Source organism: Ruegeria sp. CDSC002 (genome assembly GCF_059610905.1).
Genome location: NZ_JBXWOM010000013.1, coordinates 55,892 through 112,371, shown reverse-complemented (window position 1 = coordinate 112,371; position 56,480 = coordinate 55,892). Strand labels below are relative to the sequence as shown.

The following is a 56,480-nucleotide window of genomic DNA, read 5'->3' as shown; positions in this document are numbered from 1 at the left end:
TCTGAACTTGCTTGAGGAAATCGCCCAAAGCCCCGCCTTTGCGCGCGCCGATCTGCGTGTCGCACCGGCCTCGCCCGGTAAAGCCGAACGCTTGCTGCCGTTCCTGAAACATGCGCGTGCAACGCTGTATGTGAACCTCGAAGAAGCCGGCATCCTGTGTCAGCGTGAATTCAAGGATTCCGAAAGCGCCGCCAAAGGCCTGCTGGATCGCGGCGCGCTGCGGGTGTTGGTCACCGACGGCGGAAGCTCGGCCACGGTTGGTAATGCGGATGAAATCCTGACCCAAACACCCCCGTCCGTTCTGGTTACCCGCGTAACCGGCGCAGGCGACACTTTTATGGCGGCCCACATCGCCTCAGAATCCGACGGAGCATCCAGCGCCGAGGCCCTGATCCGCGCGCTGAACGCCGCCGCAACTTACGTATCCGGAGAAACCCCACTGTGATCGACATTCAATATTCCGCCGAGGTCCGCGCCGCCAAGGACGCAGGCCAGCCCATCGTTGCGCTGGAAAGCACCATCATCACCCACGGGATGCCCTACCCTCAGAACATCGAGGTTGCGGCACAGGTTGAACAGGATATCCGCGACGCGGGTGCAGTTCCAGCAACCATGGCCGTGATCAAAGGCAAACTGCATGTGGGCCTTGAGGCGGATGAGCTGAAAGCACTGGGTCAGGCGCAGGGCGTCGCCAAGCTGTCCCGCGCAGATATGGCCGCCTGCATGGCAACCGGCGGCACTGGCGCGACCACGGTCGCGGCCACGATGATCGCCGCGCATTATGCCGGGATCGAAGTGTTTGCCACCGGTGGCATCGGCGGCGTGCATCAGGGTGCCGAGACGACCTTTGATATCTCAGCCGATCTGCATGAGCTGGCGCAATCCCCGGTTACGGTTGTCGCTGCAGGCGCAAAGGCCATCCTCGATCTGGCAAAAACGCTCGAGGTTCTGGAAACGCTGGGCGTTCCTGTCATCGCCTACGGGCAGGACGAATTCCCGGCCTTCTGGTCGGCCAAATCTCCTTATGCCGCGCCCCTGCGTATGGACAGCGCCGAAGACATCGCCACGGCCCACGCAACGCGCCGCGCGCTTGGCCTGCCTGGTGGTCAGTTGGTCGCCAACCCGATCCCGACTGCCGATCAGATCCCGGCCGAAGAACTGGCACCCATCATTGCATCAGCACAGGCCGACGCAGATACACACCGGATCAGCGGCAAGGGCGTCACGCCCTACCTACTGCAACGGATTTACGAGCAGACCGAAGGGCGTTCGCTGACGGCCAATATTGCTCTGGTTCGTAATAACGCACGACTGGCGGCCGGAATTGCTCGAGCGCTGTCCGACCGAACCGATTGACATAAGCCTATTGTACCAAGGCACCCAACTGCTTAACTAATTTGGCAGAAAACCGCTCAGGACCGCAATGAACACGCCATTTGACGAAGAACCACAACGCCGCCCGGGCCTGTTTTCGCGACTGCGCGCGTCATTCCTGACGGGCATCGTCGTGATTGCGCCTGTGTGGCTGACCATTTGGCTGATCTGGTCCGTGGTCGGCTGGATCGACAGTGCGGTTCTGCCCATAATTCCACAACGGTTCCAGCCGCAGGAATACGTGGGCATCAACCTGCGGGGCGTCGGCGTTGTCATCTTCCTGATCTTCACTGTTCTGGTAGGATGGATCGCCAAAGGTATTCTGGGCCGGTCCCTGATCCAAATTGCCGAAAGTCTTGTCAGCCGGATGCCCGTTGTCCGGTCTGTCTATTCGGGGATCAAGCAGATCTCGGAAACGGTGTTTGCCCAGACTGAACGGTCGTTCGAAAAAGCCTGCCTGATCCAATACCCGCGCCGCGGTATCTGGGCGATTGGTTTCGTCTCTACCGCGGCAAAAGGCGAAGTCAGCGAGCGGGCTGAAACCGGGGGTGAACTGCTAGGTGTCTTCGTCCCGACCACGCCCAACCCGACCTCTGGCTTCCTATTGTTCTTCCCGGCCGAGGATGTGATCCTGTTGGATATGACAATCGAGGACGCCGCAAAGCTGGTGATTTCCGCAGGCCTTGTTTATCCCAACGAAAAAGACCCGACGCAGCCGCCCGAGTGATCAGCCAAACATCTCGGGCAGGTCGACGGTGCTGCGTGCGCCAAGATCAGCTTTGTGATCGCCGATGAACCGATGCGCCGCGGCGCGCCCGGCTTCCTTCAGCTTGTGCAGGATCACAGGGTTGGGAACCGTCTTGGTCGCCACAGACAAATCATTCATCAATTCGTCATCCGCAATCATGTGGACAAATACGCGGCTCATCTCTCCGGCCGTCAGCTTGCCGTCCGCCAACAGACGCTGAACAAAGTTGATCGCCCGCAGCTCGCGAAACAGGGATGAGTTAAAGCTGATCTCATTGATCCGGTTCTGGATCTGCTGCGGAGTTTTTGGCACCTCATCACGCTCAAGCGGGTTGATGTTCACGACCACGACGTCTTCAGGCAAATCACTGTTAAACAAAGGATAAAGCGCCGGGTTTCCAGTGTAACCACCATCCCAATATGCCTCGGTCCGGCCCGAGCTGGGGTCAAATATCTCGACGGCCTGAAACAGGCTCGGCAGGCAGGCCGAGGCCAAAATGGCATCCGTTGAAATCTCTTCCCCGGTGAACACCCGGATCTTACCGCTGCGTACACAGGTCGCGCAAACAAACAACTGGGGTCCTTGATCCGTGCAAATCTCATCAAAGTTGAACCGATCCACAACCGGTTCCAGAGGATTGCGGTAAAAAGGACCATAGGCATAAGGCGACACCATTCGCGACCAGGCGTCACCAACCGAGAATGGCAGTGAATACTCCATCGACTGGGCAATCTGCGCAGGCTCCAGCGCCTGCATCCAGTTGGCAAGGCGCATATCCCCCACCGCACCCATCCGTGCCCATAGCCCGTCCAGACAAGCCCGCGCGCCGTCGCGTCCGTTGTGCACCATCCCGGATTTGAACGCAGCGCCATTCAGCGCCCCGGCCGAGGTCCCAGTGATGGCTGCGACGTCGATATCCTCTTCGTCCAGCAGCCTGTCCAGAACGCCCCAGGTAAAGGCACCGTGCGCGCCGCCACCCTGCAAAGCCAGATTGATCCGTTTCACCGTCCTGCCCCTTCATCTTTTCCAAAATACTCCGGGGGTACGGGGGCAGCGCCCCCGTCAAAACTCACAACGCTGTCCAACCGCCATCGACCGAGATCGTGGTCCCGGTGATCTGCGCTGCCGCATCTGAGCATAGGAAGATCGCGGTGCCACCCAATTGCTCGACCGTTGCGAATTCTTTCGAAGGTTGCCGTTCAAGCATCACGTTCTTGATCACGTCCTCACGGCTCATGCCGTATTCCTTCATGGTGCCTGGGATCTGTGCCTCGACCAATGGTGTCAGGACGTATCCCGGGCAGATCGCGTTGCATGTGATTGGCTCCTGCGCGGTCTCCAGCGCCACGGTTTTGGTCATACCAACCACGCCGTGCTTTGCCGCGACATAGGCCGCCTTGAACGGAGACGCCGTTAACCCATGAGCCGAGGCGATATTCACAATACGTCCCCACCCGGCCTTGCGCATCATTGGCAAAGCGGCGGCCATCGTATGAAAAGTCGAGTTCATATTGATCGCGATGATCGCATCCCACTTTTCGACCGGAAATTGATCAACCGGCGCAACATGCTGAATGCCCGCGTTGTTCACCAGAATATCACATGCCCCCGCCTTTTCGATCAGCGCGCGGCATTCTTCACCCTTAGACATGTCCGCCTTGATATAGCGTGCGCTGGTCCCGGTCTCTTTCGAAATCTCAGCGGCCAGCGCATGATCTTCGTCGCGGTCGGTAAATGAATTCAGCACCACGTTAGCCCCGGCCTTCGCCAGCTCGCGCGCGACGCCTAATCCGATCCCTGAATTCGATCCGGTGATAATGGCTGTTTTTCCCGAAAGGCTCATGGCCGAACTCCCACAAAGTCAACTTTGGCGACACAGTGCCATGCTGCAGCTGCAAAGAAAACGGGGAAACATTCGGGCGACGCATCCTACGTCAGATCCGGACAAAAAAAACGCCCGCACGAAGCGGGCGTTAAGTTATTGAGGCAGGTTTCATACAGGCAAGAAACCTATCGAGCAGTGCATCCTTTATAAGCAATTTCTTGTGTTCGTCCAAGCTAAAAGTTTGAAAACAAGAAAAATCATAGCTACGATGAATCCCAACAAAATAAGGCCAGAGCAGGATTGTTTCCAAAATGAGCCCCGATTTTCTACGCCCCGTTCGCCCATTGATCGCGGGAATCACTGCACTTTTGAGCACGTCAATTGCTTATGCAGAATCGACCCATGGCATAGCTATGTATGGTGACCCCGCCTTACCACCGGATTTTGTGTCCCTGCCCTACGCAAATCCGGACGCGCCAAAAGGCGGAAAAGTCGTGTTCGGAAATACGGGCGGCTATAACAGTTTGAACCCGTTCGTGCAAAAAGGCAGCTCGCCCTGGCAATTGCGATTTTGGACCCATGAGGGCCTGATGGGTCGATCCTGGGACGAACCTTTCACTCTTTACGGGCTGTTAGCCGAATCAGTTGAGACAGCGCCGGACCGGTCCTGGGTCGAATTCACCCTGCGTGAGAACGCCGAATTCTCGGATGGTACACCAGTCACAGTGGATGATGTCATCTGGTCGTATGAGACTTTAGGCACCGAAGGCCACCTGCGATATCGCGGGTTGTGGGGCAAGATAGACAGTATCGAACAGACCGGTCCCCGCACGGTGCGCATCACCTTCAACGAGCCCGACCGCGAGCTTGCCCTGATTGCAGGCCTGCGCCCGATCCTGCAGAAAGCCCAGTGGGAAGGTAAAGATTTTGCCAATGCCGGGTTGCATGACATTCCGGTCGGAACCGGGCCCTACATCGTCGACAGCTATGAGGCCGGTAGATACGTGAACCTCAAGCGGAACCCGGATTATTGGGGCACTGATATTCCCTTCCGTAAAGGCACCATGAATTTGGACGAAATGCGGATCGAGTTTTACGGCGACGGCACAGTTCTGTTTGAGGCCTTCAAAGCCGGTGAACTGACTGCGGTACGTGAATTCAATGCCGACAAATGGGCGAACCAATACAATTTCCCGGCCGTCCAGCGTGGAGATGTGGTCAAGACCGAGATCCCACACGGCAAGCCTTCGGGCATGACCGGGTTTGTCATGAACACCCGCAAAGCGCCGTTTGCCGACTGGCGTGTCCGCGAGGCGCTGACACTGGCATTCAATTTCGAGTTCATCAACGACACGATTACCGGTAACGCGCAGCCGCGTATCTCATCCTATTTCTCGGGCTCGGACCTTGCGATGCAGCCCGGCCCGGCAAGTGATCGCGTCGAAGAGCTGCTATTGGAATTCAAGGACGACCTGCCCCCCGGAACGCTTGAAGGCTATACCTTGCCGGAAAGTGACGGATCGGCCCGCAACCGCTCAAACATCCGTGCTGCAACCAAACTGTTGGCTGAGGCGGGCTGGACCATCCAGGACGGCGTGCTGCGTAACGAAAACGGGGATGCCTTTACTCTGACCGTGTTGCTGCAACAGGGCGACACAGAAAGCGAAACGGCAATCGAGATCTACACGCGCGCATTGGAACGTCTTGGCATCGCGGTGAGCACGGAACAGGTCGACAGCGCCCAGTTCACCAGCCGTACATCCGAGCTGGATTTCGACATGACCTATTTCCGTCGTGCGTTGTCCCTGTCACCCGGCAACGAGCAGCGCCTGTACTGGGGCAGCGAAAACGCGAATACTCCGGGCACGCGCAACCTGATGGGGGTGGCTTCACCCGCTGTGGACGGAATGATTGACGCCATGTTGGCATCGGAAAGTCATGAGGATTTCGTCGCTGCAACGCGCGCGCTTGATCGTGTGTTGACCGCCGGGCGCTATGTCATTCCGATCTGGAACTTTGATGTAGGCCGGATCGCCCACGCCAAGGAACTCAAGCAGCCGGAAAACTTGCCGATCTATGGCGATGGGCCCGAGTACATGCCGCAGGTTTGGTGGTACGAAGAGTAACCGTTCACGCGCGGCTCCAAAAGGACGTAGGCGGAAAACGGCACACAGCCATATGGCACCGCATATTGCGGGTCGAATTTCCGCCGCGCCGACATGTTGCAACTGCCCCTACGTTAAGTGTTCCCTAAAAAAACTCACACAAAAAGCTTTACTGAACGGGCTTTGGCGATATAGCTTGTACATATACTGCAGTGCGCTGCACGAATTGATTATTGCTTTGAAATTCAAAACGTAACTCTTCGTCCGGTGCGCAGCACATCGAATCTACGGACCGGCCTCCACTCACTCAAAAATCAGGTCCGTCTGCCCGTTGCGGATAGGCTGCAACGGGCACTTTCGACCCCGCCAAAAATCAATCCGCCACCCGACCCCGGGTGCGACATTTTGTCATACCCGAACGCCCCCATCACATACGTACGCTGGTTCTTGGGACGAGCGGTTTGAAACCATGAATACGGAAAGCTGTCTAATGTTGAAATGGACCGATCTGACGCAAGACTGGAGTGCAATGTATACCCGCGCCAAACGGCGCTTTCCAAACCTGCGGGATCAGGACATGGTGCGGTTAAGCCAAGACCGCAAATGTTTCGAAGCGTATCTGGCTGAACGCCATCAACTGACCATGAACGAAGCCCACGAAGAGCTTGAGGACTTTTTGTTCACGGAAGGTTTGAACCGGGAATTCAGCCGGTCGTTAAGTAAGTGATGTCACCCACAGGATCATTGCATCTTCGTCGCTGACCGAGATTACATTGTGACCCATGCTCCCGTCGTAATAGGCGCTGTCGCCGCGGCGCATTTCGACTGGTTCATAAAACTCGGTATAAAGGCGCACAACACCCGTCAGGACATACAAGAACTCTTCTCCGTCGTGGCGGACCCAGCCGTCGAACTCATCCATTGACCGCGCGCGGACACGGGCCCGATAGGGCAACATCTGCTTTTTTGTCAGCGTTTCGGCCAGCAGTTCATGTTCATAGGTGGTTGTGGGATGGGCAGACCCTTCGCCCATGCGCGTCACGGCCATCCGACCGATCACCTGGTCCCGCTGTGGCGCCGTAAACAGCTGCGGCACCGAAATCTCAAGACCGGTCGCGAGCTTTTTCAGCGCGTCATAGGTGGGCGACATCTGACCGTTTTCGATCTTGCTGAGCGTTGAACGCGCCAGACCGGCCTGCGTGGCCGCCTGTTCAAGCGTCCATTTCCGCGCTTTCCGCAGCTCGCGCACACGCGCTCCGAGGTCCAATGGTTCAACTTCCGTATGTTCGCCCGAGTCCCGGGCAATGCGGATCAAAGATGTCTGGTCTTGGGTGCTCATGCGTCATTCTATAGGCGCAGCCTGTCGCGCTTGCAACGCAGCAGTGGTCGCGCTAGCCAGTTGCCATGCTTTCTATTTTTGATCAGGGGCCGCCGCCGGCCTGCCCGTCTCCGTTCAATCTGGCAGCGCATGTACTGCGCTGTGCAGACAGGCTTTCGGACAAGACCGCCCTGTCCGTCGTGGGTTCCACGGATGCCCGGAATTGGACGTATCGCGAATTGCAGCAGGCCATTCTGGGCACTGGCACAGGGTTGTTGAATGCCGGTTTGAAGCCCGGCGATATCGCGTTGATGCGGCTTGGGAACACGGTCGATTTCCCGATTGCCTATCTCGGAGCGATTGCTGTCGGCATTATCCCGGTCCCAACGTCATCGCAGCTGACCGAGCCGGAAACAGAGCGCATGATCAAGGACCTCAGACCTGCCGCCATTCTGCGTGACCCACAGGTTGCGTGCGCCGCGCACCCGGTTCAGATTGACCTGTCCAATTTGGCCGGAATGCGTGATCTGCCTGCTGCTGAGTTTCAAATGGGTGACCCGGAAAGGATGGCCTATGTCGTCTATACTTCGGGCACATCGGGAAAACCGAGGGCTGTGGCCCACGCCCATCGTGCCATCTGGGCGCGTCAGATGATGGTGGATGGCTGGTACGGGCTGCGTGAAACCGATCGCCTGTGTCACGCGGGCGCGTTCAACTGGACCTATACCTTGGGCACCGGTCTGATGGATCCGTGGACCATTGGCGCAACGGCTCTTATCCCCGCGCCTGGCACCGATCTGGACGCACTACCTGCCCTGCTACGCCATCATCAAGTCACCATCTTTGCTGCAGCACCGGGCGTATTCCGTAAGGTGGTGAGCTCAACAGACGACCTCGACCTGCCGGAATTGCGGCATGGGTTATGCGCCGGAGAAAAACTGTCACGGCATCTGCATGAACAGTGGGCGCAAGCGACCGGCACTGAACTCTACGAAGCTTATGGCATGTCCGAGTGTTCGACTTTCATTTCGTCCAGCCCGGCGCATCCAGCGCGGTCCGATGCATTGGGCCAGCCGCAGCCTGGCCGCCGTGTGGCCATTCTGGGACCTGATGGTCCTGTACCTCAGGGTCAGGAAGGCACCATTGCCGTACACAGGTCCGACCCCGGCCTGATGCTGACCTATCTTAACGCCCCGGACGAGGCCGAAGCCCGGATGCAGGACGACTGGTTCCTTACCGGCGATCAAGGGGCCATGGCCGTGGATGGCCAGATCACCTATCTGGGCCGCGATGACGATATGATGAATGCAGGCGGCTATAGGGTGTCACCGGTTGAGGTCGAGGCCGCGCTGTCCCGATTTCCCGGCATCGCGCAGGTCGGGGCTGCGGCAGTCGAGGTTAAACAGGACACATTTGTGATAGCAGCCTTCTATACAGGACCGGAAAAGCTGGACGACGACGCCCTGCGCACCTATGTCGAGGCAAATCTGGCGCGCTATAAGCAACCGCGCGCCTTCATCCATCTGCCTGAACTGCCCACCGGCGGGAACGGGAAACTTCTGCGCCGGGCGCTGCCGGCCTATTTCAAGGCGACCAACCCATGACCGAGACCGTCAAGCTTGATATCATGTCCGACCCGATCTGCCCTTGGTGCTATATCGGCAAAACCCATCTGGACAAGGCGCTGGCGGCGATCCCGAACCATCCGTTTGTGATCGAATGGCATCCATTCCAATTAAACCCCGACATGCCGGATGCCGGGATGGATCGCCGCGAATATCTCGAACGCAAGTTCGGGGGCAAGGACGGTGCTGTGCGGGCCTATGCACCGGTTGTTGATCATGCCGAGAACGCAGGCCTTAAGATCGACTTCGAAGGTATGAATCGCACGCCCAACACTCTGGACGCGCACCGCCTGATCCATTGGGCAGGGATTGAAGGCAAACAGAACGCCGTGGTCGATGCACTGTTCGATGGCTATTTCGTACAGGCCCGCGATATCGGCGATCATGAGGTTCTGGCGGATATTGCCGACAATGCGGGCATGGACGCCGCAGTCGTTCTAAAACTGCTGAAATCCGATGCCGATCGCGAGGATATCAGCAACCGTGACAGCCATTCCAGGCAAATGGGCGTCAGCTCTGTCCCGACGTTCATCGTTGCCAATCAACATGCCGTCCCCGGGGCGCAACCCCCTGAAATGTGGGAAAAAGTGATTGCTGAAATCATGTCTCAACTTGAGGCTTCCCCTGCAAATTAGCACAGACCTCTGTGCAATTTGACACCTAGCGTCAACTGATTTGCCGTGATAGCGCGAACAGATCAGGAGGGCGTTATGGCCAATCGCATGTCACGGGGTGAGTTCGTAGCACTTGTCGCAATGATGTTTGCGACAATCGCGTTTTCGATCGATTCCATGTTGCCTGCACTGCCAAATATCGGCGCGCAACTCAGCCCCAACGACGTCAACAAAGCCCAGCTGATCCTGACTTCGTTTGTGTTGGGCATGGGGATTGGCACGTTTTTCACCGGTCCGCTGTCGGACGCCTTTGGCCGCAAACCAGTGATTTACGTCGGATCGGCACTATATATCATCGCTGCGGCAGCTGCCTGGGCCAGTTCATCACTCGAAATGCTATTGGTCGCCCGTGTCTTCCAGGGGATCGGATGTGCGGCCCCGCGCGTGGTGGCCATGGCAATTATTCGCGACCTGTATTCGGGCCGCGAGATGGCGCGGATTGTATCGATTGCAATGATGATCTTCACCCTGGTACCGGCGATTGCGCCAATGCTTGGTGCCGGCGTGATCGCACTGACCGGATGGCGGGGTATCTTTGCCTCATTCATCCTGTTCTCACTGATCACCATCGTCTGGATGGGCCTGCGCCTTCCGGAACCCTTGTCGGCCGAAAACCGTCGCCCGCTGCGCCTGCCCCTTATACTCGACGCTGCGCGCCAGATGTTCACACATCCAACTGTCCGACTGTCGATCTTGGTTCAGACACTGTGTCTGGGCATGTTGTTCACCATGCTGACGATGGTTCAACCGGTCTACGATGTCATCCACGACAGTGCCGACAGTTTTCCGTTCTGGTTCGGGTTCGTGGCGTTAGTGGCGGGCTCAGCCAGCCTGCTAAACGCGGCACTCGTTATTAAATTGGGCATGCGCCGGATCGTGACATGGGCGTTAGGCGCGCAGGTCCTCTTTACCACAGCCGTCATCGCCCTGAATGCGGCAGACCTTTCGCCCACGCTGTCCTTCGCCGTTTTTGTAAGCTGGCAAACGGCGGTTTTCTTTATGGCAGGCATGACTATGGGCAACCTGAACGCCATCGCGATGGAGCCTATGGGACATATCGCGGGCATGGCAGCCTCGGTGATCGGAGCGATCTCGACCGTGTTTGCTGCCGCGATTGCGGCGCCTATCGGGCAGATGTTCGACGGGTCTATTACCCCGCTGGCCGTCGGCATCCTGGCCATGAGCGCCGCGGGCTTCGGCCTGATGCTGCATATGGGGCGGATCGAAAACAGGCTTCCAGCCTGATCTGTGCAGGAACGGTGAATCAGGCTAACATCTGCTCAATATGAGTGGAGTTTTTCAGTGAGCGACTATTACGATCTTGGCGCATATTCCTGTCCGATAACGACGGCCTCAACAGACGCACAGCTTTGGTTCGACCGGGGGCTGAATTGGACCTACGGCTACAACCACGACGAAGCTGTTGTGTGTTTTCAGCGCGCGCTTGAATTTGACCCTGACTGCGCGATGGCCCACTGGGGCGTGGCTTATGCCGCGGGCCCGAATTACAACCTGCCTTGGAACCTGCTGGATGACCGTGGACGGCGAAAGGCGCTGGCGCTGGCCTATGATGCCACGCAGAAAGCCGTGGCTTTGGCCCAAGGGTGCAGCCCGACGGAACAGGCGCTGATCCGAACCCTACCCGCACGGTATCCACAGCGCGATCCCGACGACAACATGCATAGCTGGGACCACGATTTCGCCGATGCGATGCGGGCGGCCTTTGCTGAGCAGTCGGATCACCTTGATCTGCGGACCATCTATGTCGAGGCGTTGCTCAACCTGACCCCTTGGCAGATGTGGAACTTGAGAACCGGTGAGCCTGCTGAAGGCGCAGCCACGTTGGAGGCGCAAAAAGCCCTGGAAGACGCAATGGCCGACGACCCGGCAGCCATGTCGCACCCGGGCTTGCTGCACCTCTATGTTCATCTGATGGAGATGTCGCCGACACCAGAAAAGGCTCTGAAGGCTGGCGATGTGTTGCGCACATTGGTCCCGGATGCGGGGCATTTGGTGCATATGCCAACCCATATCGATGTGCTGTGCGGGCACTATCAGAGCGTCGTTCACTGGAATGAAAAGGCGACCGAGGCTGACTTGAAGTATTATGAGCGCGAAGGCGCGTTCAACATCTACACAGGCTATCGCCAGCACGACTATCATTTTGCCATCTATGGCGCGCTGTTCCTTGGCCAGATGGAACCCGCGCTGCGCGCTAATCAGGGCATCTGGGACACCACCCCCGAAGAGATGCTCCGAACGGAAAGCCCGCCCATGGCGGATTTCTTCGAAAGCTACATGTCGATGGGGCCGCATATCCTGATCCGGTTTGGCCGGTGGGAAGAAGCAAAGGCCCTGCCCTTGCCCAAGGATCAGGACCTCTACCGTACTGTCACCGCAACCACCCATTACGCACGTGCAATCGCCTATGCGGCCACCGGTCAGGTGGCCGAAGCAGAGGCCGAAGAGCAACTGTTCCTTGCCGCTAAGGATCGGGTTCCGGAAACCCGGCTGCTGCACAACAACCGCGTGATCGACTTGCTGGACATCGCCCGCGAAATGCTGCGCGGAGAGATTGAGTATCGCAAAAGCAACTATGACGCCGCATTCGCCCATCTTAGGCGCTCGGTCGAATTGGACGACACGTTGCCCTACGACGAGCCTTGGGGTTGGATGCAACCCGCGCGCCACGCGCTTGGTGCGTTGTTGTACGAACAGGGCCACGTGCCCGAGGCCGAAGCAGTGTATCGCGAAGATCTAGGGCTTGGCGGCACTCTGAGCCGCGCCTCAATCCACCCCGACAATGTCTGGAGTTTGAAGGGCCTGCATGATTGTCTGAAAGCACGCGGTGAGACAGTTGAGATCAAATTGATCAAACAACGTCTTGATCTGGCGCTTGCCCGCGCTGACCGGGCCGTCGGGGCCTCGTGTTTTTGCGCGCAGGCAGCAATGAAGGCCGCAGAATGACCCGTGCACTGCTATTGTCTTTGTTGATTTGCGGCCCAGCCCTAGCTGACCGCCAGTCTTTTACGCCGGTCGATGAAGCAGACCGCGATCCTACCCTCGTGGCCTTTCGGCAGAGTTTGTTGGCGAGCGTGGCCGCGCGGGATGCCGAGGCCGTGATCGCAGCCGCTTGCCCGGACATCTACCTCAGCCATGGCGGAAATGGCGGGCCCGGGGAATTCCTTGAGTACCTCGCCCCGGAAACCAGCGGCTCTCAAGAAGATCAGATCCGCCAAGCCTATTGGAGAGATCTGGAAACCACCCTGTCCCAACCGGGTTATTTCGACGACGAGGGCGAGTTTTGGATGCCACATCAATGGCAGATCACCTTGCCTGCCTCATTGGACCCTTACGTGGCCTACTTTGTGACCGGTGAGGACGTGACCCTTCGGCAAGCTGCCGAGCCGGGCTCCCCAGCGCTGAGCCTCATCAGCTACGAGATCGTCATCGTCCCGAACTATCGCGACGGTGCCGACTATCAACCGGTGATGCTGACCGACGGCACGCGGGGATTCATGCACGGCGACTTTCTCTGGCCCATGACAGGCCACCGCGCCGCATTCGTAAAATCCGACGCGGGCGAATGGCAATTGTGCACTTTCGTCAGCGGAGACTAGGCTTTCGCCTTTTTCTTCTTCGCTGCCATGACCTTTTCCGCCAGATCGCGGGCGATGGCGAATGCGCCTTTGATCTTGTCGCTGTCCTTCTTCCAATCGCGTCTGACGACGATCTTGTTGTCCTTGACCTTGGCCAAACCGCGCTGGTTCTGAATGAACTCGACCAAACCCTCTGGCGAGGCGAACTTGTCGTTGTGGAACTGGATTGTCGCGCCTTTCGGCCCGCCATCCAGCTTGGCGATCCCTGCCCGCTTGCACATCGCCTTGATACGCACGACCAACATCAGGGTGTTCACCTCTTTCGGTAGCGTTCCGAACCGGTCAATCAGTTCTGCGGCAAAACCTTCCAGTTCGACCTTGGTCGAAAGCGATGACAGGCGACGATAAAGTCCCAAACGCACATCCAGATCGGGCACATAATCTTCGGGGATCAGAACTGGCACGCCCAGATTGATCTGTGGCGCCCATTGGTCGTCGGCTTCCGACAGGCCTTCCATCTCACCGGCTTTGATCTTGGCAATCGCCTCTTCCAGCATCGATTGATACAGCTCATAGCCGACATCCCGCATCTGGCCAGATTGTTCCTCGCCCAGCAAGTTGCCCGCGCCACGAATGTCCAGGTCCTGCGATGCCAGCGTGAACCCGGCCCCCAGAGTATCCAGCGAGCCCAGAACCCGCAGGCGTTTCTCGGCTGTCGTCGTCAATTTCTGACGCGGCTTGGTGGTCAGGTACGCATAGGCACGGGTTTTGGACCGTCCTACCCGACCACGGATCTGATAGAGCTGCGCCAGGCCGAACATATCCGCCCGGTGCACGACCATCGTGTTGGCGGTCGGAATATCCAGCCCGCTTTCGACAATCGTCGTCGCCAACAACACGTCGTATTTTCCGTCATAAAAGGCGTTCATACGATCATCGAGTTCGCCCGCCGCCATTTGCCCATGTGCCACCATATAAGTCAGCTCGGGCAGCTGTTCTTTCAAGAACTCTTCGATCTCTGGCAGGTCCGAGATACGAGGAACAACATAGAAGCTCTGCCCGCCACGATAGTGTTCGCGCAGCAGCGCCTCGCGAATGGTAACCGCGTCGAATTCGCTGACATACGTGCGAATAGCCAGACGGTCGATCGGCGGCGTGCCGATAATCGACAGATCGCGCACGCCGGTCAGTGACAGTTGCAGTGTCCGTGGGATCGGCGTGGCGGTTAGGGTCAGAACATGAATGTCGCTGCGCAGCTGTTTCAGGCGTTCCTTGTGACCGACGCCAAAATGCTGTTCTTCGTCGATGATCAACAGGCCCAGATTGTTGAACCGGATACCCTTGGCCAGCAACGCATGGGTGCCGATCACGATGTCGACGGTCCCGCGCGCCATACCATCACGGGTCTGCTGTGCATCTTTCGCGGACACAAACCGCGACAGCTGCCGCACCTCCAACGGAAAGCCACGGAACCGTTCCTTGAAGCTGGCTGCATGCTGTCGGGCCAGCAAGGTGGTCGGTGCGATCACGGCCACCTGAACACCGGACATCGCGGCGACAAAGGCCGCGCGCATGGCAACCTCGGTTTTGCCAAAGCCCACGTCACCACAGATCAACCGATCCATCGGCGCGCCGGAATGCATGTCCTCCATCACCTCGGAAATCGCGCGCAACTGATCATCGGTTTCCTGATATGGAAAGCGCGCGCTGAACTCCTCCCACGCGTGGGGCGGCGGATCCATGACCGGAGCTTTGCGCAAAGCGCGTTCCGCGGCGATACGGATCAGCTTGTCCGCCATCTCGCGGATGCGTTCTTTCAGCTTGGCTTTCTTAGCCTGCCACGCACCTCCACCCAAGCGGTCCAGCAGACCTTCGTCATGGCCGTATTTCGACAGCAGCTCGATGTTCTCGACCGGTAGATACAGCTTGGACTGTTCGGCATATTCCAGCAGCAGGCATTCGTGCGCAGCGCCGGCCGCCGTGACCACTTCCATCCCAATGTACCGCCCGATCCCATGATCGACATGCACCACCAGATCACCGGGGCTGAGCGATTGGGTTTCGGTTAGGAAGTTCTCGGCCTTGCGGCGCTTCTTAGGCTGGCGGATGAGGCGGTCACCTAGCACGTCCTGCTCGGCGATCACGGTCAGACCGGGCGTTTCAAACCCGTGCTCAAGCGCCCAGACAGCCAGATGCAATCCGCGTTTGCCAATCCGGGTGCCATCGGTGACAGGGACGGCTTCGGCAAGGCCTTCATCCTCGATCAATCCGGTCAGGCGCTCTCGCGCCCCTTCAGAATACGACGCAATCAAGACGGGTCCCTTGGCCATCTTGTCGGTGATATGGCTTGCCAAAGCACCAAACAGGCTGATGTTTTCCTGCTGCCGCTCTGGTGCGAAATTGCGGCCGATCCGCCCGCCTGCATCGATCACACCGGGACCGCTGGCCTGAGGCAGCGGGCTGAACTGCATCACCCGCCGGTCCCCGACCGCCTGCTCCCACGCGGCATCGTCCAGATAGAGCAATCCGGGAGGTGTAGGCTTATACACCGTATCCATGCGCGAACGGTTTTCCAGCGCCAGACGCCGCGTTTCATACTGATCGGCTATTGTGTCCCAGCGGGCAAGCCGCGTGGGTGTCACCTGATCATCCACAGTGATCGTCGCATCCGGCAGATAATCAAACAGGGTTTCCAGCTTTTCGTGGAAGAACGGTAGCCAGTGTTCGATGCCCTGATGCTTGCGGCCCGCGCTGATCGCCTCATACAGCGGATCATCGGTGCCCGCCGCGCCAAATTCGATGCGATAGTTTTGGCGGAACCGCGTGATGGCGGCGTCATCCAGAATGACCTCGGAAACCGGGGCCAATTCGACAACATCCAGCTTTTCGGTCGTGCGTTGCGAAACCGGATCGAACCGGCGCGCGCCGTCCAACACGTCTCCGAACAGATCCAGACGTACGGGACCGGATTCGCCCGGGGGAAAAATGTCGATGATACCGCCGCGAACGGCATAGTCGCCCGGCTCCATCACCGTCGGACTTTGGGTGAACCCCATGCGCACAAGGAAGTTCCGCAGCGCCGTTTCATCGACGCGGTGATTCACGCGAGCAGTAAAAGCAGCCTCGCGCAGCACATCCCGCGCAGGCACGCGCTGGGTTGCCGCGTTCAGCGTGGTCAGCAGGACAAACCGTTCCGGCATCTGATGCACCAATGCCGCCAAAGTCGCCACACGCGCCGCTGCTATGTCGGCGTTGGGCGACACCCGGTCATATGGCAGACAATCCCACCCCGGAAACACAAAGACCGGCATATCGGGGGCGAAGAAAGCCAGTGCGGCCCGCATCGCCTCCATCCGTTTATCGTCACGCGCAACGTGGCAGACCGGCCCGCCAACGCGCGTGATCTCATTCAGAACAAGCTGTGCGTCAAACCCTTCGGGAGCGCCGCCAACCGTCACATGGTTCGGAGCTGTCATCGCCTTGCCTTTCTGATTTTCATCCCCCGAGAACGCCGATCGAGACGTTCTGGTACATACCCCAAAGTGACGTGATGACAATTGAGATCATGCCGATGATCTGGGTGTAAATCCTGCAGCGCACAAGGATCTTGGACACGCTTCCAAGCACCGGCTCGATGCCTTGCAACTTGCGCGCGGCGCGAATGTTGATCAGCATTACTAAACTCACCGGGAACAGCAACAAAAACACGGCCTGTGCAAATTCAACGCCATAATAGAAACCCAGCATCGCAAGCCCGGTAAAAAAGAAACAGCTCAAGGCAAGAATAACCAGGCCTGACATATCAACGATGTACAGCATCCTGTTACGGTTGATCCTTACGATATCCAGCAGGTCCTGCTCGGACTGACCGCCAACACGACGGGCACGCACAAGCAGATCGTAGGGAACCCCCATCGCCCAGTGGCTGGCCGACGACCAGAGCACCGCCAACACAATCCAGTACCACAGATTCGAAAAGCTGCGCATGTCGATGAGTTCGAAAATCGAAGAGTGCAAATCCACGCATCAGCCCTTTGTTCATTGTCCTTGGGGCGTTCTTCGCGCAGGCGCGTCCAATGTTACCCTTGAGACCATCGGGAATTCATGCCACCCAATGCACGATTATTCAAGGAGAGCGCGACATGAAACCGACCATCGCCCCCTACCCCCTTACGCGATTTCGCCGGGTGCGCCAATCCGATGCCATTCGTGGGTTGGTAAGGGAAAACACGCTGACGACAGACGATCTGATCTGGCCGGTTTTTGTGCGCGATGGTGAAGGCATTGAAGAACCCGTACCTTCGATGCCCGGCGTTGTGCGGCGCTCGGTCGATCTGATCGCCAAGGCCGCAGTTGAGGCACAGGCTATGGGCATCCCGGCGATCTGTATATTTCCTTATACTGATCCCAGCCTGAAAACCGAAGATTGCGCCGAGGCGTGGAACCCAGACAATCTGTCGAACCGGGCCATTCGGGCGATCAAATCTGCGACCCCCGATATCGCCGTGATGACCGACGTGGCGCTGGATCCATATAACATCAATGGCCATGACGGCTATGTCGTGGATGGCGAGATCGTGAACGATCAGACCGTCGAGGCGCTGGTCAAAATGACACTGGCGCAGGCTGAGGCCGGGGCCGACATCATTGGACCCTCAGACATGATGGATGGCCGCATCGGCGCAATGCGCCGCGCGCTTGAGGGCGCCGGGCACCACAACGTGATGATCCTCAGCTATGCCGCTAAATATGCCAGCGCATTCTACGGCCCCTTCCGCGATGCAGTGGGCGCGTCCGGTGCGCTGACCGGAGACAAGAAGACCTACCAGATGGACCCGGCCAATTCGAACGAGGCGCTGCGCCTGATCGAACGTGACCTGACAGAAGGCGCAGACATGGTTATGATCAAACCAGGCATGCCCTATCTGGATATCTGTCGCCGCGTGAAAGACACGTTTGGCGCGCCAACCTATGCCTATCAGGTGTCCGGTGAATACGCGATGATACAGGCAGCTGCGCAGAACGGCTGGATTGATGGTGAGAAGGTCATGCTGGAAAGCCTGCTGGCCTTCAAACGTGCGGGTTGCGACGGAATCCTGACCTACTTTGCACCGCAGGTTGCACGCGTTCTTCAAGGCTAAAACCCCGGGCGGTCGCGATTTTTCGCCGATTGTGAACGCTGTTGGGCCAGCTTTCCCGTGACACACAGGCGCAATCGGCGTATTCTTGCACACAAGATCGGGAACACCCGACACTTCAGGCAGTTTATACAGAGAAAAAAACATGAGCAGTTCCAACTCTCCCCGACTAAACCGTCGTGGCTTTGCGCTTGGCATGGCCGGGCTCACACTGACCGCTGCATGCGGAAACGGTGTAGGCAATTCCAATGCGGCCCAGATCGACGCCCGTGTGAACGTGACGCTGAACGAAATGTTCAGCAAGTACCCCAACACCGTCGAGATCGCCGAAAAAGCCGACGGCATGCTGGTGATGCCGTTGATCACCGAGGCCGGTTTCATCTTTGGCGGTGCCTATGGCCAGGGCGCGCTGCGCATCAACGGCGCAACGGTAGACTATTACTCGGCCCTATCCGGCAGTGCTGGTCTGCAGATCGGCGCGCAACAATATGCGCATGTCCTGTTCTTTATGACGCAGGACGCCCTAGATGACTTCCGCCGTTCCAGCGGTTGGACCGCAGGTGCGGATATCGGCTATGTCGTCGATGCCACCGGCGACTCGCTCTCAACCGACACAACCCAATTGCGCAAACCGGTACTTGCCGCCGTTTTCGGACAGGCCGGTTTGAAATTCGGCGCGACCGTCGAAGGCACCAAGTACACGCGCATTATCCCCTGATACCGAATACCACCCCCCCTTTGCCACGGACCCCGCCACATGTTCAAAACCATGTGGCGGGGTTTTTCATCTCAACATGTTAACTCAACGTTCGCGCGGCGTTCCTCTTTCGGTTGCCCGGTCCTTCCAGTAGGGTTCAGCCAATAATTTCTTATGGGGATATGGGGCGTTCATGGGTCTTGTCTTTCGCTGGCTGGTTCGGATTGCTACGGGCCTGATCCTGTTGGCCGTTGCGGCTGTGGGTCTCGTCTACTTCCTGGCCAGCCAGTCCCTGCCGGATTATGACCAGACCGTCGAAGTCAGCGGGCTGCGTGCGCCGGTCGAGATCGTGCGCGACACCGCCAATGTTCCGCATATTCTGGCCGAAAGCGACCCGGACGTGTTCTTTGGCCTGGGCTATGCCCACGCGCAGGATCGCCTGTGGCAGATGACCGTGATGCGTCGCACGGCGCAGGGCCGTTTGTCCGAAGTTTTTGGCAAGCGCACTGTCCCTATCGACAAGCTCTTGCGCCGGTTTGACCTGTACAGTCTGGCCCACCGCTCGGTCGAGGTGCAGGACGATTACACCAAAGCTGCGCTGCGCGCTTATTCTGCGGGCGTCAATGCCCGTCTGGATGAGATCAATGAGAACGCATTGGGACGCGGCGCGCCCGAGATGTTTCTGTTCAACGCATCTGTTTCGCCGTGGCAGCCCGGCGACAGCATTGCGATCATCAAACTGATGAGCCTGCAACTGTCCGGCCATTTGAAAGATGAGGTCCTGCGCGCCCGCACATCCCTGATGCTGAACGATCCTCAGCGGCTTGTCGATATCCTGCCAGACGTACCGGGCGCGGGTATCGCGGCGCTGCCGGAATATGCGTCTTTGTTCCCAGAACTGCCGCGCTATGCCGAAGGCACCCCGATGCCAGACTCGCCTCTGTCACCATTCCCTAAACGCGGCTTGGCCGGGGCGTCGAACGCGTGGTCGGCTGCGCCTTCGCGTTCCGCGATCGGGGGCACCCTGCTGGCCAACGACCCCCATCTGGGCCTGACCGCACCCGGCATTTGGTACCTGGCACGGCTTGAGCTGGCCAAAGGCGGTGTCATCGGTGCGACCATTCCGGGCGTTCCAGCGATCATGACGGGCCGCAGTGACCGGCTAGGCTGGGGTCTGACGTCGTCTTACCTGGACGATCAGGATGTTCACATCGAACAGCTGAACCCTGAAAACTCAGAAGAATACCTGTCGCCCGAAGGTTATAAACAGTTCCGCTCGCGCCCCTCGATCATCGAGATCAAGGACGAAGCCCCCATCACCCTGACCCTGCGCTGGACCGAGAACGGACCCGTCTTGCCCGGCAGCCATTACGATCTGGAAACGATCACCCCGCCCGGGCACGTTGCCTCATTGGCCTGGACCGCACTTAGCCCGCGCGACACGTCGATGACGGCTTCGATGGCTTTAATGAATTCGGACAGTGTGCGGGAAGCCATCGATGTGGCCGAGCTGTTCATTGCGCCGTCGCAAAATCTGTCGCTGGTCGACAAGGACACGATCGGCATGAAGCTGATCGGCGCAATGCCTAACCGAGATCTTCGCAACCAAAGCCGCGGCCGTATCCCAACGCCCGGTTGGTTGGCCGAGAACCTGTGGCAAGGCCGCTTGCCTTATGCAAACAACCCCGAATTCGTGACTCCAGCAGGCGGGATTCTGGGCAATACAAACAACAAGATCATCGACCGCCCCTTTCCCAACCACGTCTCATACGAATGGGGTGACACCCAAAGGGTGCACCGTTGGGAACGCCTGATGCAATCGCGCGAGGTTCACACCCGCGACAGCTTTATCGAAGCGCAACTTGATACCGTCAGCTTTACCGCCCGTTCGCTTCTGCCGCTAATCGGCGCCGATCTTTGGTTTACCGGAGCCTCTGCGCCCGAGGGCACACCGGAACGCCAGCGTCAGGTCGCGCTGGCCCTGCTGGCCGAGTGGAACGGTGAGATGAACGAGCACCTGCCTGAACCGCTGATCTATGCCGCATGGTTGCGCGCGCTGCAAATCCGGCTGATCTCGGACGAGCTGGGGCCGCTGGCGGCCGAATACAAACATGTTGAGCCGCTGTTCATCGAACGGGTGTACCGCGATATCGACGGCGCGTCGGTCTGGTGCGACGTGCGCCAGAGCGCACCCGTGGAAACCTGTACCGACATGGCACGACTGGCGCTGGACGATGCGCTGATCTGGATCAGCGAGAAATACGGTGGTTCGCTGGAATCCCTGCGCTGGGGAGACGCCCATCAGGCCACGCATGACCACCCGGTTCTGGGCACGGTTCCCGTTCTGCGGTTCTTCGTCAACATCCGCCAATCCACCAGCGGCGGCGACAACACCCTGCTGCGCGGGCGGACATCGGGCGAAGGGCCCAACCCTTTCCAAAACGTCCACGGTGCGGGATATCGCGGTGTCTATGATTTTGCCGATCCCAACAGTTCGGTCTTTATCACGGCCACAGGTCAGTCGGGGCATTTCCTGTCGCGCTACTACGACGATCAGGCCCAGCTTTGGCGGCGAGGTGAGTATATCCCCATGTCACTGGACATGGATCTGGCCCGCGCGGCAGCGGTCGGCGTAACCAACCTGACCCCGCGCTGATTTCACTGCTTCGGCAGGACCTTGCCCCTTTTGCAAGCTGCCGTGGACGCGCGCAGGTGTTTTCGCCTACGATCTGCAAGCCGACAATTCGGGACCTTGGGGGTACAGATGGCCAGTTTTCGGGATATGTTGAACAATCTCGCACGCGATTACGCAATCGCGTGGAGCTCGGGCGACCCAAATGCAGTTGCCAGCTTTTTTGCACCCGACGGGCAGATCACGATCAACCGGGGTGAACCAATTGTCGGCCGTGCCGCCGTCGCAGACATGGCGCGCGGATTCTACGCCGACTTCCCGGATCTGGAAGTGCGCTGCGACATGCTGCGTTGGGCCGGATCACACGCGATTTTTGTCTGGACGCTGGAAGGCCATCACTCAGAGACCGGCAACCACGTCGTCACGCGTGGTTGGGAAGAATGGGAATTGACCGCTGACAACAAGGTGCAAACGTCGCTGGGTTGGTTCGATGCTGACGACTATCAGCGCCAGATAGACGGGCAGTAGCGGACGCCCCGCCTAAACGCGCGTGATCTGGTAGTCGCGCGGAATGCCTTCTGTCACCTTGAACCAGGTCGAGGCTTTGGTTCGCGCTTGATGGGCGTCAAAGGCCGCTTGGTTTTTAAAAATTTCGTGTACGTTGAACCGACCGGGAATATCCGCGTTTTCCTTAACGTCGAATGTGATGCAACCCGGTTCGGCCCGAGTCAGGGCGATGTGGTCCGGCAACGCCTCCCGCACCTGTGTGACACGGTCGGCAGGCACCGAAATATGACCACGCAGAACCACCTTAACTTTTGCCATCGTGACCTCGCTTGTCGATCAAAGCGCGGCGAACTGCGCCGCTTGCTTGTCGGTCCACAATACGGTGATCTGAAATCCGTCATCCGTCTGCTCTTCGGATTGAACGACATCCTGACGGAACAGCCACGCACGCTTGTTGCCTTCGGCAAACGCCAGCGTCAGAACTGTCTCGTGCCGAACCCCTTGCAAATTAACCGCGATCTCGGCCAGCAATGGTTCGATGCCTTCGCCCGTCACGGCGGAAATGGCAAAGATCGACGGGTCGCGGTCGGCCCGGGCAAACGTGGCCTCGCGCTCATCTTCGTTCAACAGGTCGATTTTGTTCCAGACCTCAAGCCGGGGCCGTTCATCATCAACGCCCAACGAGGTCAAAATGGTTTCGACATCCCGGGCTTGCGCCTCGGTGTCTTCATGGCTGATGTCGCGCACATGCACGACGATATCTGCGCCCAAAACCTCTTCAAGTGTGGCGCGGAAGGCCGCGACCAGTTCGGTCGGCAAGTTCGAAATGAACCCCACCGTGTCCGACAGAATCACCTCGGGACCATCGGGCAGTTCAACCCGCCGCATGGTCGGATCCAGCGTGGCAAACAGCATGTCCTTTGCCATTACCTCGGCCCCGGTGAGGCGATTGAACAAAGTTGATTTACCGGCGTTCGTATAGCCCACCAGCGCAACAATCGGATACGGCACCTTTGCCCGAGCAGCACGGTGCAAGGTCCGGGTCTTGATTACCTTCTGCAATTGACGGCGCAGGCGCACAAGCTGATCGTCGATCGCCCTTCGGTCAGCCTCGATCTGGGTTTCACCGGGACCACCGACAAACCCCAATCCACCCCGCTGACGTTCAAGGTGGGTCCAGGCGCGAACCAGACGCGTACGCTGATAGCTGAGTGCGGCCATCTCGACCTGCAGCACACCTTCACGGGTGCGAGCGCGGTCGCTGAAAATCTCCAAAATCAACCCGGTCCTATCGAGGATTTTAACTTTCCAAGCCTTTTCCAGATTGCGCTGCTGAACTGGGGTCACGGGACCATCGATCAGAACCAGCTCGACCTCGGCGTCATGAAACCGTTCGCCCAGCTCCTCGATCTTGCCAGTCCCGAACAACAGCCCCGGCTGGGCACGTGGCAGACGCACAATATCGGACCCGATCACATCCAGATCGGGCAAAGCGGCAGCCAGTGCCACCGCCTCTTCCAGCGCCGGTCCAGGGACACGGCGCTGTTCATCTGATTTGATTTCCGGATGCAGCACCCAAGCCCGGGTGCGCGTCCTGTCGTGTTCCATCAAGAGGCGTCTTCGCCCTCATACAGGTTGATCGGCTGCGACGGCATGATCGTTGAAATTGCGTGTTTGTAGACCAGCTGCGACTGTCCGTCGCGGCGCAACAATACGCAGAAATTGTCGAACCAGGTGATGACACCCTGCAATTTCACACCGTTGATCAGGAAAATTGTGACCGGGACCTTTGCTTTCCGTACATTATTCAGGAACGCGTCCTGCAGATTCTGTCTGTCCGAAGCCATATTATTATAATCTCGCCATTGTTCTTGCTACGCGCTGCGGACCAACGCGCTCCCTCTGGCAGAGTATGGAGTGTCGTTAACCGATATTCCAGATGAAAAATAAGGTGTCGGCAAAGGTGAGGATTCTTAGTCTCGCCAGAGGGTTGGCGTAATCAGCGCAATGATCGCCAAAGTTTCCAACCGTCCGATCACCATCGCTGCACACATGGTCAGCTTTGCGCCCCAGGGCAAATCGACCAGACGGATGGGAACATCGGTGGCCAGTTCAATCAACGGCCCGGTGGTGCTGAGCGCCGCGACGCTGAGGACCATCGCCTGTTCAAACCCCGACCCCATCGCGGCCAGCAGCAGATTGAACAGTGCTGCGGTCAAGGCAAACATCATCAGGAAGATCCAGGCGATAAAGGCCCCGTCGCTTTGAATGCGACGGTTACCGCCGCCAATGCCACTAACGGATGAGGGATAGATCAACCGATCGATCTCGCGCGCGCCATTGAGGTACAGGGCAAAGACCCGCAACAGTTTGACCCCGCCCGCCGTTGTGGCCACCCCTCCTCCGATCAGGGCGAGACCCATCAGGATCAGTCCGGGGGTACCAAGGCCGGATAATTGCTGGGCATCATTCCAGTTTGCGCTTTCGAATCCGGCTGTGGTCAGGAAAGACAACGCCGTAAAGATCATGCCCCAGATCACGCTGAGTGCCTGAAGCGGTTCCAGCTGATTGCCGATTTCCAGGACGCCGGCCCAGACGCGCGCGAACAACAGTGCCGCGACGACACCCACAATCATCAAGCCAATCCGGAATTCGGGGTCTTGGTCCAGCCGGGAATAGCCTGTGGTCGCCGTATCGGTCGAAAACGTCAGCCGCGACAAGGCGAAGAACAGGAACAGAAACAGGATCGCCTCGCCCGTTATGCCTGCCTGCGCCCCCTCCAGCCCGCCGACCGGAGATATCCCCGACGTGGCCATGGTTGACATGGCGTGACACACGGCAGTCAGGCCGTTTTCTCCGGCGATCAGCAGCAGGATCCATATGGTTGCGGTCAGACCGGTATAGACTGGTGTCAAGGTCCGGGTCACACGGATCAGACGGCCGCGGGGGTCGACCTCTTCGCTTTGTGCGACGCCCGACACCGGGCGACCGGGCTGGCCGCGCGCCGTAATCTCGAACCCACCCAGCGACAAGGGCGCTAGAATTGCAGCCGCAGCAATCCACATCAGCAAGCCGCCCATCCAGCCGACCAAAGCACGCCACAGGTGCAGCGGTGCGGTCAGGCGATCCGGGTCCGGAAACAGATCTGCACCGGTGGTGGTCACAGCACTGACCATATCAAAATACGCATTCAAAAAGGTGGTGGTACCCAAGGCATCATGCAGCGGAATCGCCAGAAACAGCGGCAAAACGGTAAAACACCCCAGCAACACGGCCAATTGCCCCAGCGTCCCACGTCGCGGCACCCGGTTTGATGCTGCCACAGCGATCGTTGATACCACGAACAGTCCCAGAAGGCCGGAATAGAAAAAGGATCGCGACGTGTCGTGATCATCCAAGGCCAGCGCGTAAATCGCTGGAATCCACATCGACAACGCAGCGATTCCCGAGATCAACAGAAACAGCGGCAGCCGCTGTATCAAAGTGATCTGTTGTCTCCGAGCGCGCGCCATCAGAAGAAATCGATTGAAACCTGCATCAGGCGCTCGACCTCGGGCACGTCCTTAGCCATCGCAAAGATTGCCACCACGTCCTTTTCATCGATCCGCAGGCTGCCGGTCGGGCGCAAAAGCTCATCGCCTTTTCGGACGGCACCTACCAGAACGCCTTCGGGAAAATCGATATCCCGCAGCTTCTGCCCTGCCATGGGTGAAGTCGACAGCACCTCGGCCTCGATCACTTCTGCCTCGGCATCCCCGATAGAATAGACCTGCCGCACACGACCGTGGCGAATATGGCGCAGGATCGAGCTGACTGTGGTTGCACGCGGGTTAATGTAAGCGTCGATCCCCAGCGGCCCCATCAAGGCCACCATGCTGGGATCATTGATCAAGGCAATTGCCAAGGCACAACCTTCGGCCTTGGCCCGCACCGCAGCCAGCATGTTGGCACGGTCGTCATCGGTGACTGCCAGCATCGCGTCGGCGCGTTCGATCCCGGCCTCGCGCAACAAGGCGGCATCCAGCCCGTCGCCATTCAGGACAATCGTCCGTTCCAGTGTTTCGGCCGCTATTTCAGCGCTTTGGCGATCACGCTCGATCACCTTGGCGCGTACCCGGCTTTCTCGCTCTTCCAACGTCCGGGCCACTTCCAACCCGACATTGCCGCCGCCGACGATCACGACGCGGTCCTGTTTCTTTTGGGCCTTGCCAAAAACCTCCATCGTGCGGTCCACGTCTTTGACATTGGTAAAGACATAGCATTCGTCGCCGACAAACAGCTGATCTTCGGATTCAGGCGCAAACAGCGTGCCATCGCGCCGAACTCCGACAACGATTGAGCTGAGCGTCGAAAACAGGTCCGTGAGCTGCCGCAGAGGTGTGTTCACGATGGGGCAATCTTCGTCGATACGGATGCCCAGAAGCTGCGCCTGTCCATCCATGAACATCTCAGTATCAAAGGCGGACGGGGCCGAAAGGCGGCGCATGGCAGCGGCTGCGACTTCGCGTTCAGGGCTAATCACGACGTCGATGGGCAAGTGGTCACGACGGAACAGATCCGAATGGATCGCCTGCAAATACGATTTCGCCCGCAACCGCGCGATCTTGCGCTGGATGGAAAAGATCGAATGCGCCATCTGACAGGTGACCATATTCACCTCGTCCGAATGGGTCGCTGCGATGATCATATCGGCATCACGCGCGCCTGCACGCTCAAGCACGTCAGGATAGCTTGCAAACCCAGCAATCCCCTGAACATCCAGCGTTTCCGTTGCCCGACGCACCAGATCGGGATTGTTGTCCACCACCGTTACGTCATTCAGTTCGCCCGACAAGTGACGTGCGATCTGCCAGCCGACCTGACCGGCACCGCATATGATGACCTTCATGTTTCTGGCCCTTCTGCCTGAAATCCTTGAATGACAGATGCCCCTATAGCGGTCAATTGAATTGTCATTCAGACAAAGCTGGGGCAAGATAACCCTATGAAATCAGTGCTTCACTTACTAATTCCGCTGACTATCCTGTCCGCTTGCAGCGGCCCACTTTCACTGTATTACCGCGAAGGTGAAAGCGTGTCGCGCGCGCAGTCCGAGACCACGCAATGTCAGGTCAAGGCAGTGAATGATGTTCCCGTCGCCAATCAGGTGCGGCAAAGCCCGCCCACATACTGGCCAGGGCGCACCTATTGCGACAACCGGGGGCACTGCTATCGCTCGCCTGGTTGGTGGGAACCCGGGCGCGTTTATACGGTCGACGTGAATGCCGGCCTGCGCAATCAGGTTGAGGCCCAATGCATGGCTAATAAAGGCTTTCGTCCGATCAGCCTGCCGCCCTGCAAACAGAGCGTAAAGTCTCAGGTTCCACCTGCGCGCACAACGAAACTGCCGCCGCTGGGAACCCAATCCTGCTATGTGAAGTTCGACGACGGCTCATTTCAGATCATCAACCCGGGTCAGGCAGGGTGATGTCCCGGCGGATTATTCCGCCGGTTCCGGTTCGTCGATTTGCGCCACCCGCGCCCCGGATTTGTTCGAGGTCACAACACCAAGCGATTTCAGCTTACGGTGCAGCGCGCTGCGCTCCATGCCCACAAAGCTGGCGGTCCGACTGATATTGCCACCGAAACGGTTGATCTGGGTCAGCAGGTACTCACGCTCGAACGCCTCGCGCGCTTCGCGCAGCGGCAGGGTTGCCAGTGCCCCAGACAAAACCACGCGACCCGAGTCGTCGGTTTTCTCTTCTTCGGTTGGCAATTCGCGGGCTTCGATTGGACCTGTTCCATCGCCCAAGATTAGGACACGCTCGATCAGGTTCTTCAGCTGACGCACATTGCCGGGCCAGGTCATGGTCTGCAACAATGCCACCGCCTCTTCCGAGATCTCGCGAATTGGCAAGCCTTGGGATTCGTTGCACATTTCAATGAAATGCTGTGCCAGAACCGGAATATCCTCGCGCCGGTCCTCCATCGAAGGCACGGCGATCGGCACGACGTTCAGGCGGTGATACAGCTCTTCACGGAACCGGTCGGCTTCGATTTCGGCATCAAGATCGCGATTTGTCGACGAGATGACCCTCAGATCCACTCGCACCTTGTCAGACCCGCCTACCCGCTGGAATTGCTGGTCGACCAGAACCCGCAGAATCTTGGATTGCGTACCCAAGGGCATGTCCGCCACTTCGTCAAAGTAGATCACCCCGCCATGGGCCTCTTCCAGCAAGCCGGATTCGATCCCGCGTTCCGATGACTCGCGCCCGAATAGCACCTCTTCGACGCGTTCAGGCTCAATCCCTGCGCAGTTAACGGTGACGAAAGGAGCGTTGGCGCGGTTGGAATGGGCGTGAATATAGCGGGCGGCAATCTCTTTGCCCGACCCAGCTGGCCCGCTCAACATCACGCGGCCGTTCGACTTGGTGACCTTGTCCAACTGGCTCTGCATCGCCCGGAACGAGGCCGACTTACCGATCATGTCCGAGTTGGTGACCTCACGCCGCTTGAGCGAAGCATTCTCACGGCGCAAGCGCGAGGTCTCCATGGCGCGGCGGATCACGACCATCAACTGATCAATGTTGAACGGCTTTTCGATAAAATCGTAAGCGCCCTGCTTGATGGCGGCCACAGCAATTTCGATGTTGCCGTGACCGGAAATGATCACCACCGGCACGTCGGGGTTGTCGCGTTTGACCGACTTCAGGATATCGATCCCGTCCATACGGCTGTCTTTCAGCCAGATATCAAGGATCAACAGACCCGGTGGCTCGGAATTGATCGACGACATACACTCGTCCGAGTTTGCCGCCAGCCGGGTTGAATAGCCTTCGTCCTCCAGAATGTCGGACACCAGTTCGCGAATATCGCGTTCGTCATCTACGATCAGAATGTCGCTCATCTTTGGCCTGCTTTCAGTTTGTTAGTATGAATTGCCTGCTTTTGTGGCGCTGCAGTCTGGGAAATTTTGCCCCCCGGCAAACGGATCACGGCCATCGCACCGAAATGGTCCTGTCCGTCAAAAACGGGCGCGTCTTCCAGGGTCAGCGCTCCGCCATGTTCTTCTATGATTTTCTTGACTATGGGCAGGCCCAGACCCGTGCCCTCGTCGCGTGTAGTGACATAGGGTTCAAACAACCGCGCCCGATCTTCGGGCAGCCCTATGCCATTGTCCGCTATTGTAATGACCGTCCCCGCATCATCGTTGGAAATGTCCACTTTGATCTGTGGCTTCAAATTTTCTGGCGGGTCTTTTTTCTTAAGTGTTTCAATGGCCTCGCCCGCGTTCTTTATCAAATTCGTCAGCGCTTGGTTCAACATCGTCGCGTCTACATCCGCTAGGATGGGCTTGTCCGGTAGGGTCGCGTCGATCTGCACATCCGGCTGTCCGGCTTGCTGCAACAGAACAGCTTCGCGCACCAAGCCGACGACGTCTTCCTCACGCCGATCGGGTTCAGGCATCCGCGCGAATTTTGAGAATTCGTCCACGATCCGCCGCAGATCGTTGGTTTGCCGCACGATCACATCGGTCATGGATACAAGGCTGTCACAATCCTCTTCGTCCAGTTTGCGCGAGAATTTGCGCTTGATCCGTTCCGCGCTAAGCTGGATGGGCGTCAACGGGTTCTTGATCTCATGGGCAATACGGCGGGCCACATCGCCCCAGGCCGCCATACGCTGTGCACTGACCAGATCGGTCACATCATCGAAGGCCACCACGTAGCCCTCCAGCCCTCCATCCTCGCCGCGCCGGATCGCCATTCGCACCAGTAAGTTTTCCAACCGCCCTTTACGCGTGACCTTAACCTCACCCTGCACGGCCTCTTGACCGCTGCCTTTCAGATTTTCGAATAAGGGAAGGAATTCGGGGACCGCGATGCCGATGGCCAATTGTTCTTCACCGCGCGACCAATCCAGAAGACGCTCGGCTGAACGGTTCACGAATGTGACACATCCATCTGAATCGACGCCGACCACACCAGACGTCACCGAACTAAGCACCGAATCGAACAGGCGGCGGCGGCGTTCGATCTGACGCGTATTTTCCAATAACGTGTCGCGCTGCCCTTTAAGTTGCCGCGTCATCTGATTGAAATAACGACCTAACATGGCGATTTCGTCATCGCTGGCCTCTTCGATGACCTGAACGCTCAGATCCCCGGCGCCGACCCTTTGTGCGGCTGTAGTCAGACGGCCAACCGGGCGCGACAGGCGTTCAGCGAACCACATCCCCAACGACATCGCGGCAAGGATCAGGATGACCGCAAAGCCCAGGTACAGGAGCCCGAACTCGAAAAGAACCCGGCCCCTTTCACTTTCAAGCTGTTGGTAGAACTGAACCGTTTCCTTGGTGTCATCCAGCAATTTCAGCAGTTCGCCATCCACCTCGCGGCTAACATACAGATACCGGTCCAGATAAGCCTGCAACGGCGCCAGCGCGCGGAACTCGTTGTTTTGCCAATCTGCAATGATCAGAAGGCCGCTGTCGGTTGCTTCAACCATCTGCTCCGGTGTCGGCGGTTCATAGTTGAACAGGTAAGACCGGTCGCCACGGGATTTGATTTCTCCACTGCCATCAATGACATAGGCCTCGCGCAAGCCCCGCTGAATCTGCGATTGTCCCTGTGCCAGAACCTCGCGCAGTTCTGCATCCGAGATGTAGAAGTCCAGCGTTCGCGCATTGTCGAGGAATCGGGAAAGAACGATGGCGTCCTGTGTCAGGCCGCTGCGGTGTTCAAGCTCATAGGCTTCGGCCGCCGACAGGGATGATCCGACAACCTGACGGACCCGATCCGAAAACCATCCCTCAAGCCCGATATTCACCGTAAGGCCGGCAAAGATCGCGACGGTCACTGTCGGCACTAGGGCCAGCAAGGTGAACGCACCGATCAGCCGCAGGTGCAGACGAGACCCGGCAGATTTTGCCCGGCGTGCAGCGATCAGGCTGAACACTTGCCCCAGAACAAGTGCTGCAACGACCAGCACATAAACCAGATCCGCCAGCAGAATCAGCCGCAGCGTGGGCGCTGCCGAACCCAAATCAAACGGACCGATGACCAAATATGTGGCCAACGCCAGAAGCGGTCCCAAAAGGACCAGCCCCAAGGTGCTAAAATTGCGCAGCTTTCGGGATTTTCGCCACCGATCAATCGATAGGATCAGCCCGCTCTGTGCTCGGGTTGCCACCGTCTGCCCTCATCCTGATGTGCCGCTTACGCGGCGTACCGCCATATCTCGTGGTCGTTGCCGGGCTTGTACCCGGATGCCACGCTTTGTGTGGCGATATTACATCAGTTTGCGTCGTCGTGTCACCTGAATATCGAGATCGGTGATTTTTTTGCGCAGCGTATTCCTGTTGATCCCCAGCAAATCCGCACATTTCGCCTGATTTCCGCCGGTTGCGTCCAGTGCCTGCTCGATCAAGGGGCCCTCAACCTCGCGTAGGATGCGCTGATACAGGCCCGGAGGTGGCAACAAATTGCCGTGCAGATCGAAATAGCGACGCAAATGACGGGCCACAGAGGCCGAGAGTTTCTCCCTTTCGCCGTCACCAAGAATCGGTTCCGCTTCGGGCTGACTGCCCAAAACCATCTCAACCTCGGCTTTCGATATTTCTTCGGCCCGGCTGGTCAGGCTTAAACGTCGAATCGCGTTTTCCAGCTGTCGCACATTACCGGGCCAGGAATACCGCCGTACCAGTTCTACGGCCTCGGGGCTGAGCCAGCGCTTTGTGCCATGCTCCCGTTCTTCGCGGGCAAGGAAGTGATCAACCAACAAAGTGATATCGTCCACCCGCTCGCGCAGCGCAGGCACGTGGATCGTCGCACCGCACAGTCGATAATACAAATCCTGACGCACCCGCCCGCTTTCCATGGCTTCGGTCAGATCCGATTGGCTGGTCGCCATGAAACGCGGAAGATGATCGCCGGGCGTGTCCATCATCCGGACAATACGTGCCTGAACCTCGTCCTCGATATCAGCGATCTCATCAATCAACAGAGTACCGCCTCGCACCCTGGCCATTATGCGCGCAGGCCCTTCGAGGTCACGCAGATCACCAGCAGTCGCAGTGACGAAGGGCAGCGTGCGCCGGTCCGAAAAATCATGAATAGCCCGTGCTATCAATGACTTGCCGGTACCACTTTCACCGGAAATCATGACCGAAAGATCGGTATTCATCACGCGTGCCACAAGGCGATACAGCGCCTGCATCCCCGGAGTACGCCCAACCAGCGGCAGCTCCTCAGGACGGTCTTCCGCAGGTACGATCGCATCCGTCTGCACACGCTGCTTTTGCTCCAAGGCCCGTGCGGTCCGCTTCATCAGGTCCGGCAGGTCAAAAGGCTTGGGCAGATAGTCATATGCGTCCGCCTCGGCCGCCTGAATGGCGGTCATGATCGTGTTCTGCGCCGAGATCACGATGACCGGCAGCCCCGGACGGTCCTGCGCGATTTTTGGCAACATCTCGAGCCCGTTGCCATCCGGCATAACCACGTCCGAGATTACAACATCCCCTTTGCCCTCGCCGACCCAGCGCATCAGAGTGGTCAGCGAGGATGTCGCATGCACCTTGCACCCGGCCCGCGTCAGGGCCTGAGTCAGTACGGTTCGGATTGTGCGATCGTCATCTGCGACCAGTACTGTGCCATCCATCAGGTGCTCTCCTTACTATGTCTGCCCCGTTGTCCATCTCAGGTCGCGTCGCGCGGCGCGCGTCTGAGGGACAGTCGGAATACGGTGTGTCCCGGAACAGACTCGGCCAAAATCCAGCCGTCGTGGTCCGAGATGATTTTACTGACCAGCGCCAGCCCAAGACCGGTGCCGTTTTCCCTGCCCGACACAAACGGATCGAAAATGTCGCTTCGGATCTTGTCCGGCAGCCCCGGGCCGTCATCGATGATTTCGATCTGCAGGGGCAAAGAATGCCCCGAACCGTCGCTGCGGCGCAGGCGGAAGGAATGTTCGAAATATGTCCGCAGGCGGATTGTACCGCCCTTGGGGGACGCCTCGGATGCATTTTTGAGCAGGTTCAGTACGACCTGCAAAAGTTGATCCGGGTCACCATAGGCCAGCGGCAACGAGGGGTCGTAATCTTCAATAATCGTCATATGCGCGCCAAAGCCCAACAGCGCCGAGCGCCGCGCACGGTCCAGAACGTCATGGATATTGACTGGTTTGAAATCTGGCTGGGTCAGGTTCCCAAATTGCTCGACCTGCTCCAAAAGCTTCACTACTCGGCGGCTTTCAGCAACGATAAGATCTGTAAGTTCAAGGTCTTGCTGGCTGATATTCATGCTCAGAAGCTGCGCGGCCCCGGTAATCCCCGCCAACGGGTTCTTGATTTCATGCGCCAGCATTTCGGCCATGCCAATCGCCGATTGCGCCGCAGATTTTACCGTGTTGCCCCGTGTCATCCGCCCCGCCAGTTCGCGTGGGGACATGGTCATGATCATCGACCCCGGATGCCCAAGCAGCGGCGCAATTTGCAAAGCGCATTGCAGCGGCGCCCGATTACCTGACCCCACATCCACATCATTCACGAAAAGCGGTGTGCCCTGTTGGCGTGCACGCAAAAACGCTTCTTCCAGTGGGGCATCCACGGCGATCTGGTCCCAGACCGGGTGACCGATAACTGCATTACGGGAGGCGTTCAGGAACCCCTCTCCGGCGGAATTCACATCGGTGATCCGGTCATCGGCATCAATAATGAAAGCCGGAACCGGCAGTGAAGCCCAGATGTTCTGGTCCGAGGTCATGCTGCTGCCTCTGCGTCGCTGTTCAGGGCATCACCCAACAGGTGCAGCACCTCGGTGGTATCCCGCGAGGTCAAAACCGCACGGCGCATGGTTGCCGGGGTTGCGGCCTCATCCATGTACCAACCCAGATGTTTACGCGCCACGCGCAGCCCCAGATCGGTGCCGTAAAAGTCCAGCATCGCCTCATAATGACCGCGCACCATGTCGATCAGGTCGCTATTGGCGGGGATGACAGGCGCTTGTGCGCCATACAAATCGTGGCACATCTGGGCCAGCAGCCATGGCTTACCCTGCGCCCCACGCCCAACCATGACGCCATCAGCGCCTGACTGGTCCAAAGCCGTGCGCGCTGCATTAGTATCTACGATATCCCCGTTCGCGATGACGGGGATCGAGACCGCCTCTTTCACCGCTCGGATCGCTTGCCAGTCCGCGCGTCCCTTGTAGAATTGGCACCGCGTGCGCCCGTGGATTGTGACCAGTTGGATGCCCGCACCTTGCGCCCGGCGCGCCACGTCCGGCGCGTTCAGCAGGTTGTCGTCCCAGCCCAGACGAGTTTTCAGTGTGACCGGAATGTCGACAGCCTCGACCACGGCCTCAATCAGCGTCAGCGCGTGATCCGGCGTCTTAAGCAGCGCCGAACCGGAATAGCCATTCGTCACTTTCTTTGCCGGGCAGCCCATATTGATGTCGATCACCCGCGCCCCGCGATCGGCCACCTGACGCGCAGCCTCGGCCATCCAATGCGCCTCGCGCCCGGCCAGTTGTACGGCGGTGTTTTCAACGTCAGCAGACAGCTCGGCCCGCTCGCGCACGCCCGGTTTGGCCTGCACCATTTCCTGACTGGCGACCATTTCGCTGACGACCATGCCCGCGCCAAACCGCATCACCAGATCGCGGAACGGTCGATCGGTGATCCCGGCCATCGGAGCCAGCATGACCGGCGGATTCAAGGTTTTGTCGGCGAGGTGCAGGGTCAACGTGCTTAATCCTTGGGCAGTTGCGACTTAGATATCGAATTCGGCGCATATGAACAACAAAACGGCAGGAAACAAGCTTGCAAAATCATCAACTGCCTATTTTTTAAGCAACTTGACGCGGGTGATTGCCTCTACATTCACCGCAGCTTAAACACTGCCCTCAAATCATCGGAGAATTCACCCAATGACCACCGCCGCCATCATTGTCGCCGCAGGACGCGGGTTGCGCGCCGGAGGCGGCATTCCCAAGCAATGGCGACCATTGGCCGGACGCAGAGTTGCGGATTGGACCATCGACCGGTTTCGCGATCAGGTCGACCATATTGTTCTGGTGCTGTCCGAGGATGATCAGACCGCTTGGGACGAGTTTTTAGGCTCTGATCTGCTGCTGGCAAAAGGTGGCAGCGATCGCGCCGGTTCGGTACGGAACGGGCTGGATGTATTGGATGGGATGGGGATCGAACATGTCCTGATTCACGACGTCGCCCGCCCCTGCGTGAACAACCAGACTATTACGGACGTCCTGACCGCCCTAGCCACGAATGAGGCTGCAGCACCCGGTCTGGCCGTCACAGATGCGCTTTGGACCGGTGACGAAGCCGTAGTGACCGGAACGCAGGACCGGACGGGTCTTTTTGCAGCCCAGACCCCTCAGGGTTTTCGCTATGACGCGATTGTCGCGGCGCACGCGGCCCATTCTGGCGGCGCGGCGGACGATGTCGAGGTCGCCCGTGCCGCTGGCATGAACGTGGTGATCGTGCCAGGCGACGCCGATAACATCAAAATCACAAGACCCGAGGATTTTGCCCGGGCGGAACGCATATTGGGGACGGACATGGATGTAAGACTGGGCAACGGCTATGACGTGCATCGCTTTGGCGACGGGGATCACGTGATCCTGTGCGGCGTCAAAATTCCGCATGACCGGGGGCTACAGGGCCACTCGGATGCGGATGTCGGCATGCATGCGGTTACTGATGCAATCTATGGCGCGCTGGCGCAGGGCGATATTGGCCAGCACTTTCCGCCCACGGACCCGCAATGGAAGGGCGCGGCAAGCGAGATCTTCCTGCGCCACGCGGTCGAGCTGTCGGTCCAGATGGGTTACAACATCTCGAATGTTGATTGCACGCTGGTCTGCGAATACCCAAAGATCGGTCCGCACGCGCCCGCGATGCGTGAAGAAATGGCGCGCATTATGGGGCTGCGCGTCGATCAGATCTCGGTCAAGGCGACCACGTCCGAACGCCTTGGTTTTACCGGGCGAAGCGAAGGCATCGCCTCATTGGCGACAACTTGTCTGGTGAAGTCATGAACGCCGCGCAATTGATCGGGACGGTTTGCGGCGTCGGATATCTGCGCCCGGCACCCGGAACATGGGGATCTCTGGCCGCCCTGCCCCTGGCCTGGGTTCTGCATACGTTGGGTGGTTTTCCCTTGTTGGTCATCGCCACTGTGGCCGTTTTTGTCGGTGGCCTGTGGGCAACCAAAGTGATGACTGCTGGGCAGGAAGATCACGACCCGTCCGAAATCGTCATCGACGAAGTAGCCGGGCAGTTCATCGCGCTTTGGGCCATTTCCTACCCATCTTGGGCGCATGGAATTGATATCACAGCCCTTTGGCCCGGCTGGATCGCAGGTTTCCTTCTGTTTCGCCTGTTCGACATCACGAAACTCGGCCCGGTGGGTTGGGCTGACCGCAAAGGTGACGCGATGGGTGTGATGCTGGACGATGTGATCGCCGGCGTCTTTGCCGGGATCGGCGTTCTGGTTCTCGCCGGCATCTCACACGGTGTTTTGGGCCTATGAATGTCGCCGCTTTGCTTGACCGCGCCAAGTCGCAAGGCGTGATGATCGCGACAGCCGAAAGCTGCACCGGCGGCATGGTCGCTGCCGCACTGACGGATATTCCAGGCAGCTCGGCCGTGGTGGATCGCGGGTTTGTCACCTACACCAATGAAGCCAAGCAGCAGATGCTGGGTGTCCAGCCCGAAACGCTGGAAACTCATGGCGCGGTGTCCGAGGAAGTGGCGCAAGAGATGGCCGATGGCGCGTTGAGGAATTCAGACGCGCAATTGACTGTGTCCATCACCGGCATAGCGGGTCCAGGTGGATCCGAATTCAAACCCGAAGGCCGCGTGTGCTTTGGATTGGCAGTGGACGGGCAGAAGACGATAACCGAAACCGTGGAATTCGGAGCGTTGGGGCGTGACAAGGTGCGGCTGACCGCCCGCGATCATGCCTTGGACCTGTTGTCGCACGGCCTTTCGTCAATTGCTTAATAATCTAGCACTCCACTCATTTTGGCGCTCATTTAATCACCGGTTCACAAAAGGCCCTTAAAACAGGCGTCAAAAACCACCTCTGCCTCTTTTTTCCCCGCCTTCTCTCCGCTTCAACGCCAGCTACGCAAGCTGAAGACGCCACAGAGGAGACCGGCTGATGAACGGAGCCGATACCGCCTGGATCATAGTTGCAACTGCACTGGTCCTATTCATGACATTGCCGGGCCTCGCCCTGTTCTATGGCGGCCTCGTGCGCGCCCGCAACGTGCTGAGCGTTTTCATGCACTGCTTCTCAATCGCCTGTTTGATGAGCATCCTGTGGCTGATCGCCGGATACTCGATCGCATTTGGTGACGGCGGATCGGGCCTGTGGGGCGGTCTTGGCAAAGCCTTCCTGAACGGAGTTGATGTCGACAGCCTGTCGGGCACCCTGCCCGAGGTTCTGTTCTTTGCCTTCCAGATGACATTCGCAATCATCACCCCCGCCCTCATCATCGGCGCTTATGTCGAGCGTGTGGGTTACGGGTTTGTCATGATCTTCTCAGGCCTGTGGATGCTGCTGTGCTACGCACCCGTCGTCCACTGGATCTGGGGCGGCGGCATTCTGACCGATGGCGGCATTCTGGGTGAGATCGGCGTACGTGACTTTGCAGGTGGCATTGTGGTGCATGAAACGGCAGGTCTGGCCGCGCTGATCATCGCTGTGGCGCTTGGCCCGCGCCGCAACCGCACAACCCCGCCGCACAATCCGGGCTATGTCATGATCGGCGCTGCGATGCTGTGGGTTGGCTGGTTTGGCTTCAATGGCGGTTCGCAATTGGCGGCAGATGGCGGTGCCGCAATGGCGATAACTGTTACGCATATCTCAGCTGCAACCGCATCGCTGACGTGGGCGCTGTACGAACGTGTCAAATACGGCAAAGCCTCGATGGTGGGCCTGGTTACAGGTACCATTGCGGGTCTGGCCTCGATCACTCCGGCCTCAGGCTATGTCGATCCGGTTCAGGCGCTGATCATCGGTGCCGTAGCAGGTGTGCTGTGTCAGGAGGCCGTAAATATCATCCGTAACAAGCTGAACATCGACGACACTCTGGACGTGTTCGCGGTGCACGGCGTAGGCGGCATCTTTGGCACCATCATGATCGCTGTGTTCGGCCTGGGTGCCTGGACCGCGCAGTTGGGCGGGCTGGTCATCGTAGGTGTCTTTACGGCAGTTGTCACATTTGTGTTGATCAAGGTGGTTGCGCTGATCACCCCGCTTCGCGTAGATGCAGAAACCGAGACAAACGGGCTCGATCTTTCGGTACACGGCGAGCGTGCCTATGACATGAGCAGCTAAGCCCACCTTGGCTGCCTCTTGCCCGCAAGGGCCAAAGCGGGCCTCTTCGTGAGGTCCGCTTTTCTTTTGCGCACACCCCTCTCGACTCTGGGACGGGGGACAGGCTATCAGCCCGCAACGTCATTTTGTCCCGAGGTTGCACCATGATCCCCAGCTCTTTCCCCGATAGCACCGAAATCGCCCGCCTGACCGCGCGGATGCTGCTGGAGATCAAGGCCGTCCATTTCAATTCGCGTGAGCCGTTCACACTGGCCAGCGGCTTGCCCAGCCCGACCTATATCGACTGCCGCAAGCTGATCTCGTATCCGCGCATACGGTCGACCCTGATGGATTTCCTGACGGTCACCGTGATGCGAGATGCCGGGTTTGAGGCATTCGACAATATCGCTGGCGGTGAGACCGCGGGCATCCCATTCGCCGCTATGGTCGCCGAACGTATGGCGCTGCCGATGACCTATGTGCGCAAAAAGCCCAAGGGTTATGGCCGCAATGCCCGTATCGAAGGCGCGATGAGCGAAGGTGAGCGCGTTCTGCTGGTCGAGGATCTGACCACCGATGGCGGGTCCAAGCTGTCCTTCGTGGATGCGATCCGCGAAACAGGTGCCACTTGTGGGCACACGGCGGTCATTTTCTACTATGGCATCTTCCCCGAGACCGAAAAAACCTTGGGCGACCACGGCATCCAACTGCATCACCTGTGCACATGGTGGGATGTTCTGGCCGAAGCCAAAGCGCAGAAAGCCTTTGATCAGGAAACACTTGACGGTGTCGAAGCCTTCCTGAAAGACCCGCGTGGCTGGCAGGAAGCAAATAAATCCACGTAAACCTCTTGTGGACAGATTGGGGATAAGCCCAGAAGAATCGGTCGACCGGCCACGATATCTGGTGACTTTCCCCCCAATTCCTACATAATAAGCTACGCATACACAGGTATCCAAACTGTCAGGAAAGTTATCCCAAGGCTTTATCCATAGTTAGCCACAGGTATTTCCAGATAGCCGACACGCCAAAATAGCGTGTAGAAAGCGCCGCAGGGCAGCGGGGACAAAATGAACGAGATAAGCAGCATCGAGCAGGCAGCAGCTCGGATTCAGAACGCCGAAACCATGCCGCATTCCATTGAGGCCGAACAGCAGCTTCTGGGTGCGATCCTGACCAATAACGATCTTTATGATCGGGTCGCCTCAATCATCGGGGCCGAGCATTTCTATGACCCGGTTCACTCCCGGATTTATGAGGTCGCCTCGACCCGGATCGCCAAGAATGCGCTGGCCTCGCCCGTGACGTTGAAATCCTTCATGGCCGAGGATGAGGGCCTGCAGGAACTGGGAGGCCCGGCCTATCTGGTCAAACTGGCGGGCGCTTCGATCAGCGCCTTTGCGGTGCATGACTATGCCCAGATGATTTATGATCTGGCAATCCGGCGCGAGCTGATCCGCCTGGGCCGCGATATCTCGGACAAGGCAGCGCGGGTCGACATCAGCAGCGAACCAAAAGAACAAATCGTCGAAGCCGAGCAACAGCTTTATCAGTTATCCGAGCAGGGCCAGACCGAACAGGGATTTCAATCCTTCCTCAAGGCGGTCACAGAAGCCGTCAACGTCACCAACGAAGCGTACCAGCGCGGTGGTGGCATGGCAGGGATTTCCACCGGTCTGGCCGACTTGGACAAACAACTGGGTGGCTTGCACCCGTCTGACCTGATCATTCTTGCCGGTCGTCCGTCGATGGGAAAAACCTCTCTGGCGACCAACGTGGCATTCAATGTCGCCAAGGCGTACAAACGTGGGCTGAAACCAGACGGCTCAGAGGGCGCGGTTGACGGCGGTGTCGTTGGCTTTTTCTCATTGGAAATGAGTGCCGAACAGCTGGCAGGCCGAGTTCTGGCTGAAGCCTCCGAAATTTCATCCCATAAGATCCGCCAAGGTGACATGACCGAGTCCGAGTTCCGCCGCTTTGTCGACGCGGCCAAGGAACTGGAAGCCTGCCCGCTTTTCATTGACGACACGCCCGCCCTGCCGATTTCGCAGTTGGCGGCTCGGGCACGCCGTTTGAAACGGACACATGGTTTGGACCTGCTCGTTATCGACTACCTGCAGCTGTGCAGGGGAATGGCCGAAAACCGCGTCAACGAAATTGCCGAAATTTCGATGGGCATGAAAGCCATCGCCAAGGAATTGCAAATTCCGGTGATCGCCCTGTCCCAGCTTTCGCGTCAGGTTGAAAACCGCGACGACAAGCGCCCACAACTGTCCGACTTGCGGGAGTCAGGCTCGATCGAACAGGACGCCGACGTGGTGATGTTCGTGTACCGTGAGGAGTACTACAAGGAACGCGAAAAGCCCGGCGATCACGAACTTGAAAAGATGGAAGAGTGGAAGCAGGCCATGGAGCGTCTGCACGGCAAGGCCGAAGTCATTGTAGGTAAGCAGCGCCACGGTCCCATCGGCACGGTTGACCTCTCGTTCGAGGCGCAGTTCACCCGTTTTGGAAATCTGGTCAAACCCTGGCAACAGGACGGACAGATTGAGGGGTATTAATCCTCACCACAGCTCGGGTTTGTTGAATGCACTGACACATTGAGATGGCCCCTTGAACGGCGCCATCTCAGCCCCTGTCAACGATTGCCCCAACCACCCGTGCGGATGGCTTAACGGCAGAGGAGCTTGGGCGACTTTTTCTGAAATCGGAAAAAACCCGGTTTTGCCGTAGTAGTTCGGATCGCCGTAAGTCACCACAAAATCCACTTTGTCACGGCGCAGCTCGTCCAACCCAAACGCGATCAGTCGCTGCCCTATCCCCGCTTTCTGGCGATCCGTACGCACGGCAACCGGCGACATCAGGAACACCTGTCGCGGATCTTGGTCAAAGAGCAGCCGCGAAAACAGGATGCAACCCAGCACTTGGGGGCCAGCATGGGCAATGGCTGCACTCAAATCGCCGTCAGGCGTTGTGGCCAACAGATCCGAAACCAACGCGCCGATCGCGGTCCCTTCTTCATCGCTTTCTGAAGCCGTGAACACCCTCCTGAACAAGCCGGGCAGCGCGGCCTCCCATTCATCTTTCCCTGTCGTGAATTCCATGGTGAACTCTCTTCAATCGTCCGTGGGTCTGTTTCTGGTTCAACGATTACACGCCGATGCACCCGGTTGAACATAGGACGGATACAATGGCGATGCAGAGGCGAGCCGAACATGTTTTTACGCCAATGCCTTGCACCGTTGGCCAATAGTTGCCCATGAACGCGGACAAGTTTGCATTTATAGCCGTCTACCCCCTTGACCTGCCGTGATCCAATGTCATGAACGGTTCCATGAGTACCGCACGTTTGACGATTAATCTTCAGGCGCTGGCCAGCAACTGGCGCGCGCTCGATGCAAAAACGGATGTCGAAACCGGCGCCGTGGTCAAAGCTGACGCCTACGGCCTGGGGGCCGAGCCTGTGTCCGCGACCCTGGCAGAGGAAGGCGTTCGAAAATTCTTTGTTGCAGTTGCCGAAGAAGGGGTTGCCGTGCGTAAAGCCATCGGCCCCGGACCGATGATCGCTGTATTCTCGGGTCATATGGAAGGTGACACCGATCTGCTACGCGATCACGATCTGATGCCGCTGATCAATGCGCCCGAGCAATTCATGCGCCATCAACAGGCGCTTCCAGATCATCCCTTTGGCATTCAGCTGGACAGCGGCATGAACCGCCTTGGTCTGGAACCTGCTGACTGGGCTGAACTGCGCCCAAAGGCCGAGGCACTGAACCCCGTCGTAATGATGTCGCACCTAGCCTGTTCGGACGAACCCGATCATCCAATGAATCGCCAGCAACTAAAGACCTTCCGCGAGATGACTGATGGCACCGCATCACCAAGGTCGCTGGCGGCCACAGGCGGTACGTTTCTTGGGCCCGAATTCCACTTTGATTTCTGCCGCCCCGGCGTCGGTCTGTACGGCGGCATGCCTTTTGCCGAAGCGAAACCGGTGGTGACGGTTGACCTGCCGGTGATCCAAGTTCGCCCGGTCGAGGTCGGTGAATCGGTCGGATACGGCAACAGCTGGGTCGCGCGCCGCCCCTCTCGCATTGCGACCGTTGCCGCTGGTTACGCAGACGGTTTGCACCGCGCCATCGGCGGTGGGATCGACGCGTTTTCCGGCAGCCAGCCCTGCCCTGTTGTCGGACGCATTTCGATGGATCTGATCACGGTAGACGTCACCGATCTGCCCGAAGATCCCGAACGCCTGCGCATTCTGAACGGACATCAAACAGTCGACGACCTGGCCGAAGCCGCCGGCACCATCGGATATGAAATCCTGACGTCGCTGGGCGCGCGTTTTTCCCGGGGATACGTCGAATGAACCCTTTGGCCGTGCTGGGTGGGCTGGGCCGTGCTGTCCTGTCCATGCTTGCCAACTTTGGCAAGGTGGGAATTTTCGCGCTGGACGCGATCTCACACATCTTTCGGCCACCCTACTATCCGCGCGAATTTGCCGTTGCCCTGATGAATGTGGGCTGGCTGTCGCTGCCGGTTGTTGGCCTGACCGCAATCTTCACTGGTGGTGCGCTGGCCTTGCAAATCTATGCGGGCGGTGCGCGTTTCAACGCCGAGGCCGTAGTACCCCAGATCGTCGCCATCGGCATGGTGCGCGAACTTGGGCCGGTGCTGGTTGGCCTTATGATCGCCGCGCGCGTGACCTCATCCATTGCAGCAGAAATCGCTACGATGAAAGTGACCGAGCAGATTGACGCGCTGGTCACCCTGTCGACCCACCCGATGAAATACCTGACGGCGCCGCGGGTTCTGGCCGCACTCATCACCGTGCCCTTACTGGTCGGTATCGGTGATATCATCGGCATCGCAGGCGGCTATGTGGTTGCGACCCAAAATCTGGGCTTCAACGCGGCAACGTACCTGCAAAACACGGTCAATTTCCTTGAAACCAAAGACATCGTGTCATCGCTGGTTAAAGGCGCAGCCTTTGGCCTGATCGCAGCCATCATGGGCTGTTACTACGGCATGAATTCAGGCCGCGGAGCGCAAGGCGTTGGCCGAGCGACCAAGTCATCGGTCGAATCCGCCGCGATCATGATCCTCGCTGCCAACTTCATTCTCACAGGGGTGTTCTTCTCGGTATGATCAGGATGGAGAACGTAGCAAAAGCCTTTGGCGACAATCAGGTTCTGCAGAGCATGAGCCTTGAGATCCCCAAGGGCACGTCGATGGTCATCATCGGTGGTTCAGGCACCGGCAAGTCCGTGGCGCTGAAGTGCATTCTGGGCCTGATCAAACCCGATAGTGGGATGATCTACGTAAACGGTAAGGACGCGGCCAAGGGCGATCGTGATAAATTTCTGGCCCGCTTCGGAATGCTGTTTCAGGGCGCGGCACTGTTCGATTCCCTGCCCGTCTGGCAGAACGTTTCCTTCCGCCTGCTGCGCGGCCCGTTGAAGCGCCCTGCTGAATACGCGCGTGAGATCGCTATCGAGAAACTGCGCCGAGTGGGCCTTAAATCCGATGTCGCCGACCGCTTTCCGTCGGAACTGTCCGGCGGAATGCAGAAGCGCGTGGGCCTTGCCCGTGCCATCGCCGCCGAGCCCGAGATCATCTTTTTCGACGAACCCACCACCGGCCTCGACCCGATCATGTCCGGCGTCATCAACGACCTGATCCGCGAGATCGTGACCGAGATGGGCGCCACCGCGATGACCATCACTCACGACATGAGCTCGGTCCGCGCGATTGCCGACAACGTGGCCATGCTGCACGGAGGGGTCATCCAATGGACCGGCCCGGTCAGCCAGATGGATGCCTCGGGCGATCCTTATGTCGAGCAGTTCATCAGTGGGAGTGCGGAAGGGCCGATTGAGGCGGTAAGATAAAGATGAACGTCAGCCTGATAGAACTATCAGATTTCATAAGGCTTTTGGGCCTTGCGTATTTGGCGGGTATTGTGATCTCTACATCCGGCGTTTTTCCCGCCTTCGCGAAGTCACAGTTTTCGAACAGCAAATACGACGAGTCTCAGACCCTTATTCAAAGAAAACAGCTCGGCTGGAGTTTCGGACTGCTAGCCGAAGACGAGAGCAATGCCAAAGCAACCGCTCTGACTTGGATAGCGGTAGTTGTTCTAATCGCGGTGGCCTACTTTGGAATGCGCTGGGCAGAAAATGCACAAATCCCTGCACTGAATATCACTCTGGGAATTACGTGCATCTTTTTAGGGCTTAACTACCGCAGACTGTTTTTGCGAAAATGGGCTGGAAAAGCATGGAAAATCGACTTTGCAAGCTTTCTGGTTGGATTGTTTATTTTGATTACCCAAATATAGATTCATGCTCCGCCTTGCCACCCTTTCACTCCTGATCCTCTATCCCATCGCGTGGTTCGCGCCGCTGATGCGCGCGGGGTTCCTGCCGATCTTCGGCCTCAGCGAGATCAGCGTCATCACCGGCCTGCAGTCGCTGTGGAAATCAGACGTCTTTCTGGCACTGATCGTCACCATCTTCGCCCTGTTTGCGCCCTATATCAAAACAATCGGTACCGCCCTGATCCAATGGGACATGCTGGACCCACGCGTCCAACCCGCACTCAACATCCTCGGGAAACTGGCTATGGCCGACATTTTCCTCATCGCGCTTTACATCACGCTGGCCAAGGGAATCTCTTACGCCACCATCGAAACCGCGTGGGGTCTTTACCTGTTTACGGCGTGCATTCTGGCCTCGCTCGCATTGGGCCACATTACCGAAATGACACGCAGATCACGAAATCCTCAGACGTAATTGATTGAAAACGCTTATCTGAGTATCATCTTTATATTTCGAGCAGAAAATTTTTGTAGTTTCGGTCCTGAGCGGATCATTCTGTGTGTGTTAGATGTTTCCCGCTTTGGGCTGGTGTGTTCCGGTTTCAAAAGGAGTTCGTCTAAGATGACCGCCCTCCACAACATCACATTGCAATTTCAGAATGCCTTTTTAAGATTGACTTTTTTCCTCATTTGCATCGCAGCCTTTTTCTCGGTCGGTGCGTGTCTTTTGTCCGCTTTGGGGGTTTTCCCCTGGCTATTCATGCAGGCCGGTTTTGGCACAGCTCCGGCTGTGGACGCAGGTATGTATGTCCAGATTGGTCTGACGGTGCTGATTCTCATGCTGGCGTTCTATCTGCCTGCAAATGCCCGGATGATGGCCCTTGAGAGGTCTCATCGTAAGTTCTCGCTAAACATGCACGACGTTGCTCAGGCCTACCACTTGGCCCATACTGCAGATCGCGGCGAAACGTTCCTGCTGTCGTCTGAGTTTGACGCAGTCAAGGAAAGAATGGCCTTCCTACGCCACCACCCAGACCTGCAATCGCTCGAACCCGAAATCCTGGAGCTGGCCGCACAGATGAGCCATATCAGCCAAGAGCTGGCAGAAACCTATGGCGATGCTCGTGTCAGCCGCGCCCGCACGTTCCTGCAGCAACGTCAGGAAGAGATCGAAACGTTCCAGAAGCGGATCGAAGAAGCGCAGGTCATCCAGCATGAGCTGCGCCAATGGACCCACGATATCGAGATGGAAGAATCCATTGCCAAATCGCAGCTGGCGCGTTTGCGGGACGAACTGTTTGAACTGCTGCCCGAATTGTCGGCACAGCTTCAATCGCCCGTCGACGACCGCGATCCCAAGAAATCGAGCGTCATTGCAATGTCGCCGCCCCGCGCCGCCGAATAGGCGCGACAGCGCCCGCCGGGAACGATGGCCCATCGGGCCTGAGGACGCGGTGCGCCATCGGCAGAGATGAAAGCCCTGCTAGGGCTTGAAGAACCGCCCGCGCTCGGGCACCAAGGCCGAATGGCAAAGACAACTTTCTCCTGCTCGGCCTGCGGCGCAACGCATTCCCGGTGGTCCGGTCGGTGCGACGGCTGCGGTGAATGGAACACAATCACGCAAGACGTGCCTCTTTCGGCTGGCCCTGCAAAGAAATCCCTCGGCGGCAAACGTGGCCAGTCCATTACACTCACGGACCTGTCGACCGAGGAAACACCGCCGCCGCGCACCTTGTGCGGCGTAGAAGAACTGGACCGCGTTTTGGGTGGCGGTCTGGTCCCGGCCTCGGCCCTGCTGGTTGGGGGCGATCCAGGTATCGGCAAGTCGACGTTGCTGTTACAGGCCGCAGCGCGGTTTGCACGTGCTGGCGTCAAGACGATTTACGTGTCTGGCGAAGAAGCCAGCGCTCAGGTGCGCATGCGCGCGCGCCGTCTGGGTCTAGAAGACGCACCGGTTCAACTAGCCGCCGAAACCAACCTGCGGAACATTCTGACGACGCTTGAGGCTGAGAAACCCGGTCTGGCCATCATCGACTCGATTCAGACCATGTGGGCCGACAATGTGGACAGCGCACCGGGTTCGGTGTCACAAGTCCGGGCCGCAGCACATGAATTGACCACGTTTGCGAAACGACACGGTGTTTCAATCATCATGGTCGGCCACGTCACCAAGGAAGGCCAAATTGCAGGTCCTCGCGTCGTCGAACATATGGTCGACACCGTTCTTTACTTCGAAGGCGAGCGCGGCCATCAGTTCCGCATCCTACGTGCGGTCAAGAACCGCTTTGGCCCTGCGGATGAGATTGGCGTGTTCGAAATGACAGGCAAAGGCCTGGCACAGGTGACCAACCCATCGGCCTTGTTTCTGTCCGAGCGCGGCACACCCAGCCCTGGGTCAGCCGTATTTGCCGGGATCGAAGGCACACGCCCCGTTTTGGTTGAATTACAAGCGCTTGTAGCTCCGTCCCCGCATTCACAACCGCGCCGGACCGTTGTCGGTTGGGACAGTGGCAGGTTGGCGATGATCCTCGCCGTGCTCGAAGCACGCTGTGGCATCCCTTTTGCAGGTCTCGATGTGTACCTCAACGTCGCCGGCGGATTGAAAATCGGTGAACCCGCCGCAGATCTGGCCGTTGCCGCAGCCCTGCTGAGTGCCCGAGAAGACACAGCCCTGCCCGCAGATACCGTTGTTTTCGGAGAAATCTCGTTATCTGGGGCACTTAGACCGGCCCCACAGACCGAAAACAGGTTGAAAGAAGCCCAAAAACTTGGTTTCACATCGGCAATCGCTCCGGCGGGCGGCAAAACCGGTACTGTGGCAGGTCTGACACTCACCCGACCCTCTGATTTGGTTGGGTTTGTTGGCGAAACCTTCGGAGCAGGTTAAAGTCGCCCCCTGAGGGGCAGAAAAAAACAGGCGAGGGCCATGGAAGGTTTTACAATAATTGACGGGGTCGTTGCCCTGATCGTCGTCGTTTCAGGCATTCTTGCCTATTCGCGCGGCTTCTTACGTGAGGTTCTGGCCATAGCAGGCTGGGTCGCAGCCGCAGTGCTGGCCTTTATTTTCGCACCCCAAGCGGTGCCACTGGTCAAAGAGATCCCGGTTGTTGGGGATTTCCTGCGCGACAGCTGCGAATTGTCCGTCATCACGGGCTTTGCTGCGGTATTCGCAGTTGCACTTATTATTGTCAGCATCTTTACGCCCCTGTTTTCGTCGATCGTCCAGCGATCTGCTTTGGGCGGACTGGATCAGGCACTTGGCTTTTTCTTCGGCATCGCCCGCGGCATCCTGTTGGTTGCCATCGCGTTCTTTGTCTATGACACGGTGATGACGGGTCAGTCCTATACGATCGTTGACGAAAGCCGCTCGGCCAAGGTGTTCGAGCAGTTCAGCGACAAGATCGAAGAACAGAACCCCGAAGCGGCTCTTGGCTGGGTCACCCGCCAATATGAAGAACTGGTCGCCAGCTGCGCAGAAGGTTCCGCACCGGCCGAGGATCTGACAGCCCCCACAACTACGGAATAAATGCCTGGCACGGGTGCCACCCATGCTGCAATTGTTGAAACGAGCCGCCGCTTTGCCGGCGGCTCGTTTTCGTTTGTGCCCGTGCTTTTTTTGTAATTGTTTGGAAGATCTTTCCCTGAACGGTTGTCATTAAGTACTTCTTGGGTGTCTTGCCGGGTCTTCAAAAAACCCACACATCCCGATCAAAATCCTCCTAAAAGCGCACTTCTACTTGAGCTTCCAAGTGTTCTTTTTCGGTTGTCCGTTTTCGTAGATCCGAAACTCATTTGCGCCGATGCGTTCGACGCTCCAGCACTTTTGCCCCCAACTCCCTTTCTCACACCACTGATCGTCTTTGACGAACCAGTCCCCCGTGTATTTGTCCTTACCGTCCCAAAGCCCGTTGAGTTTGCCGTTCTTCTTGCTTGTTGCCTTGCTGTATGCCTGAATCCACGGCGTCTTTCCGTCATTGTTAGAGACGCCAGACAACTGGCCGCCAGGTATTGTGGCAAGAAGCTCTTCCTGAGTCATGAAAACTTGCGCAAACGCTGTTGTCGTCGTCATGGCTCCAAAGCCTGCAGCAATGACTGCCACGCTCAGAAATGAACGCACACTTTTGAGTTGAAAATTACAAAGTCCGTAAGACATGAAACACATCCTTTTCGACAAATCCGAGATTGTAATGACTACTTTTCCCGTTGAGCTACCAGAGAGTCTCAACGCTAGGATTGTATCATAATGACACCAAAACCCCAAAAACTGACGCTGATGGCGCACTGCGGAAGGAAATCACGTCTAATCCGGTCCCATTCCGGGCGCCCGACCAGAGTCACCGGATATCCGCTTGTCAGAGCCCAGTACAAAAACAATTAGCTGAAAAGTTTTCGAGATCTCTTTTCGACAAAAAAGGGCACTGGTTCGCAGCTACACCCGTTTTTTTTGCTTAGTAGATCTTCGGGCTCAGACGAACCCTTCGCCTGCACAAACCGTGCATCTGATCGTCTTCAAACCGAAACAACCGTCGCAGCGATTAAAAATCGGCTTTCCGTGAATGTCGCGACTTTTGATGACTTCACCCGATCCGTTACAGATCTGGCAAGGTGCCCGCCCCATACCCCTGCATCGGTGACACCGGCGCTTTACCGGTTCTTCTTTTTTGTTTCCTTGTTTGTGCTGCCACATGGCGGGTATCCGATCGAACCTTTATCATTGCCGAAAACTCACTATGTCGACCATGACACCACATGCCTGCGGTCCCTGTCACCTTTTCATGTTGTTTTTGACAAAATCCGCATGCGTCAAATCGCGAATGTGATCCTTTGATGACACAGGCGCGCTTAGGCATTATGTGAGTGGCGAACTGACATGGAATCGGAGCTGCCGATCTTGCTGTATCTGTTTTCTTACGCGCTTGCCCTTGCGACGCTGGCGTGTTTGCGCCGCCAATCGGCCGGGCGACAATGCGTACAGATACCGCTGTCCAGACGGCCCGACCCGCACACCTAATCAACATAAACACGTCATGGAAATTGGAGCCCGTATATGTGTGGCATTTTAGGGATCGCAAGCAGGACACATGATGTCTTTGCGGAAATCTATGACGGGCTGCTGATGTTGCAGCACCGGGGTCAGGATGCCTCGGGGATCGTGACCTATACTGGTGAGTTCTTCCGTGAGAAGAAAGCCAACGGGCTGGTCAAGGACGTCTTTAACGCCAGTGACGCCGAGACCCTGCTGGGACAGGTCGGTATGGGACATGTGCGCTATCCTACGGCCGGATCGCTCAGCGCGGCTGAGGCGCAGCCGTTTTTCGTCAACGCGCCCTATGGCATCTATCTAGTCCATAACGGCAATATCACCAACACCGCCGAGCAGCGCGAGAAAGTCACAGCCAAATACAGCCGCCATCTGCGCACCACTTCGGATTCAGAGATTCTGCTGAATGTTCTGGCGGACAAAGTGGCCGACGCAATCAAGGTCAACGGCAATGCCGAACCCATCCGCAATATCTTTGCCGGTGTAAAGATGACAATGGAACGCGTTCAGGGTGCTTATTCAGTGATCTGTCTGGTGGCCGGCGTTGGTATGCTGGCGTTCCGCGATCCCTACGGCATTCGCCCCCTGTCGGTTGCCAAGCGCGATGTGGATGGGGACGGCGACGACTATGCCTTTGCGTCCGAGGATGTCGCCTTCGGTATCAACGGGTTTGAAAAGCTGCGCGATGTGAAACCGGGTGAGGCCATCCTGATTGACCTCGACGGCAACATGCACACGTTCCAGGCAGTCGATGGTCAGCTGACCCCTTGTATCTTTGAGTACGTCTACCTGGCCCGTCCGGATTCGTTGTTGGATGGTGTTTCGGTCTACAAAACCCAGATGCGTATGGGTCAGACGCTGGCGCGCCAGATTGAGGCTGCAGGGCTAGAGATCGACCGCATCATCCCGGTACCCGATAGCGCACGCCCAGTGGCGCTTGAGGTCGCGAAAGCCACGGGCATTCCTTACCGTGAGGGTCTGGTCAAGAACCGCTATGTAGGCCGCACATTCATCATGCCCGGTCAGGAAGAGCGGCAGAAATCCGTGCGCCGCAAGCTGAACGCCGTTCCGTTGGAGTTCAAAGGGCACAACGTATTGCTGATCGACGACTCCATCGTGCGCGGCAACACGATCAAAAAAATCGTTCAGATGTGCCGCGAAGCCGGGGCCAAGAAGGTGTTCATCGCCAGCGCCTCGCCACCGGTAAAGTTCCCCAACGTTTATGGTATCGACATGCCCACAAAGCATGAGTTGATCGCAAACGGTAAGAACATTGAGGATATCCGTCAGGAGCTGGGCGCAGACGCCCTGTTCTATCAGGATCTCGATGACCTGATTTGGTCCGCCAAGGAAGGTAACCCGGATATCGAATCCTTCGATTGCTCGTGCTTTGACGGGAATTACATTACCGGCAGCGTCAGCGAAGACTATCTGGACAGCCTCGAAAACAGCAGCCGGGTCAGCAAGAAAAAGCAGGACATGCAGGTGCCCGGCGGGTCCTGGAATGCGGCCAAACTGGCGTCCGGCTAAGAATACGCCCCCGAATCAGATTGCAGTGATGGCCCGTTTCGCAATTGCTATGCGGGCCTTTTCACGTATTGGCTGCGCCTGATCGGTTGGTTTTCGCGCACAACTTTTCGATGAAGAAACCGCAATTGCAGGAACTTCGGCGACGCAGCTATTCAGCCGCGCTATCGCGCAATCCCCGCCTCTTTAGTTCCTGTCCTTCGTTTGATAGCGCATTTGCCGAACCACTTATAAAACAAGGGGTCAGGCCAACGTGGCCAGGCCGAAAATTATGTCAAACGCCAACGTCAAAAACGCGGCCACACAGACGGGCGCGCTAAAGAAGAACTCAGTCTCTGTGCTGGGCGTCTTTGGTCCAAAAGCTGACATGCGTGCGTTGGTGCGCCTGTCGTCAGGCCGGGTCAAAGAGGTCAAGCCCGGCAGCCGGGTGTCGTCGGGCACTGTGATTGCCATTGATGACGAAGGCGTCATGCTGCGACAAAGCGGCCAGACCAAGCGGATCGTCATCCCCGGAAGTTAATCTGTCTTGACGCCCTGCGCGCATGGGTTCAAACCGCCCTTATGACCGATCAGACTAAAATTGCCCTCATCACCGGGGCTTCGCGCGGATTGGGTGCTGCCCTGGCCGAAGCTCTGGCACCCGAGTATCACATCGTCGCCGTCGCCCGCACCACTGGTGGGTTGGAAGAGCTGGATGACCGTATCAAATCCAAAGGTGGCGCGGCCACGCTTGCGCCGATGGACATCGCGGACCCGAACGCCATGGCGACCCTGTGCCGGGGAATCCATGACCGATGGGGCAAAGTTGATCTGTGGATGCACACTGCAGTCCACACCTCGGCCCTGACGCCTGTGCATTTCGTGGACCCCAAGGAATGGACGAAGGCGGTCAACATCAACGCAACAGCCACGTCGGTTCTGATCCCGTATATCGCGCCCCTGTTGGGCGACAGCGGCCATGCGGTGTTTTTTGACGATCCCAAAGCGGGTGAGAAGTTCTATGGCATCTATGGAGCAACTAAGGCCGCGCAATTGGCGCTTGCCCGCAGTTGGGCGGTGGAGACAGAACGCACGGGTCCGCGCGTGTCGATCGTGGAACCCGCGCCAATGCCCACGGCTGTGCGCGCCCGGTTCCATCCCGGCGAAGACCGCGATGTGTTGACTAGCCCTGCGGATGAGGCGGCCCGAATTCTGACGCTATTGTAGGAATAGCCCTTTAAGCCATGCCTCCGGTGGGGATTTTTTGACCAGATGTAGCGGGCCGTCTACGCGATATGTACGCCGTTGCGCCCAGCCAGATCTACAAAGAACTGCCATGCCACGCGACCCGAGCGTCCGCCCCGAGTGGCTTGCCATTCGATGGCCTCGGCGCGCAGGATATCGGCGTCTACGGATACACCATGAGCCGCGCAATACCGGTCAATCATCGCAAGGTATTCATCCTGATCGCAGGGGTGGAAACCCAGCCACAGGCCGAACCGGTCAGAGAGCGAGACTTTTTCCTCGACCGCCTCTGACGGGTTGATTGCGCTGGAGCGTTCGTTTTCGATCATGTCCCGCGGCATCAGGTGACGGCGGTTCGACGTCGCGTAGAAAACAACGTTTTCAGGACGGCCCTCGATGCCTCCGTCCAGCACCGCCTTGAGTGATTTGTAGTGCTGGTCATCGTGGCTGAACGACAGATCATCACAGAATAGGATGAACCGGTGTGGGGCTGCGCGCAGATGGTTGAGAAGACGCGCGACCGAGCCCATGTCTTCACGCTGAAGTTCGACCAGTTTGAGGTCCGGAAAATCCTCCTGCAACGTACCGTGGACGGCTTTGACGAGGCTGGATTTACCCATGCCCCGTGCACCCCACAACAGCGCGTTGTTGGCCTTGTATCCGGCCGCAAAGCGGCGCGTGTTGTCCAGCAGCGTATCACGTGAACGATTAATGCCCACTAACAGGTCCAGATCGACACGGTTGACCTGTTTGACCGGCTCCAGCCGGTCCGGCTCAACTTGCCAGACAAAAGCTGGGGCAGCTTCGAAGTCGGGCGCGGCCAATGGGGCCGGTGCCATGCGTTCCAAGGCGTCAGCGATACGGTTCAGGGCTTGGTCGTTCATGGGCGCCTCCGGTCAGTTTTGCTGGTTTCAAACCATGTTCCGCCGGGCGCAACAAGAGCCGCGTACAAAAAAGGCGCGCCCTGACGGACGCGCCTGATTGTTACCGATCATCAGGATTACTTGCCTTCTTCTTCCTGAATGATCTCTTCGTCGGCTTCTTCCTCGTCGTCGTAGTAGCCGTCAGCGCGCAGTTGTTCCTCGCGCTTCTTCTCAACACGTGCGACCAGGAAGATCGAAACCTCGTACAGCCCATAGACGACCACGAACAGGATGACCTGCGTGATCACGTCAGGCGGTGTCACAAGCGCGGCCAGAACCAGAATGGCAACCACAGCGTATTTGCGCACGCCCCCCAGACCTTCGGCAGTTACCAACCCGGCTTTGCCCATCAGGGTCAATAGAACCGGCAGCTGGAAACACAGCCCAAAAGCCACGATGAATTTGATCGTCAGGTTCAGGTATTCCTGTGCCGAGCCCTGGAAGACCACGCTCAGCGGCGCTGTGGCGGTGCCGTCAACCACTGCCTCGCCTTCAGCTCCAAACTGCTGGAAGCCCAGGAAAAAGTCGTAAGCTAGTGGCGTGACTACGTAAAATGCAAAGCTTGCCCCCAGCAGGAACATGAACGGCGACGCCAGCATGAACGGCAGGAACGCATTCTTTTCTGTCCGGTAAAGGCCTGGTGCCACGAACCGCCACATCTGCATCCCGATATAGGGGAACGCCAGTATGAAGCCGCCCAGCAGCGAGACCTTGATGGCGACGAAGAAACCTTCCTGCGGTGAGATGAAGATCAGTCCACAATCCTGTCCGCGATCAGCAAGTACCTGACACAAGGGATTCGTCAGGAAGTTAAACAGCGGCGTAGCGACCGTGAAACAGATTATCATCCCGATCAGGAACGCCACGACGCAGTGAATCAACCGCGTGCGCAGTTCTGCCAGATGCTCGATCAATGGGGCCGAGCTGTCTTCGATCTCGTCGGTATTGCTCATGTCTTGCTTTCAGTATTCAGCGCGGCTTCGGCCTCTTCAGCCTTGGCTAGCGCATCCGCAGCTTCTTTGGCCTTACGCTCGGCAGCGGCACGCGCGGTCGAGGCCTGAATCTTCTTGGCCTGCTCGGCACGTTCAGCAGCCAGCTTGCCTGTCTCGCTGTCGGGGTCGAACTTGGTCGGGTCCATGCTCTTGGCCATTTCCTGCGCGGCTTCTTTGACACCGTCCATGGCGGTGTTCACAGGATTGGTGGCCGCATTCAGACCCTTCTTGATCTCGTTCACGCCCGCCTGATCCGCTGCCTCGTTCATGGCGCTGCTGAACTCGCGCGCCATGCCACGGGCCTTGCCAACCCAGCGGCCGACATTGCGGAACAACACCGGCAGATCCTTTGGCCCCACAACGATCAGGGCAACAACGCCGATGACCAGAAGCTCGGTCCAGCCCAGATCAAACATCTGCGCTTAGACCTTGTCTTTGTCTGTCTCGGGCGTGACGTCTTTGGCCACCTCGGACGCGTCCTGCTCCAGCTCGTCCGCACCTTCTTTAACGCCCTTCTTGAACGAGGTGATGCCTTTGCCCACTTCGCCCATAAGCGAGCTGATTTTGCCGCGGCCAAACAGCACCAGCACCACAACGGCAATCAGCAGAAGACCGGGAAGTCCGATATTGTTAAGCATGTCTCTTCTCCTTTGAAGTCGGCGCAAGCGCGCCGGGAATGTGATCTGGCACTGTGTTTACGCCCGTGCGGTCCATCGCAAAAGCGTGTCGGCCCGGTTCTGTGCCCAAAAACGAACGGATCACGCGATTGTTGAGGACTCGCAATTCTCAACTGACAGGTTTATGTCAGTTGAGAGCGCGTAGAACGGCCCTGTCCCATCAAAACAGGAGCATGACGTGACACAAATCGCAGAAACCGTAACCTTCAAACTCGCAGCCGATGTAACAGAAGAGGATTTCGTGAACATCATGAAAGGCACCGAATCCTTTGTTCGGAACGCAGATGGCTTTGTCTTTCGGCGCCTCAGCGCAGGGGATGATGGGCTTTGGACCGACACCGTCATCTGGGCAGACATGGATTGCGCTCAATCCGCCGCCGCTGCCTTTCCCAAACAGGACTTCGCCCCCGCGGTCATGGCCGCAATCGCGCCGGACACGGTCACTATGCGCCACGATGCAATCCATTGGACCATCGGAGCGTCATGACACACAGGACATCCCATGCGCCGCTCTGACCGGCTGTTCGATATCATCCAGATCCTGCGCGACGGTAAACTGCACCGTGCGCAGGACATCGCGGACCGGCTTGAGGTGTCGGTCCGTACGATCTATCGCGACATGGATACGCTGGTTGCCTCGGGCGTCCCGGTCGAAGGCGAGCGCGGCGTAGGCTACATGGTGCGCGAGCAGATCACCCTGCCCCCGCTGAACCTGACCCCTGCCGAGCTTGAGGCGTTGAACCTTGGTATGGCCATCGTGGCGGAAGCCGCAGACCCCGACCTCAAGGCCGCAGCCACGTCGCTGGCCGACAAGATCGATGCCGTGTTGCCCACGCAGGTAGTGGCCGAGGCTGACAGTTGGAAATTTGCAGTCTATCCCTTTGCCGATGCGGCGCGTGGGCTGGCGCATATGGCCCCGATCCGCGCCGCCATCAAATCCCGCCAGAAACTCCGTCTGTCTTACCGTCGGATCGACGGCGTTCTGACTGATCGGGTCATACGCCCGCTGCACATGGAATACTGGGGGCGCGTCTGGACCCTGACGGCATGGTGCGAGTTGCGTCAGGGGTTCCGTGTTTTTCGCATAGACCTGATCGAAACAATCTTGCCCCTGCCCGAGGTCTTCGCAGACGAGCCCGGCAAGAGCCTTAGCGATTATGACCCGCACGCCTGACAGGTCTCGTCTTCTCTCGAATACTCTGGCAGAA

The 56,480-nt window shown here is 58.0% G+C and carries 56 protein-coding genes (1 of these 56 cut by a window edge); 35 read left to right on the top strand and 21 right to left on the bottom strand.

What is annotated here, in order from left to right:
* The 3 genes from AC2FJE_RS20470 to AC2FJE_RS20460 form a co-directional block, all read left to right on the top strand.
* Positions 1-445 carry the 3' end of a PfkB family carbohydrate kinase gene (locus AC2FJE_RS20470; protein ID WP_496761412.1) on the top strand. Its footprint begins 449 nt before the window's first position, so the window shows 445 of its 894 coding nt (coding positions 450-894); its start codon lies off the left edge, out of view; the stop codon is at positions 443-445.
* The gene (locus AC2FJE_RS20465; protein ID WP_496761410.1) at positions 442-1,356 is read left to right on the top strand and encodes a pseudouridine-5'-phosphate glycosidase; all 915 of its coding nucleotides are present in this window, start codon (positions 442-444) and stop codon (positions 1,354-1,356) included. Before AC2FJE_RS20470 ends, AC2FJE_RS20465 begins: the two co-directional genes overlap by 4 nt.
* A 67-nt stretch (positions 1,357-1,423) precedes the next feature.
* Positions 1,424-2,101: a DUF502 domain-containing protein gene (locus tag AC2FJE_RS20460; RefSeq protein ID WP_113790156.1), complete on the top strand. Its 678-nt coding sequence runs from the start codon at positions 1,424-1,426 to the stop codon at positions 2,099-2,101.
* On the opposite strand, the gene AC2FJE_RS20455 is transcribed toward AC2FJE_RS20460, so the two are convergent.
* Both AC2FJE_RS20455 and AC2FJE_RS20450 read right to left on the bottom strand, forming a co-directional pair.
* Positions 2,102-3,127: a patatin-like phospholipase family protein gene (locus AC2FJE_RS20455; RefSeq protein ID WP_496754214.1), complete on the bottom strand. Its 1,026-nt coding sequence runs from the start codon at positions 3,125-3,127 to the stop codon at positions 2,102-2,104.
* Positions 3,128-3,191: 64 nt separating this feature from the next.
* Positions 3,192-3,965 carry a 3-hydroxybutyrate dehydrogenase gene (locus tag AC2FJE_RS20450; protein ID WP_282118313.1) on the bottom strand — a complete coding sequence of 258 codons (774 nt, stop codon included), beginning with the start codon at positions 3,963-3,965 and terminating at the stop codon, positions 3,192-3,194.
* Positions 3,966-4,258: 293 nt separating this feature from the next.
* On the opposite strand from AC2FJE_RS20450, the gene AC2FJE_RS20445 reads away from it, so the two are divergent.
* Positions 4,259-6,073: an extracellular solute-binding protein gene (locus AC2FJE_RS20445; protein ID WP_496754219.1), complete on the top strand. Its 1,815-nt coding sequence runs from the start codon at positions 4,259-4,261 to the stop codon at positions 6,071-6,073.
* 469 nt (positions 6,074-6,542) lie between these two features.
* On the top strand, positions 6,543-6,779 hold the full coding sequence (locus AC2FJE_RS20440) for a hypothetical protein (protein ID WP_058271932.1): 237 nt from the start codon (positions 6,543-6,545) through the stop codon (positions 6,777-6,779).
* Here the strand turns inward: AC2FJE_RS20440 and AC2FJE_RS20435 are convergent.
* Complete coding sequence (locus AC2FJE_RS20435) at positions 6,768-7,391, bottom strand: helix-turn-helix domain-containing protein (RefSeq protein ID WP_058271780.1); 624 nt, start codon at positions 7,389-7,391, stop codon at positions 6,768-6,770. The genes AC2FJE_RS20440 and AC2FJE_RS20435 overlap by 12 nt on opposite strands.
* Before the next feature lie 65 nt (positions 7,392-7,456).
* Between AC2FJE_RS20435 and AC2FJE_RS20430 the strand changes: the two genes are divergently transcribed.
* The 5 genes from AC2FJE_RS20430 to AC2FJE_RS20410 all read left to right on the top strand — a co-directional run bounded on the left by AC2FJE_RS20430 (position 7,457) and on the right by AC2FJE_RS20410 (position 13,289).
* Positions 7,457-8,974: a class I adenylate-forming enzyme family protein gene (locus AC2FJE_RS20430; protein ID WP_282168205.1), complete on the top strand. Its 1,518-nt coding sequence runs from the start codon at positions 7,457-7,459 to the stop codon at positions 8,972-8,974.
* Positions 8,971-9,630, top strand: coding sequence for a DsbA family oxidoreductase (locus AC2FJE_RS20425; RefSeq protein ID WP_496754223.1), 660 nt, complete (start codon positions 8,971-8,973; stop codon positions 9,628-9,630). Before AC2FJE_RS20430 ends, AC2FJE_RS20425 begins: the two co-directional genes overlap by 4 nt.
* A gap of 75 nt (positions 9,631-9,705) precedes the next feature.
* A complete protein-coding gene (locus AC2FJE_RS20420) occupies positions 9,706-10,914 on the top strand; it encodes a multidrug effflux MFS transporter (RefSeq protein WP_496696554.1) in 1,209 nt (402 codons plus the stop codon).
* A 57-nt stretch (positions 10,915-10,971) separates the two neighbouring features.
* Positions 10,972-12,636 (top strand): tetratricopeptide repeat protein, encoded by a 1,665-nt coding sequence (locus tag AC2FJE_RS20415; protein ID WP_496696556.1) that lies wholly within the window; start codon positions 10,972-10,974, stop codon positions 12,634-12,636.
* Positions 12,633-13,289, top strand: coding sequence for an SH3 domain-containing protein (locus AC2FJE_RS20410; protein WP_496696557.1), 657 nt, complete (start codon positions 12,633-12,635; stop codon positions 13,287-13,289). Before AC2FJE_RS20415 ends, AC2FJE_RS20410 begins: the two co-directional genes overlap by 4 nt.
* Here AC2FJE_RS20410 and mfd read toward each other — a convergent pair.
* Positions 13,286-16,744 (bottom strand): transcription-repair coupling factor, encoded by a 3,459-nt coding sequence (gene mfd / locus AC2FJE_RS20405; RefSeq protein WP_496754225.1) that lies wholly within the window; start codon positions 16,742-16,744, stop codon positions 13,286-13,288. The genes AC2FJE_RS20410 and mfd overlap by 4 nt on opposite strands.
* Positions 16,745-16,763: 19 nt before the next feature.
* Complete coding sequence (locus tag AC2FJE_RS20400) at positions 16,764-17,291, bottom strand: component of SufBCD complex (protein ID WP_109311775.1); 528 nt, start codon at positions 17,289-17,291, stop codon at positions 16,764-16,766.
* Between the two features lie 119 nt (positions 17,292-17,410).
* Here AC2FJE_RS20400 and hemB point away from each other — a divergent pair, with 119 nt between their 5' ends.
* The 4 genes from hemB (at position 17,411) to AC2FJE_RS20380 (ending at position 22,263) form a co-directional block, all read left to right on the top strand.
* Positions 17,411-18,409, top strand: a complete 999-nt coding sequence (gene hemB, locus AC2FJE_RS20395) for a porphobilinogen synthase (protein WP_282168200.1) — start codon at positions 17,411-17,413, stop codon at positions 18,407-18,409.
* Between the two features lie 142 nt (positions 18,410-18,551).
* Positions 18,552-19,124, top strand: coding sequence for a lipid-binding SYLF domain-containing protein (locus tag AC2FJE_RS20390; RefSeq protein ID WP_058278080.1), 573 nt, complete (start codon positions 18,552-18,554; stop codon positions 19,122-19,124).
* A 172-nt stretch (positions 19,125-19,296) separates the two neighbouring features.
* Positions 19,297-21,759 carry a penicillin acylase family protein gene (locus tag AC2FJE_RS20385; RefSeq protein ID WP_496754228.1) on the top strand — a complete coding sequence of 821 codons (2,463 nt, stop codon included), beginning with the start codon at positions 19,297-19,299 and terminating at the stop codon, positions 21,757-21,759.
* Positions 21,760-21,867: 108 nt separating this feature from the next.
* Complete coding sequence (locus AC2FJE_RS20380) at positions 21,868-22,263, top strand: nuclear transport factor 2 family protein (protein ID WP_058278082.1); 396 nt, start codon at positions 21,868-21,870, stop codon at positions 22,261-22,263.
* A 12-nt stretch (positions 22,264-22,275) separates the two neighbouring features.
* Here AC2FJE_RS20380 and AC2FJE_RS20375 read toward each other — a convergent pair whose 3' ends face one another.
* The 5 genes from AC2FJE_RS20375 to trkA all read right to left on the bottom strand — a co-directional run bounded on the left by AC2FJE_RS20375 (position 22,276) and on the right by trkA (position 27,130).
* Positions 22,276-22,560 (bottom strand): putative quinol monooxygenase, encoded by a 285-nt coding sequence (locus tag AC2FJE_RS20375; protein WP_496761406.1) that lies wholly within the window; start codon positions 22,558-22,560, stop codon positions 22,276-22,278.
* Positions 22,561-22,578: 18 nt separating this feature from the next.
* Positions 22,579-23,850 (bottom strand): GTPase HflX, encoded by a 1,272-nt coding sequence (gene hflX / locus AC2FJE_RS20370; RefSeq protein ID WP_108858469.1) that lies wholly within the window; start codon positions 23,848-23,850, stop codon positions 22,579-22,581.
* Positions 23,850-24,089, bottom strand: coding sequence for an RNA chaperone Hfq (gene hfq, locus AC2FJE_RS20365; protein WP_005982826.1), 240 nt, complete (start codon positions 24,087-24,089; stop codon positions 23,850-23,852). The genes hflX and hfq overlap by 1 nt, the downstream gene beginning before the upstream one ends.
* A gap of 126 nt (positions 24,090-24,215) precedes the next feature.
* Positions 24,216-25,754, bottom strand: coding sequence for a TrkH family potassium uptake protein (locus tag AC2FJE_RS20360; RefSeq protein WP_496754231.1), 1,539 nt, complete (start codon positions 25,752-25,754; stop codon positions 24,216-24,218).
* The gene (trkA, locus tag AC2FJE_RS20355) at positions 25,754-27,130 is read right to left on the bottom strand and encodes a Trk system potassium transporter TrkA (protein ID WP_108858467.1); all 1,377 of its coding nucleotides are present in this window, start codon (positions 27,128-27,130) and stop codon (positions 25,754-25,756) included. The genes AC2FJE_RS20360 and trkA overlap by 1 nt, the downstream gene beginning before the upstream one ends.
* Positions 27,131-27,226: 96 nt before the next feature.
* Here trkA and AC2FJE_RS20350 point away from each other — a divergent pair, with 96 nt between their 5' ends.
* Positions 27,227-27,709, top strand: coding sequence for a hypothetical protein (locus tag AC2FJE_RS20350; RefSeq protein WP_496754233.1), 483 nt, complete (start codon positions 27,227-27,229; stop codon positions 27,707-27,709).
* Positions 27,710-27,721: 12 nt separating this feature from the next.
* On the opposite strand, the gene ntrX is transcribed toward AC2FJE_RS20350, so the two are convergent.
* The 5 genes from ntrX to dusB all read right to left on the bottom strand — a co-directional run bounded on the left by ntrX (position 27,722) and on the right by dusB (position 34,966).
* The gene (gene ntrX, locus AC2FJE_RS20345) at positions 27,722-29,131 is read right to left on the bottom strand and encodes a nitrogen assimilation response regulator NtrX (RefSeq protein ID WP_282118298.1); all 1,410 of its coding nucleotides are present in this window, start codon (positions 29,129-29,131) and stop codon (positions 27,722-27,724) included.
* Positions 29,128-31,416: a sensor histidine kinase NtrY-like gene (locus tag AC2FJE_RS20340; protein ID WP_282118297.1), complete on the bottom strand. Its 2,289-nt coding sequence runs from the start codon at positions 31,414-31,416 to the stop codon at positions 29,128-29,130. The genes ntrX and AC2FJE_RS20340 overlap by 4 nt, the downstream gene beginning before the upstream one ends.
* 99 nt (positions 31,417-31,515) lie before the next feature.
* The gene (locus tag AC2FJE_RS20335; protein ID WP_496754237.1) at positions 31,516-32,883 is read right to left on the bottom strand and encodes a response regulator; all 1,368 of its coding nucleotides are present in this window, start codon (positions 32,881-32,883) and stop codon (positions 31,516-31,518) included.
* 38 nt (positions 32,884-32,921) lie between these two features.
* Positions 32,922-33,986 carry a two-component system sensor histidine kinase NtrB gene (locus AC2FJE_RS20330; RefSeq protein ID WP_496761404.1) on the bottom strand — a complete coding sequence of 355 codons (1,065 nt, stop codon included), beginning with the start codon at positions 33,984-33,986 and terminating at the stop codon, positions 32,922-32,924.
* Positions 33,983-34,966, bottom strand: coding sequence for a tRNA dihydrouridine synthase DusB (gene dusB / locus AC2FJE_RS20325; RefSeq protein ID WP_496761402.1), 984 nt, complete (start codon positions 34,964-34,966; stop codon positions 33,983-33,985). Before dusB ends, AC2FJE_RS20330 begins: the two co-directional genes overlap by 4 nt.
* Before the next feature lie 184 nt (positions 34,967-35,150).
* On the opposite strand from dusB, the gene AC2FJE_RS20320 reads away from it, so the two are divergent.
* The 6 genes from AC2FJE_RS20320 to AC2FJE_RS20295 all read left to right on the top strand — a co-directional run bounded on the left by AC2FJE_RS20320 (position 35,151) and on the right by AC2FJE_RS20295 (position 41,130).
* Positions 35,151-36,281: a bifunctional 2-C-methyl-D-erythritol 4-phosphate cytidylyltransferase/2-C-methyl-D-erythritol 2,4-cyclodiphosphate synthase gene (locus AC2FJE_RS20320; RefSeq protein WP_496761401.1), complete on the top strand. Its 1,131-nt coding sequence runs from the start codon at positions 35,151-35,153 to the stop codon at positions 36,279-36,281.
* A complete protein-coding gene (locus tag AC2FJE_RS20315; protein ID WP_496761399.1) occupies positions 36,278-36,775 on the top strand; it encodes a phosphatidylglycerophosphatase A family protein in 498 nt (165 codons plus the stop codon). Before AC2FJE_RS20320 ends, AC2FJE_RS20315 begins: the two co-directional genes overlap by 4 nt.
* Positions 36,772-37,248, top strand: a complete 477-nt coding sequence (locus tag AC2FJE_RS20310; protein WP_108858459.1) for a CinA family protein — start codon at positions 36,772-36,774, stop codon at positions 37,246-37,248. Before AC2FJE_RS20315 ends, AC2FJE_RS20310 begins: the two co-directional genes overlap by 4 nt.
* Before the next feature lie 160 nt (positions 37,249-37,408).
* Positions 37,409-38,590, top strand: coding sequence for an ammonium transporter (locus AC2FJE_RS20305; protein ID WP_108858458.1), 1,182 nt, complete (start codon positions 37,409-37,411; stop codon positions 38,588-38,590).
* 143 nt (positions 38,591-38,733) lie between these two features.
* The gene (locus AC2FJE_RS20300; RefSeq protein WP_108858457.1) at positions 38,734-39,414 is read left to right on the top strand and encodes an orotate phosphoribosyltransferase; all 681 of its coding nucleotides are present in this window, start codon (positions 38,734-38,736) and stop codon (positions 39,412-39,414) included.
* Positions 39,415-39,639: 225 nt separating this feature from the next.
* Positions 39,640-41,130 (top strand): replicative DNA helicase, encoded by a 1,491-nt coding sequence (locus tag AC2FJE_RS20295; RefSeq protein ID WP_058278098.1) that lies wholly within the window; start codon positions 39,640-39,642, stop codon positions 41,128-41,130.
* A gap of 3 nt (positions 41,131-41,133) precedes the next feature.
* Here the strand turns inward: AC2FJE_RS20295 and AC2FJE_RS20290 are convergent, their stop codons facing one another.
* A complete protein-coding gene (locus tag AC2FJE_RS20290; protein ID WP_282168188.1) occupies positions 41,134-41,673 on the bottom strand; it encodes a GNAT family N-acetyltransferase in 540 nt (179 codons plus the stop codon).
* 230 nt (positions 41,674-41,903) lie between these two features.
* Here AC2FJE_RS20290 and alr point away from each other — a divergent pair, with 230 nt between their 5' ends.
* The 8 genes from alr to AC2FJE_RS20250 all read left to right on the top strand — a co-directional run bounded on the left by alr (position 41,904) and on the right by AC2FJE_RS20250 (position 48,414).
* Complete coding sequence (alr, locus tag AC2FJE_RS20285; protein WP_496754245.1) at positions 41,904-42,938, top strand: alanine racemase; 1,035 nt, start codon at positions 41,904-41,906, stop codon at positions 42,936-42,938.
* Complete coding sequence (locus AC2FJE_RS20280) at positions 42,935-43,717, top strand: MlaE family ABC transporter permease (RefSeq protein ID WP_472723887.1); 783 nt, start codon at positions 42,935-42,937, stop codon at positions 43,715-43,717. The genes alr and AC2FJE_RS20280 overlap by 4 nt, the downstream gene beginning before the upstream one ends.
* Positions 43,714-44,460, top strand: a complete 747-nt coding sequence (locus AC2FJE_RS20275) for an ABC transporter ATP-binding protein (protein WP_108858454.1) — start codon at positions 43,714-43,716, stop codon at positions 44,458-44,460. The genes AC2FJE_RS20280 and AC2FJE_RS20275 overlap by 4 nt, the downstream gene beginning before the upstream one ends.
* A gap of 2 nt (positions 44,461-44,462) precedes the next feature.
* On the top strand, positions 44,463-44,909 hold the full coding sequence (locus tag AC2FJE_RS20270; RefSeq protein WP_496754248.1) for a hypothetical protein: 447 nt from the start codon (positions 44,463-44,465) through the stop codon (positions 44,907-44,909).
* Positions 44,910-44,913: 4 nt separating this feature from the next.
* The gene (locus tag AC2FJE_RS20265; RefSeq protein WP_108858452.1) at positions 44,914-45,363 is read left to right on the top strand and encodes a paraquat-inducible protein A; all 450 of its coding nucleotides are present in this window, start codon (positions 44,914-44,916) and stop codon (positions 45,361-45,363) included.
* A gap of 147 nt (positions 45,364-45,510) precedes the next feature.
* On the top strand, positions 45,511-46,293 hold the full coding sequence (locus AC2FJE_RS20260; protein ID WP_496761397.1) for a DNA repair protein: 783 nt from the start codon (positions 45,511-45,513) through the stop codon (positions 46,291-46,293).
* A 120-nt stretch (positions 46,294-46,413) separates the two neighbouring features.
* Positions 46,414-47,775, top strand: coding sequence for a DNA repair protein RadA (gene radA / locus AC2FJE_RS20255; protein ID WP_058278214.1), 1,362 nt, complete (start codon positions 46,414-46,416; stop codon positions 47,773-47,775).
* Positions 47,776-47,814: 39 nt separating this feature from the next.
* Entirely contained in the window at positions 47,815-48,414 is a 600-nt protein-coding gene (locus AC2FJE_RS20250; protein ID WP_058271814.1) for a CvpA family protein, read from the top strand.
* A gap of 207 nt (positions 48,415-48,621) precedes the next feature.
* Here AC2FJE_RS20250 and AC2FJE_RS20245 read toward each other — a convergent pair whose 3' ends face one another.
* Positions 48,622-49,041 carry a hypothetical protein gene (locus tag AC2FJE_RS20245; RefSeq protein ID WP_496754253.1) on the bottom strand — a complete coding sequence of 140 codons (420 nt, stop codon included), beginning with the start codon at positions 49,039-49,041 and terminating at the stop codon, positions 48,622-48,624.
* 717 nt (positions 49,042-49,758) lie between these two features.
* On the opposite strand from AC2FJE_RS20245, the gene AC2FJE_RS20240 reads away from it, so the two are divergent.
* The 4 genes from AC2FJE_RS20240 (at position 49,759) to AC2FJE_RS20225 (ending at position 52,662) form a co-directional block, all read left to right on the top strand.
* The gene (locus tag AC2FJE_RS20240; protein ID WP_160116486.1) at positions 49,759-49,899 is read left to right on the top strand and encodes a hypothetical protein; all 141 of its coding nucleotides are present in this window, start codon (positions 49,759-49,761) and stop codon (positions 49,897-49,899) included.
* A 36-nt stretch (positions 49,900-49,935) separates the two neighbouring features.
* Positions 49,936-51,459: an amidophosphoribosyltransferase gene (gene purF / locus AC2FJE_RS20235; RefSeq protein ID WP_058271817.1), complete on the top strand. Its 1,524-nt coding sequence runs from the start codon at positions 49,936-49,938 to the stop codon at positions 51,457-51,459.
* A gap of 268 nt (positions 51,460-51,727) precedes the next feature.
* A complete protein-coding gene (locus AC2FJE_RS20230; RefSeq protein ID WP_058271935.1) occupies positions 51,728-51,976 on the top strand; it encodes a hypothetical protein in 249 nt (82 codons plus the stop codon).
* A gap of 41 nt (positions 51,977-52,017) precedes the next feature.
* Entirely contained in the window at positions 52,018-52,662 is a 645-nt protein-coding gene (locus tag AC2FJE_RS20225) for an SDR family NAD(P)-dependent oxidoreductase (protein ID WP_282168181.1), read from the top strand.
* Between the two features lie 59 nt (positions 52,663-52,721).
* Here the strand turns inward: AC2FJE_RS20225 and AC2FJE_RS20220 are convergent, their stop codons facing one another.
* The 4 genes from AC2FJE_RS20220 to AC2FJE_RS20205 form a co-directional block, all read right to left on the bottom strand.
* Complete coding sequence (locus tag AC2FJE_RS20220) at positions 52,722-53,564, bottom strand: ATP-binding protein (protein WP_496754256.1); 843 nt, start codon at positions 53,562-53,564, stop codon at positions 52,722-52,724.
* 116 nt (positions 53,565-53,680) lie between these two features.
* A complete protein-coding gene (gene tatC / locus AC2FJE_RS20215) occupies positions 53,681-54,556 on the bottom strand; it encodes a twin-arginine translocase subunit TatC (RefSeq protein ID WP_282118280.1) in 876 nt (291 codons plus the stop codon).
* Positions 54,553-55,011: a Sec-independent protein translocase protein TatB gene (tatB, locus tag AC2FJE_RS20210; RefSeq protein WP_058271821.1), complete on the bottom strand. Its 459-nt coding sequence runs from the start codon at positions 55,009-55,011 to the stop codon at positions 54,553-54,555. The genes tatC and tatB overlap by 4 nt, the downstream gene beginning before the upstream one ends.
* Positions 55,012-55,017: 6 nt before the next feature.
* Positions 55,018-55,233 carry a twin-arginine translocase TatA/TatE family subunit gene (locus AC2FJE_RS20205; protein ID WP_058271822.1) on the bottom strand — a complete coding sequence of 72 codons (216 nt, stop codon included), beginning with the start codon at positions 55,231-55,233 and terminating at the stop codon, positions 55,018-55,020.
* 217 nt (positions 55,234-55,450) lie between these two features.
* Between AC2FJE_RS20205 and AC2FJE_RS20200 the strand changes: the two genes are divergently transcribed.
* Together AC2FJE_RS20200 and AC2FJE_RS20195 are read left to right on the top strand one after the other, a co-directional pair.
* A complete protein-coding gene (locus AC2FJE_RS20200; RefSeq protein WP_496761395.1) occupies positions 55,451-55,759 on the top strand; it encodes a hypothetical protein in 309 nt (102 codons plus the stop codon).
* 15 nt (positions 55,760-55,774) lie between these two features.
* Complete coding sequence (locus tag AC2FJE_RS20195; RefSeq protein WP_108858442.1) at positions 55,775-56,446, top strand: helix-turn-helix transcriptional regulator; 672 nt, start codon at positions 55,775-55,777, stop codon at positions 56,444-56,446.
* Positions 56,447-56,480: the final 34 nt, after the last annotated feature.

Excerpts from the sequence above, each read along its gene's own strand:
- AC2FJE_RS20460 (WP_113790156.1), top strand. The coding sequence starts at position 1,424 with ATGAACACGCCATTTGACGAAGAACCACAACGCCGCCCGGGCCTGTTT.
- AC2FJE_RS20450 (WP_282118313.1), bottom strand. The coding sequence starts at position 3,965 with ATGAGCCTTTCGGGAAAAACAGCCATTATCACCGGATCGAATTCAGGG.
- AC2FJE_RS20445 (WP_496754219.1), top strand. The coding sequence starts at position 4,259 with ATGAGCCCCGATTTTCTACGCCCCGTTCGCCCATTGATCGCGGGAATC.
- AC2FJE_RS20440 (WP_058271932.1), top strand. The coding sequence starts at position 6,543 with ATGTTGAAATGGACCGATCTGACGCAAGACTGGAGTGCAATGTATACC.
- AC2FJE_RS20435 (WP_058271780.1), bottom strand. The coding sequence starts at position 7,391 with ATGAGCACCCAAGACCAGACATCTTTGATCCGCATTGCCCGGGACTCG.
- AC2FJE_RS20430 (WP_282168205.1), top strand. The coding sequence starts at position 7,457 with ATGCTTTCTATTTTTGATCAGGGGCCGCCGCCGGCCTGCCCGTCTCCG.
- AC2FJE_RS20425 (WP_496754223.1), top strand. The coding sequence starts at position 8,971 with ATGACCGAGACCGTCAAGCTTGATATCATGTCCGACCCGATCTGCCCT.
- AC2FJE_RS20420 (WP_496696554.1), top strand. The coding sequence starts at position 9,706 with ATGGCCAATCGCATGTCACGGGGTGAGTTCGTAGCACTTGTCGCAATG.
- AC2FJE_RS20410 (WP_496696557.1), top strand. The coding sequence starts at position 12,633 with ATGACCCGTGCACTGCTATTGTCTTTGTTGATTTGCGGCCCAGCCCTA.
- mfd (WP_496754225.1), bottom strand. The coding sequence starts at position 16,744 with ATGACAGCTCCGAACCATGTGACGGTTGGCGGCGCTCCCGAAGGGTTT.
- hemB (WP_282168200.1), top strand. The coding sequence starts at position 17,411 with ATGAAACCGACCATCGCCCCCTACCCCCTTACGCGATTTCGCCGGGTG.
- AC2FJE_RS20390 (WP_058278080.1), top strand. The coding sequence starts at position 18,552 with ATGAGCAGTTCCAACTCTCCCCGACTAAACCGTCGTGGCTTTGCGCTT.
- AC2FJE_RS20385 (WP_496754228.1), top strand. The coding sequence starts at position 19,297 with ATGGGTCTTGTCTTTCGCTGGCTGGTTCGGATTGCTACGGGCCTGATC.
- AC2FJE_RS20380 (WP_058278082.1), top strand. The coding sequence starts at position 21,868 with ATGGCCAGTTTTCGGGATATGTTGAACAATCTCGCACGCGATTACGCA.
- AC2FJE_RS20375 (WP_496761406.1), bottom strand. The coding sequence starts at position 22,560 with ATGGCAAAAGTTAAGGTGGTTCTGCGTGGTCATATTTCGGTGCCTGCC.
- hflX (WP_108858469.1), bottom strand. The coding sequence starts at position 23,850 with ATGGAACACGACAGGACGCGCACCCGGGCTTGGGTGCTGCATCCGGAA.
- hfq (WP_005982826.1), bottom strand. The coding sequence starts at position 24,089 with ATGGCTTCGGACAGACAGAATCTGCAGGACGCGTTCCTGAATAATGTA.
- AC2FJE_RS20360 (WP_496754231.1), bottom strand. The coding sequence starts at position 25,754 with ATGGCGCGCGCTCGGAGACAACAGATCACTTTGATACAGCGGCTGCCG.
- trkA (WP_108858467.1), bottom strand. The coding sequence starts at position 27,130 with ATGAAGGTCATCATATGCGGTGCCGGTCAGGTCGGCTGGCAGATCGCA.
- AC2FJE_RS20350 (WP_496754233.1), top strand. The coding sequence starts at position 27,227 with ATGAAATCAGTGCTTCACTTACTAATTCCGCTGACTATCCTGTCCGCT.
- ntrX (WP_282118298.1), bottom strand. The coding sequence starts at position 29,131 with ATGAGCGACATTCTGATCGTAGATGACGAACGCGATATTCGCGAACTG.
- AC2FJE_RS20335 (WP_496754237.1), bottom strand. The coding sequence starts at position 32,883 with ATGGATGGCACAGTACTGGTCGCAGATGACGATCGCACAATCCGAACC.
- AC2FJE_RS20330 (WP_496761404.1), bottom strand. The coding sequence starts at position 33,986 with ATGACCTCGGACCAGAACATCTGGGCTTCACTGCCGGTTCCGGCTTTC.
- AC2FJE_RS20320 (WP_496761401.1), top strand. The coding sequence starts at position 35,151 with ATGACCACCGCCGCCATCATTGTCGCCGCAGGACGCGGGTTGCGCGCC.
- AC2FJE_RS20315 (WP_496761399.1), top strand. The coding sequence starts at position 36,278 with ATGAACGCCGCGCAATTGATCGGGACGGTTTGCGGCGTCGGATATCTG.
- AC2FJE_RS20310 (WP_108858459.1), top strand. The coding sequence starts at position 36,772 with ATGAATGTCGCCGCTTTGCTTGACCGCGCCAAGTCGCAAGGCGTGATG.
- AC2FJE_RS20305 (WP_108858458.1), top strand. The coding sequence starts at position 37,409 with ATGAACGGAGCCGATACCGCCTGGATCATAGTTGCAACTGCACTGGTC.
- AC2FJE_RS20300 (WP_108858457.1), top strand. The coding sequence starts at position 38,734 with ATGATCCCCAGCTCTTTCCCCGATAGCACCGAAATCGCCCGCCTGACC.
- AC2FJE_RS20295 (WP_058278098.1), top strand. The coding sequence starts at position 39,640 with ATGAACGAGATAAGCAGCATCGAGCAGGCAGCAGCTCGGATTCAGAAC.
- AC2FJE_RS20290 (WP_282168188.1), bottom strand. The coding sequence starts at position 41,673 with ATGGAATTCACGACAGGGAAAGATGAATGGGAGGCCGCGCTGCCCGGC.
- alr (WP_496754245.1), top strand. The coding sequence starts at position 41,904 with ATGAGTACCGCACGTTTGACGATTAATCTTCAGGCGCTGGCCAGCAAC.
- AC2FJE_RS20280 (WP_472723887.1), top strand. The coding sequence starts at position 42,935 with ATGAACCCTTTGGCCGTGCTGGGTGGGCTGGGCCGTGCTGTCCTGTCC.
- AC2FJE_RS20275 (WP_108858454.1), top strand. The coding sequence starts at position 43,714 with ATGATCAGGATGGAGAACGTAGCAAAAGCCTTTGGCGACAATCAGGTT.
- AC2FJE_RS20270 (WP_496754248.1), top strand. The coding sequence starts at position 44,463 with ATGAACGTCAGCCTGATAGAACTATCAGATTTCATAAGGCTTTTGGGC.
- AC2FJE_RS20265 (WP_108858452.1), top strand. The coding sequence starts at position 44,914 with ATGCTCCGCCTTGCCACCCTTTCACTCCTGATCCTCTATCCCATCGCG.
- AC2FJE_RS20260 (WP_496761397.1), top strand. The coding sequence starts at position 45,511 with ATGACCGCCCTCCACAACATCACATTGCAATTTCAGAATGCCTTTTTA.
- radA (WP_058278214.1), top strand. The coding sequence starts at position 46,414 with ATGGCAAAGACAACTTTCTCCTGCTCGGCCTGCGGCGCAACGCATTCC.
- AC2FJE_RS20250 (WP_058271814.1), top strand. The coding sequence starts at position 47,815 with ATGGAAGGTTTTACAATAATTGACGGGGTCGTTGCCCTGATCGTCGTC.
- AC2FJE_RS20245 (WP_496754253.1), bottom strand. The coding sequence starts at position 49,041 with ATGTCTTACGGACTTTGTAATTTTCAACTCAAAAGTGTGCGTTCATTT.
- AC2FJE_RS20240 (WP_160116486.1), top strand. The coding sequence starts at position 49,759 with ATGGAATCGGAGCTGCCGATCTTGCTGTATCTGTTTTCTTACGCGCTT.
- purF (WP_058271817.1), top strand. The coding sequence starts at position 49,936 with ATGTGTGGCATTTTAGGGATCGCAAGCAGGACACATGATGTCTTTGCG.
- AC2FJE_RS20230 (WP_058271935.1), top strand. The coding sequence starts at position 51,728 with ATGTCAAACGCCAACGTCAAAAACGCGGCCACACAGACGGGCGCGCTA.
- AC2FJE_RS20225 (WP_282168181.1), top strand. The coding sequence starts at position 52,018 with ATGACCGATCAGACTAAAATTGCCCTCATCACCGGGGCTTCGCGCGGA.
- AC2FJE_RS20220 (WP_496754256.1), bottom strand. The coding sequence starts at position 53,564 with ATGAACGACCAAGCCCTGAACCGTATCGCTGACGCCTTGGAACGCATG.
- tatC (WP_282118280.1), bottom strand. The coding sequence starts at position 54,556 with ATGAGCAATACCGACGAGATCGAAGACAGCTCGGCCCCATTGATCGAG.
- tatB (WP_058271821.1), bottom strand. The coding sequence starts at position 55,011 with ATGTTTGATCTGGGCTGGACCGAGCTTCTGGTCATCGGCGTTGTTGCC.
- AC2FJE_RS20205 (WP_058271822.1), bottom strand. The coding sequence starts at position 55,233 with ATGCTTAACAATATCGGACTTCCCGGTCTTCTGCTGATTGCCGTTGTG.
- AC2FJE_RS20195 (WP_108858442.1), top strand. The coding sequence starts at position 55,775 with ATGCGCCGCTCTGACCGGCTGTTCGATATCATCCAGATCCTGCGCGAC.